This is a genomic window from Isoptericola sp. BMS4, assembly GCF_011634835.1.
In the GTDB taxonomy this organism is placed as follows: domain Bacteria; phylum Actinomycetota; class Actinomycetes; order Actinomycetales; family Cellulomonadaceae; genus Isoptericola.
This window is the reverse complement of sequence record NZ_SIRP01000001.1, coordinates 4,163,192-4,219,563: the sequence shown is the minus strand read 5'-3', so window position 1 is coordinate 4,219,563 and position 56,372 is coordinate 4,163,192. Positions and strand designations below refer to the sequence as shown.

Genomic DNA, 56,372 nt, shown 5'->3' with positions numbered 1-56,372 from the left:
TGGCCGGCATGATCGACGACCCGGCCTGCAGCTCGGGCAGGTTGATCTCGTCCAGGCCCGCCCGGGGCCCCGAGGACAGCAGCCGCAGGTCGTTGCAGATCTTCGACAGCTTGGCCGCGAGCCGCTTCACCGCCGAGTGCACCGCCAGGTAGGCGCCGTTGTCGTACGTGGCCTCCACGAGGTTCTCCGCCGGGACCGTGGCGAGCCCGCTGACCTCCGCCAGGCGGCGGGCCGCGACCTTGGGGTAGCCGGGCGGGGTGTTGAGCCCCGTGCCGATCGCCGTCGCGCCCAGGTTGACCTCCAGCAGCAGGTCGGCGGCGACACTGAGCCGCTTGACCTCCTCGGACACGTTGACGGCGAAACCCGCGAACTCCTGGCCAAGGCTCATCGGCACCGCGTCCTGCAGCTGGGTGCGCCCCATCTTCGGCAGGTCGGCGAACTCCGTCGCCTTCTCGTCCAGGGCCCGGGCGAGGCGCCGCACCGCCACCACCAGGTCGTCGACGAGGGCGTACACCGCGAGGCGGAACCCCGTCGGGTAGGCGTCGTTCGTGGACTGCGACTTGTTGACGTGGTCGTTGGGGTGGATGACGTCGTAGCGGCCCTTGGGGAAGCCCGCGTGCTCCAGCGCGAGGTTGGCGATCACCTCGTTGGTGTTCATGTTGACGCTCGTGCCCGCCCCGCCCTGGAAGACGTCCACCGGGAACTGGTCGAGGCAGCGCCCCGCGACGAGCACCTCGTCGCATGCGGCGACGATCGCGTCGGCGACGTCCCGCTGGATCGCGCGCAGCTCCCGGTTCGCGAGCGCGGCGGCCTTCTTGACCATCACCATCCCGCGGATCATCTCGGGCACGTCGCTGATCGTCGTGCCCGAGATGGGAAAGTTCTCGATCGCGCGGGCCGTGTGGACCCCGTAGTAGGCGTCGGCCGGCACCTCCTTGGGCCCGAGCAGGTCCTCTTCCACGCGCACGTCCGTCATGGCGCCGACAGTAGCAACGCGGACGCCCCCGCACGGCCACGCCCGGGGCGCATAGGGTGGTGGGGTGCGGGCGGACGTGTGGCTGTGGGCGGTGCGGCTCTTCAAGAGTCGGTCGGCGTCCGCGTCGTTGCTGCGCACGGGCCGGGTGCGGGTCAACGGCGCGGTGGCGAAGCCGTCGACGTCGGTCACGGTCGGCGACCGCATCACCTGGCGCGACCCGCTGCGCGACCGCGACGTCATCGTGCTGGAGCTGCTGCCCAAGCGCGTCGGGGCGCCCCTGGCCGTCAAGGCGTACCGCGACGACAGCCCGCCGGTGCCCACCCGTGAGGAGCGGGCCGCCGTCGGCCTGCGCGAGCGCGGCGCCGGGCGGCCCACCAAGCGCGAACGGCGCGAGATCGACCGCCTGCGCGGCGGCCGTCGCCGCTGAGGCGGGCCGCCTGGACCCTGCGGGTCAGAACGTGTCGCGGCGGACGAGCCGGGCCGTGAGACGCGTCGGCGTGACCGGCTCGCCCCGCACGGTGGCGTCGAGGAGCCGGATCATCTCCTCGCCGGTGGACTCCGGCGTGATGGCCGACGTCGTGAACGCCGGGCGCAGCTGCGCGGCGAGCGGCACGTCCTCGCACACGACGACCGGCAGCTCCCGGCCGGCGTCGGCGAGCCCCGCCGACGCCCCCAGCGCCATCGGCAGCGTCGCGACGAGCAGCGAGTCGACGTGGGCGGGCAGGTCGCGGGTGGCGCGTGCTGCGCCGTCGAAGTCGTACCCGGTCTCGAGGACGTCGGCGGCGGGTGCGCCCGCGGCGAGCTGGCGGGCGAAGGGTCCGGTGCGGTCGCCGAGCAGCAGGGCCGGTCGGTCGAAGCCCTCCGCCGCCAGTGCTTCCGCGGCGAGGCGCGCGCCCGTGTCGTGGCCGGAGCGCAGCGACACCACTCCGGGCACGTCGAGCTGCTCGACACCGGTCACGACGGCCGTCCCGTGGCGCAGGCAGTCCTCGACGGCGGCGACGACCGGTCCGTTCGCGAGGCTGTCGGCGGTGGCGATGACGACGCCGTCCACCTGCTGGCGCGGGAGCTTGCGCAGGATCGACTCGAGCCGGTCGGTGCGGTGGCCGAGATCGTGCAGCACGACCCCGAGGCCGCGGTTCTCGGCCGCCGCGACGACGGCCTTGGCGAGGGCTCCGTGGAACGGCTGGGCGATGTCGCCGACGAGCAGCGCGACCAGGCCGGTGCGGCCGCCCCGGAGGCCTCGCGCGGCACCGCTGGGTGAGTACTGCAGCGCGTCCGCAGCGTCTCGCACTCGCTTGAGGGTGTCCGGGGAGACGTGGTGGGGGTCGTTCAGCACGCGCGAGACGGTCGTGCGTGAGACCCCGGCGGCCCGGGCGACGTCGAGGATCGTCGCGGCGCCCCCTCCCGATCTGGTCACGGGCCGATCATAGGGAATGCCGGCCGACGGGGACGCTACTCACCGGCGAGCACCGACTCGGCGTACTCCTCGACGTCGTCCGCCGACGCGTGGACGACCACGTCGACACGCTCCAGCGCGTCGTCCGGCAGTGCGAACGGCGGCGTGAACCGCTCGCTGAAGGTGCTCCGGGGCGCGTGCCCGACGTCGAGCCCCCAGAACGACAGGTGGCTCGACACCCGGGGGACGCGAGCCGTGGCGACCTCGTCCCCGCCGGCGAGCAGCGTGACGAGACCCGACCCGTCGTCGCCGGTGCGGAGCCGGAAGCCGGCCGACACCACGGGCGCCGGGCCGAGCGGCGCCGTGACGAGGACATGGTCCTGAAGATGGCCGTGCTCGAAGCACAGCTCCCCGTCCTTCAGGTACAGCACGTAGCCACCCTGGGCGTTCCCGCTCGAGAGCACGACCCCCTGCGGCAGCGGGTCGCGAGGCACGAACCACCCGACGACGTCGACGTCCCGGTTCGACCCGGTGACCGCGCTCGGGTAGGGGACGTGCGACTGCCCGGGACGCAGCGTGATGTGCGACCGGGCGAAGAGCCCTACCGGCCCGCGGGTCGCGATGAGCTCCCGCAGCGGCCGGTCGTCGAGGGGGAAGACGTCGTTGCGCCCGGCCTCGCTCCACCAGAGCTGCTGCAGCCGCCGGAGCGCGTCGGGGCGCTGCTCCGCGAGGTCGTGCGACTCAGAGAAGTCCTGCCTGGTGTCGTAGAGCCGCCACCGGTCGTCGTCGTACGACGTGCCGGGCACGTGCGTCGTGACGGCCTTCCACCCGTCGTGCCAGACGGCGCGGTGGCCGAGCGTCTCCCAGTACTGCGTCTCGCGGCCCGTGGCGGCGTCTCCGTCGGTGAGAGCGGGCGCGACGCTCTCGCCCGCCATCGCCGGCTCGGTGGGGATGCCGAGCAGATCGAGGATCGTCGGGGCGACGTCGACGGCGTGGACGAACTGGTCCCGGACACCCGCGACCCGCTGCGGGGCCCCGGGCCAGGACACGACGAGGGGGGAGCGCACGCCGCCGAGGTCGACGAACTGCTTGTACTGGCGGAAGGGCGTGTTCCCGGCCATCGCCCAGCCCTCGGGGTAGTGGGCACCGCCCGTGAGGGTGCCCAGGGATTCCAGGAGGGGGAGCTGCTCCGTGGCCGGCCTGTGGACCCCGCTGTACGGCGCGTTCGTGTCGACGTCGCCGCCGGGCCCGCCCTCGCGGCTCGCGCCGTTGTCGGAGAGCGCCAGCACGATGGTGTCGTCGGCGAGCCCGAGCTCGTCGAGCGCCGCCAGGACGCGACCGACCTGGGCGTCCGCGTGCTCGAGGAACCCGGCGAAGGCCGCCTGCAGGTGCGTGGCGACGGTCTGCTCGTCGTCGTCGAGGTCGTCCCACGCGCGGACGCCGTCGTTCCGCTCGGGCAGCGTCGTGCCGGGCGGCACCAGCCCTGCCTCGACCTGTCTCGCGAGCCGGTCGTCGCGGGTCCGGTCCCAGCCCTTGGAGAAGACGTCGACGTACTTGTCGATGTACTCGCGCGGCGCCTGGAACGGTGCGTGGGTGGCGCCGAGCGCGAGCTGCAGGAAGAACGGGCTGTCGGGCCGGTAGGTCGTGTGGTCCGCGAGGAACCGTACGGCCTGGTCTGCGAGGTCCTCGCTCAGGTGGTACCCCTCGCGGGGAGGCGTCGTGACCTGGTGGTTGTCCTCGAAGAGCTCGGGCTCGTACTGGTCGGTGCAGCCGTCGAGGAAGCCGTAGTACCGGTCGAACCCGCGCGCCAGGGGCCAGTTGGCGAACGGTCCGGCGGGGGTGATCTCGTGCAGCGGGGTCAGGTGCCACTTGCCGACGAGGTACGTGCCGTAGTCGTGCTCTCGCAGGATCTGCGGCAGGAGTCTGACGTCGGGCCGGATGGAGCCGCGGGAGTTCGGGAACCCGGTGTCCGTGTCGGCGAGGAACCGCATGCCGACCGCGTGGTGGTTGCGTCCGCTCAGGAGGGACGCACGGGTCGGCGAGCACAGTGGTGTCACGTGGAACCCGCTGAACCGTGCGCCCGCGGCGGCGAGGCTGTCGAGGTGCGGGGTGGCGATCTCCGACCCGTAGCATCCGAGGTCGCTCCACCCGGTGTCGTCCAGGATGACCATGAGGACGTTGGGCCGTTTGCGTGTCGGCCTGTCGGGCCACCACGGCGTGGACTCCGCGACGGTGGTGCGGACCTTCCCGTGAAACTCCGAGCTGGTCAAGGCGGTGCTCCTTTCCGTTCCTGCTGTGGGGTGGGCGTCGCGTCATGACGGACGCGGTGCGGCCTGCCGTCCGGTGGTCTCGGTCGGCTCGGCCCTCGGCGTCGTGCGCGTCGCGACGAGCGCGGCGACCGCGACGACGAGGACGTACAGGGCCACGGGCCACGTCGCGCCGCCTGAGGCGCCGGTGAGCGCCTGGGCGACGACGGGTCCGAACCCGCCGCCGACGACGGTGCCGATCTGGAACCCGAGCGACATCCCGGAATAGCGGACCTCGGCGGGGAAGAACGTGGCGAACAGCGACGCCTGCCCGGCGAACAGCCAGCCGACGAGCACGCCGCTGACGCCCGTGCTGAGGAAGAGCCCGCCGACCGTGCCGGTACCGATGAGCCAGAACATGGGAAAGGCCCACAGGACGAGTGCCACGAGGCCGATCGACATGACGCGCCGTTGCCCGATCCGGTCGCCGAGGGCCCCGGCGAACGGCGTCGCGACGAGGTTCGTGGCGGAGGAGAAGATGTTCGCCAGGAGGACGATCGTCGGGTCCATGCCGAGCACCGTGGAGGCGTACCCGAGGACGAACACGCCTTGGATGAGGCCGACGGTCGTATCGCTCATGTGGATGAGGACGGCGGCCACGATCTGGCGCGGGTAGTTCCGCACCGCCTGCCACACGGGTAGGCGCGTCTCGGCCCGCTCGTCCTTGACCTTGGTGAACGCCGGCGTCTCGGCGACCTTGAACCGCAGGAACAGGCCGACAAGGAGCAGCAGCGCGCTGGCGAGGAACGGCAGGCGCCAACCCCAGGCGAGCATCTGCTCGTCGCTGAGCAGGGCGGTGAGCAGGGCGACGCTGCCGGACGACAGGATGACGCCGACGGGGGCGCCAGCCTGCACGAGGCTGCCGTAGAGCCCCTTCTTGGACTCCGGGGCGTGCTCGACGGCGAGCAGCGCCGCGCCGCCCCACTCGCCGCCGATGCCGATGCCCTGCAGGATCCGCAGCGCCACCAGGAGCAGTGGCGCAGCCAGCCCGATCTGGGCGTACGTCGGGAGGAACCCGATGAGGACGGTGACGGTGCCGGTGAGGAGGAAGGTGAAGAGCAGGAGCGGCTTGCGTCCGACACGGTCGCCGAAGTGGCCGAGCAGGATGCCGCCGAGCGGGCGGGCGACGAAGCCGACGGCGAAGCTGAGGAGGGACAGCAGCGCGGAGACAGCGGGGTCGTCGGTGGGGAAGAAGAGCTCGCCGAGAACGAGCGCGGACAGTGTGCCGAACACGAAGAAGTCGTAGTACTCGAGGATCGAGCCGACCGTGCTGGCGGCCACGGCGGTGCGGGCCGTCCGAGCGCGTGCAGCTGTGTCCTCGGGGGTCATGGTGGGCGGGGTGCCGTTGCTGTTCATGATCTCCTCGTCGAAAGCTGAACCAGCGATCACGGAATCGATCCCGGAATCGATTCCGTGACGTTACGCCACGTCGCGCCCGTCTGTCCACACCGCGTCCGGCGACGGGCCCGTGGCCGGTGCTCAGCCGGCGCCGACCGTGCCGACGGCTCGGCCGCCGGACCGAGGGCGACGACCGACCGCACGGCCGGCTCCGGGCGGGGCTCGATCGGCAGTAGCGTGCGGGGGATGAGCGACACCGTGGAACGCATCGCCGCCCTGCTCCGTGACCATCCCGTCTGGGACGGGCACAACGACCTGCCCTGGGAGGCGCGCGACCAGGTCGCCTACCACTGGGAGCGGCTCGACGTCGAGGCCGGCACCACGGGCCGCACGCACACCGACGTGCCGCGGCTGCGTGCCGGGGGAGTGGGCGCCCAGTTCTGGTCCGTGTACGTGCCGTCGAACCTGCCCGGGAGCGCCGCCGTCACGGCCACGCTGGAGCAGGTCGACGCCGTGCGCCGCATGGTCGCGCGCTGGCCGGAGCACTTCGGGCTCGCCCTGACGGCGGACGACGTCGTGGCCGCGTGGGCGCAGGGGCGGATCGCGTCGCTCATGGGCGCGGAGGGCGGCCAGTCGATCGACTCCTCGCTCGGCACGCTGCGCATGCTGTACGAGCTCGGCGTGCGCTACATGACGCTCACCCACAACCACCACACCCCGTGGGCGGACTCCGCCACCGAGGAGCCGTCGGCGCACGGCGGGCTGTCGGCGTTCGGGCGCGAGGTGGTCCGCGAGATGAACCGGCTCGGCATGCTGGTGGACCTCTCGCACGTGTCGGCGGGCACCATGCGGGCGGCGCTCGACGTCGCCGAGGCGCCCGTGATCTTCTCGCACAGCTCCGCCCGCGCGGTGTGCGACGTGCCCCGCAACGTGCCCGACGACGTCCTCGCGCGCCTCGCCGACAACGGCGGCGTGTGCATGGTGACGTTCGTGCCGAGCTTCGTGACCCCGGCCATCGGCGAGTGGCGGGCCGAGGCCGGCGAGGCGGCGAAGGCGGCGGGCATCGCGCCGAACGACCACACCGAGTTCTCCCGGTTCTCCGATGCGTGGGAGAAGAGTCACCCCAAGCCGCCCACGACGCTCGACGACGTCGTCGCGCACGTCGAGCACGTGCGGGAGGTCGCGGGACCGGAGCACGTGGGTCTCGGCGGTGACTACGACGGCGCGTCAGGGTTCGCGCCCGAGCTGGCGGACGTGTCCGGGTACCCGCGGCTGCTCGCGGCGCTCGCCGACCGCGGCTGGTCGGACGCCGACCTCGGCCGGCTCACGAGCGGCAACGCGCTACGGGTGCTGCGCGACGCCGAGGACGTCGCGGCCCGGCTCCGCACGGAGCGCGCCCCCGGCGTCGCCCGCATCGCGGACCTGGACACCTGACCGGTGCGTCGTGGGCGCGAGATCGGTGGAAAGACCGGCGGGAAAGACGCCGATCTCGCGCCCACAGCGATCAGGCGAGCGGGGGCTGAGCGCTGAGCGACCGCTGCGACCAGCTCACCCCGAGCGTGCGCAGCACGTCCTGGGGCTCGCGGTGCGTGGCGTCGGTGTACGCGCGCAGGGACATCACCGAGGCGGTGAGCATGGTGGTCAGGACCTGGCGGGCGAGGTGCTCGTCCTGGCTCGCCTCGTCCAGGAGGTCTTGCACGACACGCGACCGGATGCCCAGGTCGGGCTCGGAGCATGCCGTGAGCAGTGCGATGGTCATCGAGCCGGCGTCCGCGTCCATGGCTTCCCCCTCGGGTGGGTCATCTCATGGTTAACGTCTATCGCACGCGACGCCGCACGGCACGTGGAACAGCGGGCGAGATCGCGCGCTCAGCCGTGCAGGATGCGCTGGAACAGCGCGTGGTCCTGCCAGCGCCCCGCGATGCGCAGGTACTGCGGCGCCGTCCCGATCCGCGTGAACCCGGTGCGGGCGAGCACCGCCTGCGACGCGGCGTTGTGCAGCAGCGTCGCGGCCTGCACCCGGTGCAGCCCGAGGTCATTGGCGTGCCCGCACGCCGCCTCCACGGCGGCCGTCATCACGCCGCGGCCCGCGAGCCGGGCGTCGAGCCAGTACCCGAGGTGGGCGTTGTCGAACGCACCCCGGACGATGTCGGTGAGGTTGAGCCGGCCCACGATCTCGCCGTCCCGGTCCAGGACGAGCGGGACCTTGCGCCCCGCGCCGAGCTCCAACAGCTCCATCGGGACGAGGCGCGTGTGGTGCTCGGAGGTGAAGAACTCCTCGGTGCGCTCGGGGTCCCACGGCGCCAGGTGTGCGCGGTTGCGTGCGTACGCCGTGGCGAGCGCCGGCCCGTCGTCGTTCCGGAGCAGACGCAGCACGACGCCGTGGGTCAGCGGGACGGGCGCGAGGGCGGGGGTGTCGGGCACGCGACGAGACTACCCACGCAGGAGGGGGGCGCCACGGACTGACAGCGCATCGCGGACGGGCAGGTGCGCGGTCGCAGGCCGGAGCGGGCCGTCCGGACGTCCGCTACTCGAAGACCCGCTCGCTGCCGCCCTTCGACCCGTCGTCCAGGAACCACGTGAGCGTGGCGTCGTCCCACGGGTCGTCCGAGGCCGCGTCGTGGGTGGCCACCCAGTAGCCGTCACCCATGATGGCGTCGACGCGTGCGCCGTCGGCGGTGCGCGCCTCGACGCGCGAGACGTCGTCGCCCGCGCGGCCCACGAGCATCGATGCCGGGCCGGAGCCGCCGCCGGCCACAGCCCGCACGTCGTCGGGCGCGAGTGGGCCCCGCGGCAGGTCTCCGCCGACCGTCGAGAACGGCTCGTACGGGGGGCGGGCGTTCTGGACGCACGCCGCGAACCAGGCGCTGTACTCGTCGACGACCAGCATGACGCCCCGATCGCCCCGGCGCTCCTCCACGACCAGGTCGTGGTCCCTGCCGCGCCAGTTCGGCTCGCAGGCCGTACGACGAGCCTGGACGAGCACGTTGCTGGGGTGGTCGTCGGTCTGCCAGCCGGCATCCATCGGGAGCGAGTGCTCCTGCCCGTCCACCTGCCACAGGAGGGTGACCTCGACGTCGTCCGGCAGCGTGTCGTCTGCGAGCTCCGCGTCGGGCAGCACCTCACCCGCGTCGAGCGCCGCGGACCAGCGGCCGTCGCCGGCCCGGTCGACCTCGACGACGGTCCCCGCGGTGTGCCGCAGCGACCCGTCCGTGTCGTACTCGTGCCGCTCGATCTGGAGCCGGACGTCCCGGACGTCGCCCCCGGAGAGCCCCCAGACGACGTACCAGCCGGGCTCGGTGGCGTCGGGGACGATCTCGCCCGACACCCCGCTCGGACGGACCTCGTCGGGCTCCGGCGCCTCGTCGGGGACCGCGGGCCAGGTGGTCGTCCGGGTGAAGTCGTGGCCGTCGAGCCGACCGCCCTCGCACAGGCCGGTCAGCCCGCCTCCCTGGACGAGTGCCAGGTGGGCATCGGCGCGGGACTCGGACGCCAGGGTCCGCCAGGTGAGGTCGGTGGCGGGGCCACCCGGCATCCCGGCCTCCATCAGCGCCGCGCAGGCGCGTTCCGGAGTAGCGGGGGTGAGGTTCGGCCCGACCGGTGAGAGCACGAGCGCCGTGCCGACGACCCCGAGGACGCCGACGGACGCGGCGGCCAGGGTGACGCGGCGCCGTCGCCGGTCGCGCGCCCGGCTCGCGGCGTCGAGCGGGGTGACGACCTCGACGTGCCCGTCGTCGTGAGGGTCGAGGTCGATGACGTGCGCGCCGCCCTCGACGCTGCTGCGGCGGTCGTGCCCGGCGCCCGCGTCGTCGGGGTGGAGGGCGGTCGCGGCGTCGAGCGCGGCGCGGGCGGCGGCGAGCCGATCGGGGTCGGGCGACACCGACGGTGCGAGGCGGGCGAGGCGCTCGTCGAGGGTGGGGTCGTCGGGGGCGTTCATGCCGACCTCCTCTCCTGCGTGCGGGAGCGGGTGACGGCGACGCCGGCGCCACCGGCGTCGTCGGTGGCGTCCGCGAGCCGCCGCCGGGCGCGGTGCAGCCGCACGTGGAAGGCCGCCGTCGTGCACCCGGCGACGTCCGCGGCCGCGGCGGGAGCGAGGCCGTCCCACGCGACGAGGAGGACGGCCTCCCGCTCCCGCGCGGTGAGGCGGGCGAGGCCGCGCAGCAGGGTGTCGCGCTCGGTGGCGAGCGCCTCGGGCGCCCCGTCGGGCAGCGGGGCGGAGGCCTCCAGGCGGGTGAGCTCGTCGGTGAGCGAGCGTCGCCTTCCCGCCGCGCGGTGCATGTTGCGCACCAGGTGGCGTGCGGTGACCAGGAGCCACGGCAGCGCGGGCTCGGGGACGGCGTCGAGACGGCGCCACGCCGCGAGGAACGTCTCGGAGAGCACGTCCTGCGCGGAATCGGGGTCGGTGTGCCGCAGCGCGTACGCCTGCACGCGGACGGCGTGGGCGTCCCACAGCGCGGTCAGCCGGGAGCGCCGGTCGTCGTCGTCCTCGGGAGTGCTCACACCACGTAGTGTCCCGGGCCCGGCGGAACTTACGGCGCGCGCGCCGTCCGTCCCGGTCAGCCGGCGTCCTCCTCGCCGCGCAGCCGCGGCTCGGTGCGCAGCGCGGGCCGCAGGCCGGACTTGTCGGCGTAGAACGCGCGGATCTCGTCCATGTCCGTGGCCACGTCGCCGGTGAGGCGCAGCGTGGGGCCGAGCCCCGTGGTCATGGTGGTGCGGTCCACGTACCCGAGGGTCACGGGCAGCCCGGCGGCGCGGGCGATCCGGTAGAAGCCCGAGCGCCACCCGTCGCCGGATCGGGTGCCCTCGGGGGTGACGACGAGCTGGAACACCTCGCCGGCGCGCACGCGGGCGAGGACGTCGTCGACGACGCTGCTCGGGTCCCGGCGGTCCACGGGGATGCCGCCGAGCGCACGCATGAGCGGGCCGCGCCACCCGGCGAACAGGGTGTGCTTGCCGAGCCAGCGCACGTCGAGGTCGAGGTGCCACGCGATGGCGAGCATGAGCACGAAGTCCCAGTTGGACGTATGCGGGGCGCCGACGAGGACGCCGGGCTCCCGGGGGACGTTCTCGGTGCGCAGCGTCCACCGGCTGAGCCGCCAGTACAGGCGGGCGGCCGCGCGCCGGAGTCTCCTGAGCATCGTGCGACCTTACCCGTGTGGGCCCGTGCCGATGCGGACCGGCCGCCCGGACAGGCCGTGCTCGCGCAGCGCGTCGAGGGCCTGCCGCACGCAGTCGGCGAGCGGCGGGCGTGGTTCCGCCGCGGCGACCCAGGCCTCGAAACCGATGCGGAAGGCGCCGATCCCCGCCTCGGCCACCATGCTCGCGGCGGGCTCGGCGAGGCCGCGACCCCGGAGCGCCGCCGCGAGGGAGTCGCGCATCGAGGCGAGCTTGAGCAGCTCGCGTTCCTGGAGGCGGGGCGCGGCGGCGACGACGGCGGCGCGTCGCAGGCTGAATGCGCGTCGTTCCTCGAAGAAGGCGTCCAGGGCGGCGAACGCGTCGCCGACGGCGTCCAGGGGGGCGGTGCCGGGCGGGGCGCTCGCGACGGCCTCGGCGAGGGTGCCCTCCAGGTCTGCGGAGCCGTCGAAGAGCACCTCGCGCTTGTCGGCGAAGTGGCGGAAGAAGGTGCGCTCGGTGACGCCGGCGCGCTCGGCGATCTCCGCGGTCGTGGTGCCCTCGAAGCCGCGCTCCTCGTACAGCTCGAGCGCCGCCTCCAGGAGGCGCCCGCGCGCGCCCGGCTCCCATCTGCCCATGGCCGTCGAGTCTATCGGCCGGCCACCCAGCGATGACAGTTGCTGACATCGGGTGTACCGTCGATGACGACAGCGACTGACATCACCGGCCGTCCACCGGCCGGGAAGGAGAGACACACCATGCGCGTCTTCGTCACCGGGGCCTCCGGCTGGATCGGCTCCGCCACCGTGCCCGGACTGCTCGCCGCCGGTCACGAGGTCACAGGCCTCGCACGGTCCGACGCCTCCGCCCGCGCCGTGGAGGCGCTCGGGGCCCGGGCGCACGCCGGTAGCCTCGACGACCTGGAGAGCCTCCGTGCCGGCGCCGAGAAGGCCGACGCCGTCGTCCATCTCGCGTTCAAGCACGACTTCACCGACTACGCCGGCGCCGGGCGCACGGAGCGGGCCGTCGTCGAGACGTTCCTCGACGAGCTGGCCGGCAGCGGACGCAAGCTCCTGCTCGCGTCGGGCCTGGCAGGGCGGCCCGGCGCCGTCCTCACGGAGGACGACCCCACCGCGTTCACCGGGCCCGACGCACCCCGCGGCGGTACCGACGGCCTCGTCCTCGCCGCTGCCGGCCGCGGCGTCGCGGGCGTGGCCCTGCGCTTCTCCGCCACGGTGCACGGCGCCGGTGACCACGGCTTCACCGCGGTCCTCGCCCGCACGGCCCGCGAGCGAGGCGTGTCCGGCTACGTCGGCGACGGGCAGCACCACTGGCCCGCGGTGCACGTGTCCGACGCCGGCCGCGCCGTCGCCCTGGCCGTCGACCGGGCCGAGGGTGGGACGGCCGTGCACGCCGTCGCCGAGGAGGGCATCGCGACCCGCGAGATCGCCGAGGCGATCGGGCGCGCCGTCGGCGTCCCCACCGTCTCCGTGGACCCGGACGACGCCGCCGAGCACTTCGGCTGGCTGGGGACGTTCTGGGGCATGGACATCCGCGCGTCGTCCGCCCTGACGCGCGAACGCCTCGGCTGGGAGCCGACCGGCCCCACCCTCCTCGAGGACATCGCCGCCGGCGCCTACCCCGGCTGAGGCTCAGCCCGCCTCCGCACCGGGCCGCGCCACGGCGCCGGTCGCCGGATCTCGTGTCGCCGCAGGTCGACGCGCTGCGCCGATGAGTCGGCACGCCGACCGGACCCCTTCCGATCGGCGGCGCTCACGAGGAGGATGCGACGCGTGCCCGGGTCTCTCGTCGTCCTCACCCTCACCACCTTCGTCACCTGGATCGGCACCCGACTCACGGCCGTCGCCCTGCCGCTGGTCGCGCTCGCGGAGACCGGCGACGCCTGGACCACCGGTCTCGTCGGCGGCGCCGCCGGGCTGCCGCTGCTCACGGTCGGCCGGTGGGGGCGGCGCCTGCGCGAACGGATCGTCAGCGGCCGCGCCCTCGCGGTCGTGCTGCTCGTCCAGGCGGCCGGGCTCGTCGTCGTGCCCGTGGCCGCCGGCACGGTCGGGGTGGGGGCCGCCGTCCTGTGCGCCTCCGGTCTCGTCACCGGCGCGGCCGGGGCGCTGGGCGGCCCGGCCCAGCGGGCCCTGACCTCCGACCTCGCCGACGCCGCCGTCGAGGACGGCGCCACGACGTCGGCCGCGCGGTGGCTGTCCTGGCAGGACCTCGCCCGCCGGGTGTCGATGATCTTCGCGCCGCCCTTCGGCGCGTGGCTCGTCGCCACGTGGGGCGCGGGCCCGCTGCTGTGGTGCGAGGCCGTGGCGCTGCTCGCCGGCGCGGCCGCGGTGCTCACCGTGCCGTCGGTGGGCGAGGTCGGGCGTACGGCGAGCGGCCCGCCGGCGGCGCACGAACCACCGCCGACCGTGCGGCAGCTGTTCGCCGCCCGCCCCGACGTCGCCGTCGGCGTCGTCCTGACCGGGGTCGGCGGGCTGGCGTGGTTCGCGTTCAGCCTCGGCCTGGCACTCCTCGGCGCGGAGCTCGACCGCCCGGGCGCGCTCGTCGCGGCCGGGATGAGCGGGTACGGGGCGGCGTCCCTCGCCGTGTCGTTCGTCGTGCCGGCCGTCGTGGACCGGCTGCCCCGCGTCGCGACCGTCGCCACGTCCTGCGTCGTGGTCGGCCTGTCGTTCGTGGCCCTGCCCCTCGTGGCGCCCGACCTGCTCCTGATCGGCGCGGCGGCCGCCCTCGGCGGGGCCGCCATGCCGCTGGGCATCACCGCCCTCAACGCGCTCATCAGCGAGCGGACCGCGGGCGCGGAGCGCCGCCTGGCGTTCACCGTCGAGATGGTCCTGCACAGCGTCGGTGCCTCGCTCGGCCTGCTCCTCGGCGGCGGCCTCATCGGGCGCTTCGGCGCCGGCCCCGTCCTCGCCGCGGCCGGCGCCGCACAGGTGCTGGCCGCCGTCGTCGGCGTCGCCTGGGTGGCCGTCGGGCACGGGCACCGGCGGCCCTGGGGCGGCGCCCGCCACGTCCGGGACACCCGTGCCGGCCGGGGGGAGCGCGTCGTCGCCGGTCCGGCCGGCACCGAGTTTCACCCGCTCCGGCCGTAGCGAACGGGGGGCCGCCGGCAACGACAGGGTATGAGCACTCGTCGGCGCCGGCCCGGGGAGACCCCGGCCGGTCTGGTCTTCGCCCTCGTGGCGGCCGGCGGGCTCGCGCTGTGGGCGACGGCGATCGGCGTCCTGATCCTCGTGCGGGATGGCGACCGGCCCGTCCTCGGGCTCACGTGCGTGGTCGGGGGTGCGGTCGTGCTCCTCGCGGTGACGCTGATGGTCGTGTCGCTGCTGCGCGGCCCGGCGACCGTCGTCATCCACACCGGGCCCGGCACCCGCTGGTCGTTGCGGGCGTCACCGGTGCCGCTGCGCCTCGCGAGCTCCACCCGGCTCCCGGCCGGGTCCCGCGGGGAGATCCTCGCCGCCCAGGTGGTGCGGGCCGTGGCGCAGGAGGGCGCCCGGCCCGTCGACACCGCACGGGCCGTCCTGCTCCTGCGTCGCATCCTCGAGCTCGGCGGGTCCACCGACGAGGCCGAGTGGGCGCGCGTGCGCGTCGCGGTGGTGGACCTCATGCTGCGCGCGTCGGACCACCCGCAGCCACCGGCGCCGCTCGTGCCGTGGGAGGAACGCTGCCCGTCCCCGCGCTGACGGCGCTGGACCTCGTCGTTCCTCGGTGGTCAGACCAGCGACACGCGCCGCTTCCAGGAGCGCACGGTCCACACGACGCACGCCACGGACACGAGCAGCAGGGTGGGGACGAAGCCGATCGGCATGACGGCGGCGGAGTCGGCCGACAGGTCGGCGAACAGGTGGAACGGCACCAGCGCGAGCCGGCCGTCGGTGAGTCCGACGCCGAGTGGGACGACGACGAACGACACGAGCGTGAGCACCTGGACCGCCACGTACAGGCCGAGCCAGACCAGCACCGGGCCGCCGACGCCGAGCCGGTTCATCGGCGCCTGGCTGCCGACGGAGCCGGCGAAGTAGTACTGCGCGGGCGCCATGAGGACGTACGCCAGGGCCAGCACCGCGATCGCGGCCACGCCCCACGCGGAGGTCACGTCGGTCAGCGCGGTCCACGCCTCGCGGAGCACGGTCGCGGGCGACCCCATGACGGACCCGTCGCGCAGGGACAGGACGCCCGAGCCCGCCACGGCGATCCCGACACCGACCAGCGTCGCGGCGACCGAGACGAGCCACGCCCAGACGATCTTGCCCCAGTAGAGCGTCGGGCCGGGCAGGGGCAGCGTGTGGATGAGGTAGCCGGTGCGCCCGTAGCAGGAACGCCAGTAGTCGACGGCCAGGAGGAGCTGGCAGGCCGGGAGCAGGCCGACCGTCACCCCGAGGAGAAGGACGAGACCGAGCTCGGCCAGGACGGGCCACCCGGTCGCGGCGAGCGCGGTGCCGGCGATCGCGAGCAGCAGCGCGACCCCGACGGCGAGGCCGAGCATCGCCCGGGTGCGGATGATCTCGTGCTTGAGCACCGTTCTCATGACGCGTACACCTTTCGGAAGATCTGCTCGAGGCTGGCCCCGTGCTCGGCGCGCAGGTCGTCGACCTCGCCGGTGAGGAGCACGCGCCCGTGGCGCATCATCACCACGGAGTCGAGCGCGGTCTCGAGGTCGTGCACCAGGTGGGTGGCGACCAGGAGCAGCGAGTCGGGGTCGAGGGTGCGCAGGATGCCGTCGAGGATCCCCTCGCGGGCGGCCGGGTCGACGCCGGAGATCGGCTCGTCGAGCAGGAACACCCGTGCGCGGCGCGCCATGGCCAGCGAGATGTGCACCTTCTCGCGCATGCCCTTGGACATCTCCTTGAGCCGCAGCGACGTCTCCAGCCCGAAGGACGCGAGCAGCTCCGTGGCCTTGGCGCGGTCGAAGTCGGCGTAGAAGTCCTCGAACAGTTCCAGGCAGTAGCTCACGCGGGCCCGCTCGGGCAGGGCGCTGCGGTCCGGCAGGTAGGACACCACGGCCTTGGACGCCGGTCCGAGCGGGCGGCCCGCGACCCGCACGACGCCGGTGTGGTCGGCGTACAGACCGGCGAGGGTCTTGAGGAGGGTGGACTTGCCGCACCCGTTCTCGCCCAGCAGGCCGACGATCTGCCCGGACGGGAGGTCGAGGTCGAGGTGGTCGAGGGCGGTGCGGGACCCGTAGCGCACCGTCAGGTCGCGCACGCTGACCAGGGCCTGTCGGTCCGGCATCGTCGGTTCACGCTCCTGCAGGGGTGTCGGCGTGGTGGTCATGCCATCTCTCCTCGATGAGTCGCTGCGCGTGGTCCGGGCCCATGCCGAGGCCGCGTGCCCGGTCGATGAAGTCGTCGGCCGCCTCCTGGGCGAGCTCGGCCCGCAGGGTGTCGATCCGCGCCTCCTCGTCGGTGACGAAGCGGCCGGCGGTCCGTGCCGAACGGCACAGCTCCCGTCGTTCGAGCTCGGCCAGGGCGCGCTGCACGGTGTTGGGGTTGACGCCGAGCTCGGCGGCCAGGTCCCGGACCCCGGAGATCTTCGTGCCGGCGGGCCACTCGCCGGTGACGATCCGCCGGGAGAACTCCGCCACGAGCTGGCCCCAGATTGGGGAGCCGGTGTCGAACTCCATCCCACCCCTCCGTGTCGCTGTATTAAGCCGCTAATACAGTGACACGTCGTGAGCGTGAGGTCAAGGCAGGGTCCGGGCCGGTGCCGTGTCGCGCCCGCGGAGCGGTCGTGAGGCGTGCCCCACACGGTGGGACGCGCCTGCCGGCGGCGCTGTCGGGGACACTGGAAGGCAGCAACATCTGCCGAGACGAGGAGTCCTCAGTGCCCCAGGGAACTGTCCGATGGTTCGACGCCGACCGAGGGTTCGGCTTCATCGACCTCGGGAACGATGCCGACGACCTGTTCGTGCACGCGTCGGAGATCGTCGGCGACGACGGGCCGAAGCAGCTCCGCGAGGGGCAGGCCGTCGAGTTCGAGGTGGGCGAGGGTGACCGTGGCCCGCAGGCGCGCCGCGTCCGGGTCACGGGCGACCGGGCCGCCGACGAGCCCGTGGGCGTGCTCGGCACCGTCAACTGGTACGAGCCGGCCAAGGGGTACGGCTTCGTCACGCCCGACGACGGCCGCGCCGAGGTCTTCGTGCACAGCTCGGCCATCGTCACCGGCGGTGTGATCTCGGAGGGGCAGCGGGTCGCGTTCCTCGTCGTCGAGGGGGAGAAGGGCCCGCAGGCGGACCACCTGCTGCCGCTCGGGGACCAGGCCGCGCGGCCCGCGTCCGACGGGGCGGACGGCACGGTGTCGTGGTTCGACGACGTCAAGGGCTTCGGGTTCATCGCTCCCGACGGCGGCGGCGAGGACGTCTTCGTCCACGTCAAGGCTCTGGCTGGAGGGCTGACCGAGCTCGTCGAGGGTGCGCGCGTGACGTACGACGTCGTCGACGGCGACCGCGGGCCGAACGCTCGCCACGTGCGGCTCGTGCGCGGCTCCGGGAACGCCCGCGCGGGCGCGGACCGCGGGCGGCCGGGCCGTTCCCCGGGCTCCGGCGGGCCCGTGCGCGGGGGCGAGGGCACCGTCGCGCGCTACGACGAGGACCGCGGGTTCGGCTTCATCACGCCCGATGCCGGCGGTGCGGACCTGTTCGTGCACGTGTCGGTCGTGCGGGGCTCCGAGGTCCTGGAGGAGGGCGACCGGGTCCGGTTCAAGGTCCGCCAGAGCGACCGGGGGCCGCAGGCCGACGGCGTCGAGCTGATCTGAGCGGCGGGGTGGCGGCGGGCGCCGTCGGAGCCAGGGCGCGGTCTCCGCCGTCGCTCGCCCGCCAGTCGTCCGGGACCTCGACCGGGCTCGAGCGACCCTGTTCGCTGTGAGCGAACAGCTCGGGTGGCCAGCGGGAATACGGGCGCCCGAGGCAACGTTGAGTGGAGCAGACTCAACTTTCGCCTTGCCGGCTGGACATCCCGTACCCCGGCGGCCTAGGTTGAGTGCAGACGACTCAACCTGACGTCCCGACCCGGGACTTCCCTGACACGGAGGCAGCACACATGGCTCGAGCAGTCGGTATCGACCTCGGTACCACCAACTCGGTGGTCGCCGTCCTGGAGGGCGGCGAGCCCACCGTCATCGCGAATGCGGAGGGCTCGCGCACCACGCCCTCCGTCGTCGCCTTCTCCAAGACGGGCGAGGTGCTCGTCGGTGAGGTGGCCAAGCGCCAGGCCGTCACGAACGTCGACCGCACCATCAGCTCGGTCAAGCGCCACATGGGCACCGACTGGTCGCAGCAGATCGACGACAAGGACTACAGCGCGCAGGAGATCAGCGCCCGCATCCTGGGCAAGCTGAAGCGTGACGCCGAGGAGTACCTCGGCGAGCCCGTCACCGATGCGGTCATCACCGTCCCGGCGTACTTCAACGACGCCGAGCGCCAGGCCACGAAGGACGCCGGCCAGATCGCCGGCCTCAACGTGAGCCGCATCGTCAACGAGCCCACCGCGGCCGCCCTCGCCTACGGGCTGGAGAAGGGCAAGGAGGACGAGCTGATCCTCGTCTTCGACCTCGGCGGCGGTACGTTCGACGTCTCCCTGCTCGAGGTGGGCAAGGACGAGGACGACTTCTCGACCATCCAGGTCCGCGCGACGTCCGGCGACAACCGCCTCGGCGGCGACGACTGGGACAACCGCATCGTCGAGCACCTCATCAAGCAGGTGAAGAACAACGAGGGCGTCGACCTGTCCAAGGACAAGATCGCCCTGCAGCGCCTGCGCGAGGCGGCCGAGCAGGCCAAGAAGGAGCTCTCGTCCGCGACGAGCACCAACATCTCGATGCAGTACCTGTCGATGAGCGAGAACGGTCCGATCCACCTGGACGAGAAGCTCACGCGGGCGCAGTTCCAGCAGATGACGCAGGACCTCATCGACCGCACCAAGGAGCCGTTCCACGCCGTCATCCGTGACGCGGGCATCTCGGTGTCGGACATCGACCACGTCATCCTCGTCGGCGGCTCCACCCGCATGCCCGCCGTGTCCGAGGTCGTCAAGGAGCTCACCGGCGGCAAGGACGCGAACAAGGGCGTCAACCCGGACGAGGTCGTCGCCGTCGGCGCGGCCCTGCAGGCCGGCGTCATCGGCGGCGAGCGCAAGGACGTGCTGCTCATCGACGTCACCCCGCTCTCCCTCGGCATCGAGACCAAGGGTGGCGTGATGACCAAGCTCATCGAGCGCAACACCGCCATCCCGACCAAGCGCAGCGAGATCTTCTCCACGGCGGAGGACAACCAGCCGTCCGTGGCGATCCAGGTCTTCCAGGGCGAGCGCGAGTTCACCCGCGACAACAAGCCGCTGGGCACCTTCGAGCTCACCGGCATCGCCCCGGCCCCCCGCGGCATGCCGCAGATCGAGGTCACCTTCGACATCGACGCGAACGGCATCGTGCACGTGTCCGCCAAGGACCGCGGCACGGGCAAGGAGCAGTCGATGAAGATCACCGGCGGCTCGGCCCTCCCCAAGGAGGACATCGACCGCATGGTCAAGGAGGCCGAGGAGCACGCGGAGGAGGACAAGAAGCGCCGCGAGGAGGCCGAGACCCGCAACCAGGCGGAGGCCTTCGCCTACTCCATGGAGAAGCAGATCGCGGACAACCGCGACAAGCTCCCCGCCGACGTCGTGTCCGAGGTCGAGGCGGACGTCGCCGCGGTGAAGACCGCGCTCGAGGGTGACGACACCGACGCCGTGAAGAGCGCGTACGAGAAGCTCGGCGCCTCCTCGCAGAAGATCGGCCAGGCGCTGTACGCCTCCGAGCAGGCGGCCGGCGAGGCCGGCGAGGCCCCGGCGGGCGACGCGCCCGGTGCGGGCTCGGCCGACGCGAAGGCCGACGAGGACGTCGTGGACGCCGAGATCGTGGACGACGAGGACGACAAGAAGTGACGGACTCTCCGCAGCAGGGGACCCCCGAGCCCGAGGAGGGCTCGGGGGACGCCCCGTTCCAGTTCACGGACAAGCGCAAGGTCGACCCGGCCACGGGCGAGGCCCGTCCGGCCGAGGACGCCGCCGGCGAGCAGCCCGAGGGCGACCCGCTGGAGGCCCTCGACTTCGAGCCGACCGGTGAGGCCGCCGAGAGCGCCGACGTGCTCCAGGCGAAGGCCGAGGCCGCCGAGCACCTGGACGCGCTGCAGCGTGAGCGTGCGGCGTTCACGAACTACCGCAACCGCTCGCTGCGCGACCAGGAGGCCGCCCGCACGCAGGGCACCCAGGACGTGCTGGTCGCGCTGCTGCCCGTGCTCGACGACATCGAGCGGGCCAAGCAGCACGGCGAGCTCGCCGGCCCGATGGCGGCCATCGCGGAGAAGGTCGACGCGACCCTCGCGAAGTTCGGCATCGAGCGGTTCGGCGCCGTCGGCGAGGAGTTCGACCCCACCGTGCACGAGGCGCTCATGCACAACGCCGACGCCGAGGCCAGCACCACCACGGTGAACCTCGTCGTCGAGCCGGGGTACCGCATCGGCGAGAAGGTCGTGCGGGCGGCGCGCGTCGGCGTGGTCGGTCCGGAATGACGGTGGTGGGGCCGGGGTGCGTGCGCTCGAATGATTCGCTCGTTCCCCGCTCGGCTCTCGCGCACGCACCCCGGCCCCACCACCGAGCGTCCTCGCCCGTCGCCGTCGCGCGGCGCACAGAGGGCAAGATGGCAGAAGGAAGGGAGGCGTCGTGACCGGTCAGGACTGGATCGAGAAGGACTTCTACGCCGCGCTCGGCGTTTCCAAGGACGCCGACGACGCGACCATCAAGAAGGCGTACCGCAAGCTCGCGCGCCAGTACCACCCGGACCAGAACCCGGGTGACGCGGCCGCGGAGGCCAAGTTCAAGGAGATCGGCGAGGCCTACGCCGTGCTCTCCGACACGGAGCAGCGCCAGCAGTACGACGCGGTCCGCACGATGGCGGGCGGCGGCGCCCGGTTCTCGGCCGGTCCCGGCGGCCCGGGGGCGAACGGCTTCGACGACGTGTTCGGCGGCATGTTCGGCGGCGGTGGCGGCCCGAACGTCCGCTACGGCCAGCAGGGCTACGGCTCCGCGGGCTTCGAGGACATCCTCAGCCAGATGTTCGGGGCCCAGGGCGGCGCCGGCCGCCGGCCCGCGGGCTTCGGCACGCCGCCCGCGAGCAAGGGGCAGGACGTCGCGGCGAGCGCGTCCCTGCCGTTCCGCGCCGCGGTCGAGGGCTCCACGGTCGAGCTCACGGTCGACAAGCGGAAGCTCACCGTCCGGATCCCGGCGGGCGTGCACGACGGCCAGAAGATCCGGATCCGCGGGCGCGGGTACCCGGGCAGCGGCGGCGCCCCGGCGGGCGACCTCGTCGTCACCGTCCGCGTGGAGCCGCACCCCGTGTACGCGATGGACGGCTCCGACCTGCGCATGACCGTCCCGGTGACGTTCAGCGAGGCCGCCCTGGGCACCACGCTGGAGGTGCCGACCCTCGACGGGGGGACCGTCCGGGTCAAGGTCCCGGCGGGGACCCCGTCGGGCCGTGTGCTGCGCGTGCGCGGCCGCGGCGTGGCGGCCAAGAAGGGGACCGGGGACCTGCTCGTGACCATCCAGGTCGTGGTGCCGCAGAAGCTGAGCAAGAAGGCGAAGGAGGCGCTCGAGGCGTTCGCCGCCGAGGGCGACCACGAGGACGTGCGCGCGGACCTGTCCCGGCGCGCGGCGCAGTGACCGGACACTGACGGACACTGACCGGCCCGTCGGGCACACTGGCCGCACGAGCCGCCCGGGCGAGAGGAGGAAGCGTGACCACCGACGACGCACCGGTGCTGACGGTCTCCCAGGCCGCCCAGCTCGCCGGCATGCACCCGCAGACTCTGCGGCAGTACGACCGTCTCGGCCTGGTCACGCCGCGCCGGACGGTCGGCCGCGGCCGCCGGTACTCCCGGCGGGACGTCGCGCGGCTCCTGGAGGTCCAGCGCCTCGCACAGGGCGAGGGCATCAACCTGGCCGGGATCAAGCGGATCATGGACCTGGAGCAGCACGTCACGGTGCTGGAGCACCGCCTCGCCGAGCTGCTGACGATCCTCACCGAGCGGGAGCAGGCGGACGAGCGCGTGTTCGCCGCGGCGACCACCGGTGACGTCGTGGCGGTCCCGCGCGGCCGCCGCGTGCGCCGTTCCGAGCTGCGGGTCGAGGTCGACCAGCACCACCCAGCGCCGGGCGCCCTGGTGCTGTGGCGGCCGTCGCCGCGCCGCGACCGATGAATTTCAGGAACGCTATTCTTTCCTATTTCGGGAATGGCTTCGGTAAGGCTTTCCTTGCGGCATGGAATTCCCCTTCCCCTTTCTTCTTCGTGCGGTGAGGAATACGCTCGGAGAAGGCGGCCGGCGTCCGCCGGCCGGACGAGGGGAGTAGGCATGAGCACCCTGATGGAGCTGCCCGAGGTCGCCGAGTGCTCGGTCGACGGCTGCGGCTACAACCACGACCACGGCTGCCACGCGGGCGCCGTCACCATCGCCGGCCACTCCGGCGACGCCGCCTGCGCCACCTTCATCCCGCTCAGCGCCAAGGGCGGCCTGGAGAAGGTCGTGGCCCACGTGGGCGCGTGCCAGCGCGGCGAGTGCGTCCACAACCACGACCTGGAGTGCGGGGCGGCGGCGATCCGCGTCGGCGCCGGCCCGGACGACGAAGCGCACGCCGACTGCCTGACGTTCGCCCCGCGCTGACCTCTCGTGCCCCCGGCCGGTGACGCGGAGGTCAGCGGCCCAGGGTGCGCAGCAGCTCGACCGCGGCGGCGTGCGACGCGGGAAGGCGCTCGACCCACACCCGGGTCGGGCGCCGCAGCGTGTCGGCGAGCCCCAGGATGTCGCCCTGGCGCTCCACGATCCTGCGGGTCGCCCGCGTGATCTCGGGCGTCACCGTGCGACGTTCGCACAGCACCACGTACACCCCGGCGGACAGCGCCGCCGCGGGGTGCCCCTCGCCGAACGTGTGCTCGAGCGCCTGCCCGACCGCCGCCGCGCGGGCCGTGCGCTCCCACAGGCCCAGCCCGTCCACGCCGACGTCGATCACCACCAGGCAGTACGCCTCCGCGATCCCCGCACCGTACGTCTCCCGGAGCCGCTCCCCGACGTAGTCGGCGGTCGGCAGGCCCGTGGTCGCGTCCCGCACGGCGTCGCGCACCCCGGAGACGGCGCCGCCGGCCTCCTGACCCTTCGCCCAGCCGACGGCCGCGGCGCGGACGGCCTCGGGCGAGAGCTCCACCGCCGCGGCACGGAAGCCGCAGGCCACGTCGTCGAGGGTCTCCTCGAGCCCCACGCCCGCCTGGCCGCGCGCGAAACCGAGCCGCCCGATCGCCACCTCGCTGGGGCGGCCCTCCACGACGGCCTCCACGACGGCGTCGACGGCGGCGTGGTCCCAGTCCCCGGGGCGGAGCCACACCTCGGCCATCGTCGTGGCACGCCAGGCGGCGCGCACGTCGGCGGCCTCGTCGGGGACCTGCGTCGTGACCGGGCTCATTCTGGGCTCACCCCCATGACCGTCCATCATGACGCATGACGGCCGGACGTCCCGGGTGATCTCGGACCGTGGCACGGCCGGACGGCGGTGCGAGCGCGCCGCTCCGGCGTGATTCCGGCCGTCTCGCGCACAGGAATTCACCCATGACGGTCCTCGGCCCGCGGCGTACAGTAGCGGGGGTCTGCGCAGACGACGGCGCAGCGGGACGAGCGGGGTCGGTGGCCGTGACGGAGATCTTCGCGAGGCCGGAGGACTCGGCCCGGAGCGACGCGGAGCTGATCCTCGATGTGCGCGACGGGGACTCCGACGCCTACGGAGCGCTCTACGCCCGGCACGCCGCGGCGGCGCGGTCCGTGGCTCGCAGCTACGTCCGGTCGTCCGCCGACGTCGACGACGTCGTCGCCGAGGCGTTCCAGCGGGTGCTCCAGGTGCTGCAGCACGGCGGGGGCCCGGACACGACCTTCCGCGCCTACCTGTTCACCGTGGTGCGCCGCCTCGCCGTCGACGTCGTGCAGGGCCGGCGCCGCACCCGCCCGACGGACGACGAGTCCACCCTGGACGCGGGCCTCGGTGCCGCGCTGGCCAGCGAGCGGGCGGCGATGGCCGGTTTCGAGCGCTCGGTGGTGCGCCAGGCGTACGAGGCCCTGCCGGAGCGGTGGCAGGCCGTGCTCTGGTACACGGAGGTCGAGGGCTGCACCCCCGCGCAGATCGCCCCCGTGCTCGGCCTGACCCCCAACGGCGTCGCGGCGCTCGCCTACCGCGCCCGCGAGGGGCTGCGCGTCGGCTACCTGCAGGAGCACCTGCAGGCCGAGCCGTCACAGGGCTGCCGTGCGGTGAACCCCCTGCTCGGGTCGTACGTGCGCGGCGGTCTCTCGCGTCGGGAGACGGCCAAGGTCGACGCGCACCTGGAGACCTGCGGCGGCTGCCGCGAGATCGTCCTCGAGCTCGGCGACGTCGCCCGCGGCATGCGGGCGGTCATCGCGCCCCTGGTGCTCGGCACGGTCGGGATGACGGCGCTCGGCGCGCTGCCCCTGGGCGGCGTCCTCGCGGGCGGTCTCGTCGGAGCGGGCGGCGCGGCCGCGGGAGGCGCCGGGGTGACCGCCGGCGTCGGCTCGGCGGCGGGCGCCGTGAGCGCGGGGGCGGGCGCCACCGGCGCGGGTGCCGCCGGCTCGGCCGCCGCGGTCGGCACCTCCGCGGGCGCGTCGGCGGGAGCAGGCGCCGCGACCGTCGCCGCGGGCTCGGCGGCGGGCTCGGCGGCGGGGACGACGGCGGGCACGGCCGTCGCGGTGGCGACCGGCACCGCGGCGGTCACCGGCACGAGCGTGGCGGCCACGGCGGGCGCCGTCATGGTCGCGACCGCCGGGGTCATGACCGCGCTCACCGCCCTGGACGACCCGCCGCCCGAGCCGCCCGTCCAGCCCGCCGCCGTCAGCGTGCCCGGCGCGCCGTGGGAGGAGCCGTTGACCGGCACGGGCATCTCGGCCGCCCCGGAGGACGAGCCCCCGCCTGCCGACGGGCCGGCCGACAAGCCGGACGGCGCGGAGCCGGACGGCGTCGAGGCGGACCCGTTCGCCCCGACCAACCTGCTCGGCGGCGTGCCCCCGGTGGACCTGGTCCCGTCGGCGACGCTCGAGGCCGCGGTCGCGCCGGCCCCGCTCGAGCCCCGCGTCACCCAGGACGTGGCGGTGACCGTGACCAACACGGGCGAGGCACGAGCCGAGGACGCCATGCTCGAGGTGGCGCTTCCCGAAGGCATGGAGCTCGTGCCCGCCCCGCCGTCGGGCGGGGACGGCGGCACGCTCGCGCTCGCCCCGGCGGACGCCGGGGCCGCCACCTGCGTCCCCGCCACCGAGGAGGAGCGCCGCGTCCGCTGCCGCGTCGGCGACCTCGAGCCGGGCGAGACCCGCACCCGGTACGTCGCCGTGACGGCCCGCGACGGCGGGAGCTACGCCCTCGGCGCCGAGCTCTGGGCCTCGGGGGTCGCCCGCCGCGCCGTGGACCTGGCGCCCACCACCGTGCGCCACTACGGCGCCGAGCTCACCGTCGGCGGCGCCGGGACGTCGGGCGCGCCCGTGGCGCTCACCAACCCTGGCGACGCCTGGGTCCCGGTCGCCGTGCGCAACACCGGCGACCTGACGGCGTCCGCACCGTGGTCGGTCCGGGTGGAGGTGCCGGCGGGGCTCCGCGCCGTCGACGCCCAGGGGGACCTCACCTGCACCGGCGTCGAGGGCGGGACGGCGGGCGGCGGGCCGGGCTCCGTGTGGCGCTGCGCGCCCGTGGAGGGCGCGCCGGCGCTCGCCCCCGGCGAGACCCGCACCGCGCAGGTGCGTGTCGTCGCCGACGGGACGTCCGAGAGCGGGGTCTACCCCCTCGCCGTGAGCCCCGAGTCGTCCGCGACGTCGCACACGGTCGGTGGCGCCGTCCCGGTCGACGTCGCCGAGGCGTGGGCGGTCGCCGCGGCCGGGGCCGGGTCGCTGTCCGCCGTGTGCACCGAGCGTGGCGGTGTCGGCGTCGCGCGGGCCGCCGTCGTCGGCTCCTATCTCAACACCTCCACCCGCCCGGTCACGGTGCGGCTCGACGCGGCGGGCGCGAGCGGGACGGCCGAGCGGACCGTGTCGCCCGGCGGGTCCGTCGTCGTCGAGGTCCCCGACGGCCTGCGCGTGCCCGCCGGCAGCGCGACCTGGACCGTCAGCACGACCGTGGCCGGTGCTACGTACCGCACCACGGTGCCCGCCGGCTCGCACGGTTCCGCGGACTGCTACGCGCCGGCCTGGGACGTCTCGGCGTCGGCCGACGTCGTGAACGTCGACGGCCGGCTGCAGGTGCGCGCCACGGTCACCAACGACACCGGCGAGGCGATGCAGGTCGGGCTGTCGGCCGCCGGCGCGGACGTCGCCCCCGTCCGTGTCGGGGCGGGGCAGACGGTCACGCTCACCGCCGCGACGGGGGAGCGGAGCCTCCCGGCCGGTGACGCGGTGCTGGCACTCTCCCGGTGGGTCGTCGACGCCGACGGCGACGCCCCGGCGTCGGCGTCGACGCCCGCTGTGGCGCCCCGCGTCGGGTATGCCGCGACGACGCTCGCGCCCGCCCTGGCCGGCGACGCCCGCCCCGCGGGCGAGTGCCGCTTCGACGACGCCGCGGAGGTGTCGTCGCGCGCCATGAGCATCCCGGTGGACAACACGGCGTCGGACCTGCCCGTGCGGTTCGCGGTGGACGACGAGGGCGTGCGCGGCGACGTGCTCGTGCCGGCCGGCGAGACCGGCGCGCTCGAGGTTCGCGTCCCCTGGGGGACGACGGGCGTGGACGTGACGGCCGACGGGCGTCCGCTCGGGACGGTGACGGTGCCGTCGTTCGACAGCTGCGCGACGGTGTCCTGGCCGGAGGGGTCCGTGCACGTCCAGGCCGCTGCCGTGTGCTCCGGCACCGACGCGCTCACGAGCGTGACGGTCCGCAACGACGGCGACGTCAGGTGGACGGCCGCGATCCGTCGCGGGGCCGAGGAGGTGCCGTCGGCCCGCACCCGGGCCCGCGTCGCGCCGGGCGAGTCGGCCGAGCTACGGCGGGCGAAGAACGGCGCGCCCACCGACGGCGGCGCCGTGCTGCTGTGGCTCGGCCGCACCCTCGAAGGGGAGCGGTTCGTCGTCGTCCGCGCGTTCACCTACGACGGGGTCTCCTGCGTCGAGGAGCAGCAGGACGCCGTCGACGAGCAGCAGGACGCCGGCGGCGAGGCGGCGGGAGGCGCCGGCGACGACGGGCCGTCGCGCCAGAAGCCCGACGACGACGTCTCGCAGGGCGGCGAGGGGCAGAAGGACCAGAAGGAGCCGCCGACGCCGGGTCGTGGCGAGCCGTCGGCCCCGGCCGGTGACGGCGCGGCCGGCGAGCGTGACGCCCACGAGCAGGGCGAGGCCGCCTCGCGGTCCACCGGTCGGCAGGACGCCGACGCGAAGCACGCCGAGCGCGGCGTCGGCGGGCTGGTACGGACCGTGTGGGAGGCGATCGGCGGCCGACGATGAGCGGCCCGCCGCCGGGGCCGGGAGCCGGTCGTGCCCGTTCCCGGGCGGGCCTCTCAGACCACGCCGTACAGCCGGTCGCCGGCGTCGCCGAGCCCCGGGACGATGTACTTGTTCTCGTCCAGCCGCTCGTCCACCGAGGCCACCACGACCTGCACGTCGACCCGGTCGCCGACGGCCTCCTCGACCACCTTCAGGCCCTCCGGCGCGGCGAGCACGCAGACGGCGGTCACGTCCCGCGCGCCCCGCTCCAGCACGTAGTCGATCGCGGCGACGAGCGTGCCGCCCGTCGCCAGCATCGGGTCCAGCAGGAAGACCTGCCGACCGGTGAGGTCGTCGGGCAGCCGGTTGGCGTACGTCACGGCCTCGAACGTGGTCTCGTCGCGCTGCAGGCCCAGGAACCCGACCTCCGCCGTCGGCAGCAGCCGCGTCATGCCGTCGAGCATGCCGAGGCCGGCACGCAGGATCGGGATGACGATGGGGCTCGGGTCGGCCAGGTGCGCGCCGGTCGTCGTGGTGACGGGGGTGCGGATCTGCTTCGGCTCGGTGCGCACGTGCCGGGTGGCCTCGTACGCGAGCAGGGTGACGAGCTCGTCGACCAGGAGGCGGAACGTCGCCGACGGGGTGGTCTCGTCTCGCAGGACGGTGAGCTTGTGGGCCACCAGCGGGTGGTCGGCGACGTGCAGGTGCATGGCCCCACGGTACCGTCCGCGACCTGTCAGGCCGCGCGCGTCGTATCACCCGCGCACGGTCTGACAACTCTCGCCCGCCCGTGACTTGTCAGGCTCAGCGCGGGGCATATACCGCCCAAGGTCTGACAACTCTGAGATGGTGGGGGAATGGTGGACGACGCGCGCGGGCTCGCGCTCCCGTGGGCCGGCGGCGCGTTCCCGCCTGGCACGATCAGCGGCAGGCGCGCCGTCTGGGACGCGCTCATGGGCCTGGCGCTGCACGAGGCGACGCACGCCCTGGCCAGCGACGACGTCCCCGTCGGCGCGCTGGTCGTCGACGAGGACGGGCGGCTCCTCGGGCTCGGCCGCAACCGGCGCGAGGAGACGGGCGACCCGACGGCGCACGCGGAGATCCTCGCGCTGCGCCAGGCCGCGGCGACGCGGGGCGAGTGGCGCCTCGAGGGCTGCACCCTCGTCGTCACCCTGGAGCCGTGCGTGATGTGCGCGGGTGCCCTCGTGGCCGCGCGGGTGCGCCGCCTCGTCCTCGGCGCCTGGGACCCCAAGGCCGGGGCCACGGGGTCGGTGTGGGACATGGTGCGCGACCAGCGGGCGATCCACGCCGTCGAGGTCGTCGGCGGCGTCCGTGAGGACGAGTGCGGCACCGTGCTGCGCGAGTTCTTCGCCACGCACCGCACCGGCTGAGCGCGGACCCCCGCCCGGGAGGGTAGGGGAAACCCGACCATCCGCCGTGGGAGGACCTCCTGCCGCCCGCCGGGTGCCGCGCCTAGGGTCGGGGGCGTGACGACGACCGCCGCCCCGACGGAGGCGCCCGTGGCCCCGGCGCTCACGGGCTCAATGGGCTTCCTGCGTGCCCCCGTGGACGGCGCGACCTGGCGCGGCGTCGCGCAGCTCGCCGTCGGTGCGGTGTGGCTGCTGACGTTCGGGCTCGCGGTGTGGGTGTGCGTGGCGGTGTCGCTCGCGCTGGTCCCGGTGCTCGGTGCCGGCCTGCCGCTCCTGGCGCTGAGCCTGCTGCTCGCGCGCGGGTTCGCCGCCACGGAGCGGGCCCGCCTGGCGGTGACGACCGGCGTCGCGGTGCGCGCGCCGCAGCCGCCCGTTGCCGAGCGGCCCGGCTGGTGGCCGGCGATGTGGGCCGTCCTGCGCGACACCCGGGCCTGGGCGGCGACGGCCTACGCGTTCGTCGCGACGGTGCTCGTCTCCCTGGCCTGCTGGACGGTGGTCGTGCTCGCCGGAGTCGCCCTCGCCGCCGCCGGGTTCCCCCTGTACGGGCGGGGCACCGACCTGGCCGCGTCGCTCGGCGCGCCGTGGTCCCTGACCGTCGCCGGCGCCCTGGGTGCCGCGGTCGTCCTCGGGTGGGCCGCTGCCGTGGTCGCGCAGTACGGCTCGTACCTGACGGTCCGGCTCGCCGTGTCGCTCCTCGGCCCCTCCGCCGCCGCCGAGGCGGGCGTCCGGGCGAGGGCCGCCGAGCGCGCCGCCCGCGTGGCCGAGGCCACCGCGCACGGCGCCCAGGAGCGCGCCGCCGTGCTCGCCCAGACCCGCGCCGCCGCGCTCGAGGCCGCCGACGCCGAGCGGCGGCGTATCGAGCGCGACCTGCACGACGGCGCCCAGCAGCGCCTCGTCGCGCTCGGCGTCGATCTCGGAGTTGCCCGGCGGGCCGCGGACCGGGACCCGGCCGCGGCCGTCGCGGCGCTCGGGCACGCCCACGACGAGGTCAAGGCGACGCTGGCGGAGCTGCGTGACCTCGTGCGGGGCATCCACCCGGCCGTGCTCACGGACCGCGGTCTCGACGCCGCGCTCTCGGCGCTCGCGGCCCGCAGCCCCGTCCCGGTCCGGGTCGACACCGCCGGCGACCTCGCGACCGCGGGCCCGCCCGCGCAGGCCGCCGCCTACTTCGTCGTGGCCGAGGCGCTGACCAACGTCGCGAAGCACGCCGACGCCGCGCGTGTGCACGTCACGGCCGCCGTCGTGCCCGCCGCCGACGGCGCGCCGCCCCGCCTGCGGGTCGTGGTGGCCGACGACGGACGTGGCGGCGCCGCGGCGGCGCCCGGCAGCGGCCTCGCCGGGCTGCGCGGCCGGGTCGGCGCTCTCGACGGCACCTTCGACCTGGACAGCCCGACCGGCGGGGGGACCCGCCTCACCGTGGAGGTGCCGTGCGCATCGTGATCGCGGAGGACTCCGTCCTCCTCCTGGACGGCCTGACCCGGCTGCTCACCGCCGAGGGGCACGTCGTCGAGGGCCACCGGACCGCGGACGCCACGGTGCGCGCGCTGACGGCGCCCGACGCAGCGCTGCCCGACCTGCTGGTCACCGACGTGCGGATGCCGCCGTCGCACACCGACGAGGGGCTGCGGGCCGCCGTGCACCTGCGCAGCCTCCACCCGCGCCTGCCGGTCCTCGTGCTGTCGCAGTACGTGGAGCAGCGCTACGCCTCGGAGCTCTTCGCCGCCGGCGCCCGCGCGCTCGGCTACGTGCTCAAGGACCGGGTGGCCGACGTCGACATGTTCCTCACCGCCGCCGACCGGGTGGCGCGCGGTGGCACCGTGGTCGATCCGGAGGTGGTGACACAGATCATCGCGCGGACCCGCAGCACCGACCTCGACCGCCTGACCCGGCGCGAGCGCGAGGTGCTCGAGCTCATGGCCGAGGGGCGATCCAACTCCGGCATCGCGGAACGTCTCGTCGTCGGGCTGCCCGCCGTCGAGAAGCACGTCACCAGCATCCTGGACAAGCTCGGCCTGCCGCCGGCGCCCGACGACCATCGCCGTGTCCTCGCCGTGCTGCGGTGGATGGAGCAGAACGGAGACCGCTCATGACCGACTGGACGCCCCCGCCGCCCCCGTCTGCCCCGCACCGGTCGGTGACCGGACGCGTCCTGCTGTTCGTCGGTGTCGCCCTCGTGGTGGTGGTCGTGGCTTGGGCCGCGTTCGCGCTGGTGGACCGGGCGCTGGCCACGACCACCACCACGCACGAGACGTATGCGGCGGCGCGTGGTGTCGAGCTGCGCGCCGACTCGGACGTCACGGTGCGCGCCGACCCCGACGCGACGTCCGTGTCGGTGGCCGTCGTGCGGCGGGCCGGGATCACCGGCCCCACGTTCTCGGCCGACGAGTCCGGGGACACGCTCGTGCTGACTCACCGGTGCCCCGGCTGGCTCTGGTTCGACTGGACGTGCCGGGGCGAGCTGCACGCCGTGGTCCCGCCGGGCACGGAGGTCTTCGTCCGGTCCGCGAGCGGCGACGTCGAGGCGACCGGGCCGGCCGCCGACGTCGATGTGCGGTCGGCGAACGGCGACGTCCTGACCGCTCGCACCGACGGCGACGTGCTGGCCGGGTCGAGCAACGGCCGGGTCGAGGTCCGTGACGTCAGCGGCGACGCCGAGCTCACGTCCGCGAACGGTGACGTCGAGGCGGACTCGGTGGGCGGGGACGTGGTCGCCGACTCCAGCAACGGCGACGTGGAGGTGTCCGAGGCGGGGGGCACGGTGTCGGCACGGACCAGCAACGGCGACGTGGAGGTCGTGGACGCCGTCGACGACGTCGAGGCACGCTCCACCAACGGTGACGCGACGGTCATCGGCGACGGTGAGGCCGTGCGTCTGACGATCGAGACCACGAACGGCACCCGGACCGTCGAGGGGGCCACCGACCCGGCGGCGCCCCGCAGCGTCGTGGTCCGCAGCACGAACGGCGACGTGGCGTACCTGGCGCCCTGACGCACGGCCCGGCGTACGTCGGCGCCCCGTGGTGGGATGTTCCCCGGCGTCGCGACCCGGCCCGACGCCGCCCACGGACGACACGGAGATCCCCGATGCCCGACGCCGCCGCACCGACGCTCGACGACTACGCCCGGCAGTCCGTGTACAGCGACCCGGGGGAGCACGCCGGCCTCCTGGCGTCCCTCGACCCGACGCCGGCCGCCCTCGGCGCGACGGTGTGCGCCGCCGTCGTGCACTACCGCGCGGGCAACCCCGTGCTGACGGACGAGCAGCGCGCTGACATCGACCGCCGGTGGGTCGACCGGATCCTCGACGCCGCCGTGGCGCGGCAGCCCGGGCCGCTGCACGCCCCGCGGCCGCGTGAGCGCCAGGTGGCGGGCTGCTGCCGCGACCACACGCTGCTGTCGGTGGCCACGCTGCGCGCCCACGGGTTCCCGGCGCGCTCGCGGGTCGGGTTCGCCGGCTACCTGGAGCCCGGGTTCTTCCACGACCACGTGGTGGTGGAGCACTGGGACGGCGAGCGCTGGGTGCGGTGGGACCCCGAGATGTTGCCGGACGACGACCATGGCTTCGACGTGCACGACATGCCCACCGGTCCGGGCTCGCCCTTCCCGACGGCGGCCGAGGTGTGGCGGGCGATCCGCGCCGGCGACGTGGACCCGGCGTCCTACGGCGCCGACCGGCGGGTGCCGGAGCTGTGCGGCACCCCGTTCGTGCGCGCGTACGTCTTCCTGGAGCTGGCGCACCGGATGCGCGAGGAGGTGCTGCTCTGGGACGTGTGGGGTGCCGCTCCCGACCTTCCGGGTGTCGCGAGGCTGCTGGCGCAGTCGCCGCCGGGCCACATCCCGCTGGTGCGCCTCGACGACGACACCTGGGACTCCCTCACGGACGCGCTCGCGGCGCTGCTCGTCGCCGCGGACGCCGGGGACACGGAGGCCGAGTCGACGCTCGCGGCGCGCTACGCAGGCGGGCTCGGGCCGCGCGGGCGTGTGCTCACCCTCTCGCCGCTGGCCGGGCTCGGCGTCACCGACCTGCGCGCCCGCACGACCCTCTGGGACTGACCGCCCTCCCGAACGAGACCTCAGAGGGAGGCGACGCGGACGCCGAACACCTCGCGCAGGGCGCGGCGGGCGGCGTGCCACCCGCCCATCCCGTGCACGCCCGGCCCGGGCGGGGTGGACGCCGAGCACAGGTACACCCCGCCCGAGCCGACGCGGTACGGGTTCGCCCGCAGGGTGGGGCGGGCGATCATCTGCCACATCGTCGCGGCGCCGGCGGAGATGTCGCCGCCGACGTAGTTCTCGTTGTGCGCCGCCATGCCGGTCGCCGGCGTGCAGCGGACGGCGGCGACCACGTCGCGGAAGCCCGGGGCGAAGCGCTCGATCTGCGCGGTGACCGCCTCCGTGACGTCCACGTCCGAGCCCGCCGGCACGTGCGCGTACGCCCACAGGGGGCGCAGGCCGCCGCGCTCGCGGTCCGGGTCGACGACGGACGGGTCGCTGACCAGGCACATCGGGCGCTCGGCGTGGCGGCCGGTGGCGACGGCGGCCTCCGCGGCGGCCATGTCGGCGCGCGTGCCGCCCACGTGCACGGTGCCCGCACGGCCGACTTCCGGCCCGGCCCACGGCACGGGACCGGACAGCACGAAGTCGACCTTGGCGGCGGCGTTCCCGTGCCGGAACCGTGCCAGCTCGCGACGCAGCGTCGGCGGCACGGTCGCCCCGACGACGTCGAGCAGGGTGGTGGGCGTGGTGTCGAACAGGACGGCGCGCGCGGCGGGCAGGTCGCGGCGGGAGCCGACCCGGTGCCCGGTGACGACGGTGCCGCCGTGGGCCTCCAGGTCGGCGCGCAGGGCCGCGACGATGGCGCCGGAGCCGCCGCGCGGCAGGGGCCAGCCGCCGTCGAAGGCGCGAGGTCGAGGCGAGGGTGCGAGATCGAGGTCCGGGACTTCGACCTCGGGCTCTCGCCTCGACCTCGCGGGGACCGGGGTCGCGTGCGCGAGGGTGCCGAGCAGCAGCGCGGTGCCCGCGGCGGCGAGCGACGGCATGGGGGTGATGGTGTGTGCGGCGACGCCGGTGAGCAGCGCGGGCGCCTCCTCGCCGGAGAACCGCGCGTTCCACAGGGGCGTGCCCTGCTCCAGGACGGCGGCGCCGAAGCGCGCGGCGGCGGCGGCGCGGGGCAGCGGGTCGGGCCGGTCGAGGATCCCGGGCGGCAGCGACCGCTTGTCGCCCATCCCGACCGCGACGACGGCCTCCCAGCGGTCGGCCGCCGCGCCGAGCAGCGACCGCCAGGCGTCGCCGTCCTGCCCGAGACCGGCGGCGGTGCGCTCCAGGTCGCGGTAGGCGACGGCGGCCCGACCGCCGGGCAACGGCTGGGCGTAGGAGACCTCGGGCGTGCGCAGCTCGACCCCGTGCGCGGGCAGGTCGAACGCCCGGAAGAAGGGCGACGCCCAGGCCATGGGATGGACGGCGGAGCAGACGTCGTGCACGACGCCGTCCCCGAGCCCGAGGTCGAGGGTGCGCGCGCCGCCCCCGACCGTCTCCTGCGCCTCGAGCACCGTCACGCCCAGCCCCGCGCGGGCGAGCGTGACCGCGGCGGCGAGCCCGTTGGGCCCGGACCCGACGACGACCGCGTCCTCCACCGTGCCTCCCCCGTGAGCGCCCCGGCCGTGGTGGCCGGCGTCAGGTCGATCCAACCACGGACCGGGGCGCGTTCACAGCGTCACGGTGGGGGTCGGCGCAGGTCAGCGGTACGTCAGCGAGCCCGACCGGTCAACGGCGCAGCGCGATCGCCCGCCCGACGTGCGGGCCGGGCTCGACCGTCACGGCCGCGACGCGCTCGGCGACGTCGCCCGGGAACGGTGCCGACCGGCCGCCGGCGACGTGCAGCCCGAGGATCTCCTCGGTGGCGCGGAGCCGGCCGCCGGTCCACAGCTCGTGCCACAGGTGCAGCGCCTTGCCGGTGGCGCCCACCACGGACGAGCGGACCTCCAGCTCGGCGCCCGCGGACACCTCGTCGAGGTACCGCACGTGCGCCTCCACCGTGTACAGCGACGCGTCGTGGGCGGCGCGGTACTCGGGCCCCAGCCCGACGTGGTCCATGACCGCGTCGGTGGCGTGCCCGAAGACCAGCACGTAGTAGGCCTCGCTGAGGTGGCCGTTGTAGTCGATCCACTCGTCGCGGACCGGCTCGCGCCAGGGCGGGAGCGCGGCCTGCCCGCCGTCGGCGGTCACGGCCGCCCCTTGGCGCGCAGCAGCTCGACGACGCGGCGGTCGCGCTCGGCGACCAGGTCGTCCACCGACCGCTCGCCGGCCTCGTCGTCGGTACCGGCGACGACGGCGTCCCGCAGCTCCGGGGTGAGCTCCGGCGCCTCGAGCCGCGTCCACGGCGACAGCAGCGACGGACCGAAGTGGTCGAGCATGTGCGCCATCCCGCCCTGGCCGCCGGCCAGGTGGAAGGTGAGCATCGGCCCCTGGAACGGCCAGCGCAGCCCGGGCCCGTCGGTGATGGACAGGTCGATCTGCTCGACGGTGGCCTCGCCTGCCTCGACCATGTGCAGCGCCTCGCGCCACAGGGCCTCCTGCAGCCGGTTGGCGATGAAGCCCGGCACCTCCCGCTCCATGTGGATGACGGACTTGCCGGCGGCCCGGAAGAAGTCCGCCGTCCACTGCACGACCTCCGGGTCGGTCAGCTCGCCGCCGACCACCTCGACCAGCGGGATCAGGTAGGGCGGGTTGAACGGGTGCCCGACGACGAGCCGGACGGGGGTCGCGGACGCCGTGGCCATGTCCGTCATCGGGTATCCGGACGTGGACGACGAGATCACGACGTGGTCGGCGGCCGCGGCGTCGATGTCGGCGAGGAGCTTGCGCTTGAGCGCGAGGTCCTCCGGGGCGCTCTCCTGCACGAAGTCGGTGCCGTCGACGGCCTCGGCGAGCGTCGCGCACACGGTGAGGTTCTCCCGCGACGCGCCGTCGGCCAGGCCGAGCTCGGTCAGCGCGGGCCACGCGGCGTCGATCAGGTGGCGCAGCTTGGCCTCGGCGTCGGGCGCCGGGTCCCAGGCACGCACCCGGTACCCCTGGGCGAGGAAGTACGCGGCCCAGCCGCCGCCGATGACGCCGGCGCCGACGCAGGTGACGGTGCAGACCTGGTCCGGGGCGACGCGGGCGCTCACTTGCGGCCTCCCAGGGCGAGGATCTCGCGGGCGTCGTCGGGCGTGGCCACCTGCGACCCCATCGCCTCGATGATGGTGCGCGCCTGCGTGACGAGCTGCGCGTTGGTGGCCTTCACGCCCTTGCGCAGGTACAGGTTGTCCTCCAGGCCGACGCGCACGTGCCCGCCCAGGAGCACGGCCTGCGCCACCCAGGGCAGCTGCATGCGGCCGAGCGCGAACGACGACCAGACGGCGCCCTCGGGCAGCTGGTCGACCATCGTGGCCAGCAGCCGCGGGTCGGCGGGCATGCCGTAGGGGACGTCCATGCACAGCTGGAACATGGCGGGGGCGTCGATCAGCCCCTCGGCGACGAGCTTCTTGGCGAAGACGAGCTGGCCGGTGTCGAAGATCTCCATCTCGACGCGGGTGCCGAGCTCCTGGATGCGCCTCGCGCCGTCGCGCAGGATGTCGGGGGTGCTGACGTAGACCAGGCTGCCCTCGCCGAAGTTCAGGCTGCCGCAGTCGAGCGTGCAGATGTCCGGGTCGACCACGCCGACGTGCTTGAGCCGCTCCACGCCGTTCACGAGGTCGGTCTCCGGCAGGATCGTCGTCGGCTCCTTCGGGTCGAGGTAGAGGTCGCCGCCCATGCCGGCCGTCGTGTTGATGACGACGTCGACGTCGCTGGCGCGGATCAGCTCCACGGCCTCGCGGTACAGCTCGGTCTCGCGCGACGGGGCGCCGGTCCGCGGGTCGCGCACGTGGATGTGCACGATGGCGGCCCCGGCGCGCGCGGCGTCGATGCCTGCCTGGGCGATCTGCTCGGGAGTGACGGGCACGTGCTCGGAGCGGCCGACGGTGTCGCCGGCGCCGGTGAGCGCGCACGTGATGATGGTGTTGCGGTTCACGGAGGTTCCTCTCGGAAGTCTTCGGGGGGTGCAGTCGGCGCTGCAGTCGACACTGCTGTCGGACTGGCCGGGCCGGTCCGCCTCACGGGCGGGTGGCGGCGACCGCGTCGGCGATCGCCTGCAGCCCCAGGTAGCTGAGGTCGCGGTAGTGCCGGTCGGACCAGGCGTCGGCGTACGGCCACAGCGACGTCTTGACCACGACGACGTCGCGGTCGCGGTCGACCAGGGTGAACTGGCCGTGGCTGCCGTCGGCGACGAGGAGCCGGCCGGCGGTGTCCAGCGGCCACCAGTGCCAGGCGTACCCGGCGTGGGTGGTGTAGGCGCTGGGCAGCCGCCCGGGGGCGAGGAACGGGTACGGGGGCACGCCCGCGCCGTCGACCCACGCGGGCGACAGCAGGCGGGCGCCGTCGGGCGTGGCGCCCACGCGCCCGTCGAGTGCGAGCAGGCCCACGCGGGCCCAGTCGCGCGTGGTGGCGGCGACGCCGCCACCGGCCATCGGCACGCCGTCGCCGTCTATGCCGACGACGGCGTCCGTGGCGCAGCCGAGGTCCGCCCACAGGCGGGCCAGGGCGTCGGTGAAACCGGCCCCGGTGGCACGCTCGCGGACCCAGTCGAGCACCTGGGAGTCGGCGGTGCAGTACTCCCACTGGGTACCCGGACGGTGCTTGGCCCGGGTCTCGGCGAGCTGGGTGCGGGTGCTGCCGCCGGTGCGGAAGGCGCGCACCAAGCGGCTGGCGGCGCCGTCGGGGTCGCGGTGGTCCTCGACCCAGTCCAGCCCCGTCGTCATCGTGATGACGTCCGTGACCGTGCACGCGTCGTAGCCGGAGCCGGCGAGCTCGGGCACGTGGTCGGTCACCCGGTCGGTCAGGCGCAGGTCGCCGTCCGTGACGGCGATCCCCGTCAGGGTGGCCAGGAGCGACTTGGTCATCGACGCGCCCAGGAACCGGGTGTCCGGGCCGAGGCCGTCGGCGTACCACTCGTGCACGACCTCGCCGCGGTCGAGCACCAGCAGGCTGGTGGCGTAGGTCTCGGCGCGCCAGCGGTCGAGGTCGGCCAGGTGCCCGGCACCGGCCACCTCCACCGGCAGGTCCCGGGGCGCCGCGGGCAGGTCGCCCGGGCGCGTGGCGGGGACGCGCACGTGCGGCATCGCGGGGGCGCCGTCGTGCGGGACGTCCGGGTCGATGAACCGCATCGCGTCGACGGTCGTCGTGTCGACGGCGGGCCGCTGGTCCGTGAGTTCCGGCATGGGTACCTCTCGATCGGTCGGGTCAGGCGATCCGGGGCGTGTTGTCCAGCAGCGTGCGCGTGTACTCCTGCTGCGGCTGCTCCATGACCCGCACCACCGGGCCCGACTCCACGAGGCGGCCGGCGGACAGGATGTCGACGCGCGCCGCGATGGAGCGCACGAGCGCGAGGTTGTGGGTGACGAACAGCATCGCGATGCCGTGCCGGGTGCGCAGCCCTTCCAGCAGCTCGACGATGGCGCCCTGCACCGAGACGTCGAGCGCCGAGGTGATCTCGTCGCAGACCAGCACGTCCGGCTCGGCCGCCAGCGCGCGGGCGATGGCGACGCGCTGGCGCTCGCCGCCGGAGAGCCGGTCGGTGCGCAGCGCCATCGTCGCCGGGGCCAGCGCCACGGAGTCGAGCAGCTCGGCCACCCGGTCGGTGGCCTGGCGCCCGCGGGCGATGCCGAACAGCTCCATCGGCCGCCGCACGAGCTGCTCCACGGTCTGGCGCGGGTTCAGCGACAGGTACGGGTTCTGGAAGATGTACTGGATCCGCTTGCGGTCGCTCAGGGTGCGGCGGCGCGCGGAGCGGGCCAGCTCGTGCCCGTCGAGGACGACGGAGCCGGTCCACTGCCGGTGCAGGCCTCCGACGGCGCGGGAGATCGTCGTCTTGCCGCTGCCGGACTCCCCGACGAGCGCCACGCACTCGCCGCGGGCCAGGTCGAACGAGACGTCGTGCACCACCCGGGTGCGCCCGTAGCTCACGCTGAGGCCGTCGACGGCGAGGACGACGTCGCGCTCGGCGTCGGGGTCGGCGTCGGGCACGCGGCCCGTGTCGAGGTCCCAGGGGCCGAGGGCGTCGGTGCGCAGGCACCGGGCCCAGTGGCCGGTGCCGATCGTCACGGGCGCGGGGTCGGTCGTCGCGCAGGCGTCGGTGGCGAAGGCGCACCGGTCGTGGAACCGGCAGCCGCTCGGGCGGCGGCCCGGCTGCGGGGTCTGCCCGGGGATGCCGGAGAGCGAGCGCGCCTGGCCGACGTGCGGGATCGCGTCGAGCAGCGCCCGCGTGTACGGGTGCGTGGGGCGGGCGAAGACCTCGGCGCGGGGCCCGAGCTCGACGATGCGCCCCGCGTACATGACGGCGACCCGGTCGGCGATGGTGCCGATGACCGCCAGGTCGTGGGTGACGTACAGGGCGGCGACGCCGTGCGCCTCGCAGAGCCGCTCCATGGTCTCGAGCACGAGCGTCTGCGTGGTGACGTCGAGGCCGGTGGTGGGCTCGTCCAGCACGAGCACCTTCGGCCGGGGCAGGAACGCCATCGCGAGGGCGACGCGCTGCACCTGGCCCCCGGAGAGCTGGTGCGGGTAGCGGGCGAGGAACGCGTCGTCGTCGGGCAGCCCGACCTCGGCGAGGCCGGCGCGGGCCCGCTCCAGGCGGCCGGCGGGGGTGTCGATGCCGCGCAGCTCCAGCAGCTCGACGATCTGCCGCCCGATGCGGATGCTCGGGTTGAGCGCCGACGCGGGGTCCTGCGGCATGTAGGCGACGTGCTCGCCGCGCAGCATCCGCACCTCGTCCTCGGGCAGGCCGAGGACGTCGTGCCCGTCGACGACGACCTCGCCGGCGTCGATGGCGGCGCCTGTGCGGGCGTGCCCCAGCAGGGCGGTCCCGATGGTGGTCTTGCCGGAACCGGACTCGCCGACGAGGCCCACGACCTCGCCGGGGCGCAGCGTGAGGTCGATCCCGTCGACGACGTCGACGCCCTGCGCGCCGTCGCCGGTGAGCGCGACCCGCAGGCCGCGCACCGTGCACACGGCGCCGTCGTCGGCGGTCACCGTGGGGTCCAGGGGGACGGTGGCGCTCATCGGTCGCCTCCCTTCGAGGTGAGCTGGGAGATGCCGTCGGCCGCGAGGTTGGTGCCGACCGCGAAGATGCCGATCATCAGCACGGGCGCGAGCACCCCCCAGGGCTGGACGAGCAGGGCCAGCCGGTTCTCGTTGATCATCTGGCCCCAGTCGGCGGCGCCGGGGTCGGTCGCGAACCCGAGGAACGCGATGCCGGCGACCATGCCGATGGAGTAGGTGAGCCGCAGGCCGGCCTCGGCGAGGAGCGGACCGCTCATGTTGGGCAGCACCTCGCGCACCACGATCCGCAGCCGGGACTCGCCGAGGGCCTCGGCGGCGGTGACGAAGTCGCGCCGGGTGAGGCCGAGCGCCACGCCGCGCGCCACCCGGGCGACGCGGGGCGCGTGCGAGATGCCCACGAGCAGCACGATCATCCACGACGTCGGCTGCGCCACCGTGGACAGCACGAGCAGCGTGAGCAGGATCTGCGGGAACGCGAGGACGGCGTCGTTGAGCCGCATCACGACCTCGTCGAACCAGCCGCCGGCGTAGGCGGCGAGGATGCCGACGAGCACGCCGAGCACGAGCCCGACGACCGTCGCGGCCAGGGCGACGACGAGGACGGAGCGGCCGCCGTACAGCAGCCGGGACAGCACGTCCTGGCCGAGGTAGTCGGTGCCGAGCACGCCGGCGTCGCTGTACGGGTCGCCGGTGATCTGGTTCTCGCCGTAGGGGGCGAGCCAGGGGCCCACGACGGCGACCAGCACGACGAACGCGGTGATGGCGGCGCCGACGGCGAGGCGCGGCTGGCGCAGGAACCGGGCGGCGGACGGCGCCGGAGCGGTGGTGTCGAGGGCAGTCATGAGCTGATCGCCGTCCTCTCTCGGGGCGTGCACAGGATGGACAGCACGTCGGCGACGAGGTTCACCACCACGTAGACGGCGGCGACGATCATCGCGAGCGCCTGCACCATGGGGACGTCGCTGTTGCGGACGCTGTCGACGAGGCTCGCGCCGATGCCGGGGTAGGAGAACAGGTACTCCACGAGCACGATGCCGCTGGCGAGCCAGGCGAGCTGCAGGCCGATCACCTGGATGCCGGGCACGACGGCGTTGCGCAGCGCGTGGCGGCGCAGCACCACCCGCTCGGGCACGCCCTTGAGACGGGCCAGGTCGACGTAGTCGCTGTCGAGCACGTCGAGCAGCGTCGAGCGCATGATCCGCACCACGTACGGCGCGACGACGAGCACGAGGGTGGCGACGGGCAGGATCATCGACGCCGGCTGCGTCCACGGTGCCGTGCCGCCCGCGCTGATGGTGACGGCCGGCAGGGCGTGGAAGACGACGGTGGAGAAGACGGAGACGAGCACGATGCCGACGACGAACTCGGGCAGCCCGGCGAGGGTGAGCACGACGAGCTGGATGCCGTGGTCGAGGCGCTTGTCCCGGTGGCGGGCGCTGACCAGCGCGACGCCGAACGAGACGGGGACGATGACGACGGCGGCGATCAGCACGAGCACGCCGCTGTTGACGACGCGGTCGCCGATGAGCTCGCCCACGGGCAGGCCGTTGGCGACCGAGGTGCCGGGGTCGCCGGTGAGCAGGCCGCCGAGCCAGTGCCAGTAGCGGTCCCACAGGGACTCGTCGAGGTGCAGCTGCTCGCGGATCTGCTCGGCGCGGCCCAGGTTGGTGGCGGCCTCCTTGCCGAGGATCGCCTTGACGGGGTCGCCGAGCGCGGCGGTGGCCACGAAGACGAGCACGGAGACGAGCCACAGCGTGAGGGCGGCCAGCCCCAGGCGCCGGGCGGCCCACAGGGTCCAGGCGAGGGCGGGGCCGCGCCGTCGGGGGGCACCGGCCGTGGTGGCGGGGGCGTCCGGCGTGGTGCCGGGCGCCGCCGGGTCGGGGGTGGTGGTCCGGGTCGTGGTCATGTCAGGCGGCCCCCTCGACGAACGACACGCGGTGGAACTTGTAGCCCCCGCTGGGCAGGTAGCGGTCGGGCTCGAAGCCCTGGACGAGGTTCGAGTACCCGTCGACCTGCTTCTTGAAGCCCCAGACGACGAGGCCGCCGCGCTCGTGCTCGATCTCCTGGCAGCGGTGCAGCAGCTCGCCGCGCCGGGTCTCGTCGACCGTGCGGGTGGCCTCGCCGAAGAGCTGCTGGAACTCGGCGTCGTCGAAGTGGGTCTCGTTGTACGGCGACGAGGGCAGGGCGCACGCGGCCACCTGCGGCACGTAGTTGCGGGTGACCCAGAAGTCCTGGGCGAACGGCCACTGCAGGTACTGCTCGCCGTAGAACGTGTTGGGGTCGGCCTTGTTCAGACGGACGTCGATCCCCGCCTGGCGCGCCTGGTCGACGAACAGGTTCGCGGCCTCGACACCGCCGGCACCCACCGCGGTGGAGGTGACGAGCTCGACCTGCAGGTCCTCGTGGCCGGCCTGCTTGAGCAGGGACCTCGCCTTGTCGAGGTCCTGGTCGCGCTGGGGGATGTCGTCGGCGTAGGCCGGGTCGAACGGCGAGTAGAGGTCGTTGCCCACGAAGCCGTAGCCGCCGAGCGCCTGGTCGATCATCTGCTGACGGTCGACGACGAGGCGCATCGCCTCGCGGACCCGTGCGTCGGAGAACGGCTCGGCGTCGACGCGCATCGTGAACGGGATCCAGGCGCCCGTCTCGGAGACGAGGGCGGACGCGCCCTGCTCGGCGACGGCGTCGACGAGGTAGGTGGGCAGGTTGTCGATGCTCTGCACCTGGCCGGCGAGCAGCGCGTTGACCTTGGCGGCGTCGTCGGCGAAGTCGTAGACGACGAGCTCGTCCACCCAGGCGGCGTCGCCCCAGTAGTCGTCGAACCGCTGGAACCGGCTGAGCTGGCCGGGCGTGAACGTGTCGGCCCGGAACGCGCCGGTGCCCACGGGGTTGGCGACGTCGAAGTCGGTCGGGACGATGCCGGTGGTGTACTCGGCGAGCAGCTGGTCGAACACGGAGTAGGGCTGCTTCAGCGCGAGGCGTACCGTGTGGTCGTCGAGCGCCCGGGAGTTCTTGATGTCCAGGATCTCGGTGAGCGCGCCGGCCGCACCCGACTCGGGGTCGGTGATGCGGCCCATGGTGAACAGGACGTCCTCGGCCGTCATCGTCTTGCCGTGGTGGAAGACGACGTCACGGCGCAGCTCGATCGTCCAGGACGTGGCGTCCTTGTTCGGGACGACCGCCGTCGCCAGGGCCGGCGTGAGCTGGTACGCGGAGTCCCAGAACAGCAGCGGCTCGTAGAGGTTGTTCACCCGGGCGATGTCCGGTGTGGTGACGGGAAAGTGCGGGTCGAGGGTGTCCGACAGTCCGCCGCCGGTGGCGCCGTGGCTGAGGGTTCCGCCTCGTGTGCGCGGTGCTGCGGCGTCGGGCTTGCGGGGCACCGTTCCGCACCCGGCGAGCGCGCCGGCGCTGACGGCGCCGGCGGCCGCGATCGCCGCCAGTCGGAGCATGTCGCGCCGCGACACACCGCGGCCACCCGGACCGAGTCCGTTGTAGATTGTTCTCTCCTTGTTCGCATTGCGAGCATGATGTTGAGCGATGTGAACATAGGGTGGCCGGTTGTCAGAGTCAAACCGGCCTGCGATCCAGGCAAGCGAAAGCAAAGGACGGTGCGGATTGAGCACAGAGGAGCTCGGCGACGCCGAGCAGGGGGGACGTCGGAGCGGGCGGGTGCAGTCCGTCGACCGCGCGGTGGCGCTGCTGCGCGCCGTCGCGCGGGCCCGCCGGCCGGGGGACGCGACCGTGGCCGCCCTGGCCGCGACGTGCGGGCTGAACAGGGCCACCGCCTGGCGCATCCTCACGACGCTGGAGGCCGAGAGCGTCGTCGCGTGCGACCGGCGCACGGGCCAGTGGCAGATCGGCGTCGGCCTCGTCGAGCTCGCCGGCGTGGCCAGCGTCGACACCCTCGTCGGCTCCGCGCGCCCCGTGCTGGAACGCCTGTCGCTGCAGACGGGGGAGACGGCGGCGCTCGCCGTGTTCCGCGCCGACAAGCTCACCTACGTGGACGAGGTCGCCCCGACGTCCGTCGTCGCCGCGTCCTGGAAGGGCCGCACGGTGCCCGTGCACGCGACGTCCACCGGCAAGGCGCTCCTCGCGTTCCTGCCCGCCGAGTCCGCACGGCACCTCATCACCGGGCGGCTCAAGCGGTACACGGAGACGACGATCACCGACCGGCACGCCCTCGACGTCGAGCTCGACGAGACCCGGCGCCGAGGCTTCGGCGTCTGCCGGGGCGAGTACGAGGCCTCCGCCTACGGCGTATCCGCGCCCGTGCTGGACAACCACGGGCACCCGCTCGCGCTCGTCAGCGTCTGGGGCCCCGGCAGCCGGCTCACCGAGGAGCGCTTCGACGCCCTCGGCGAGATCGCGCGCGACGCCGCCGAGTCCGTCGCCCGGCCGCGCAGCGCTCTGCGGTAGCGGCCGGGTCGTCACGACCGCGGGACGGAGTCCCGGCGTCTTTTCGTTGACACGATAAAGGAATAGGTGCCAGGGTGGGGTGCGTGCAGCGCAGCGCGGACGCCCCCACCCTCGGATCGCTCGGGCCCTCGGCCCGGGCGGTGGTCCGGACGCTGCTGCTGGCCGGGCCGCTGTCGAGGGCGGAGCTCGCGCGGCGCCTGGAGCGATCCCCGGCGAGCATCACCAAGATCACGCAGCCTCTGGTCGCCGACGGTCTGATCAGCGAGGACACCGCACCTCCCGGCGAGAGCCGCGGACGCCCCGGCGCGCCGCTGGTGCTGGACGCCGCCCTCCACCTCTTCCTCGGGGTCAAGGTCACCGCGGACGAGGTCTACGCGGTCCGCGCGGACGCCTCCGGGCGGGTGGAGGCGTCCGCCCACCGCCCTCTCGTCGACGTCGGGCAGGCGACCGTCGTCCGCGAGATAATTGAACTAGTCAACGAATTGACGCCGGCCCCTGGGTCGATCCAGGCGCTCGGCGTCGGGCTGGCCGGGCAGATGTCCCGCTTCGACCGCACCGTCCGCGCGAACGCCTACCTCGGCTGGGACCGGGTGCCGCTGGCCGAGATCCTCGAACGGGCCACCGGCATCCCCACCGTCCTCAGCGAGGACGCCCGGGCGCTCACCGCCGGGGTCCAGTGGTCCGGTCCGGGCCGCGGCATGCGCGACTTCGCCGTCCTGACCGTCGGTGTCGGGGTGGGGCTGGGTGTCGTCATCGAGGACCGGGTCCTCGCGGGCCCGACCGGCAAGGTGGGCCGCATCGGGCACACCCGCGTCTCGGACTCCGGCCCCCTGTGCTCCCAGGGGCACCGCGGCTGCGCCTCGGCCTTCCTCACCACGCGGTCCGTCACCCAGGGCATCGGTGTCCCGCACGGCCGGTCCGACGTCGACCTGGACGCCGCGATCGAGCTCGCGGACGCCGGCGACGAGGTCGCGCTGCGCGTCTTCGACGACGCCGGCCACGCCCTCGGCGTGCTGATCGCCCAGCTCGTGAACATGCTCGGGCTGCCCGCGGTGATCCTGGCGGGCGACGGGCTCGGCATGCTCGCCCACGCCCGCACCGGCATGGAGGCCGCGATCGCCGAGCACCTGGACCCGAACGCCACCGCGCCCGAGGTGGTGGCCTTCACCTCCGGCTTCGACGAGTGGGCGCGCGGCGCGGCCGTGGTGGCCTGCCAGTGGATGCTCGTCGACCCGCCCCGCAGCGACCCCGACCCGGCATGACCCGCCACCTCAGGAGGAACCCGATGTCCGCACTGCCCCTCGACCCCACCGCTCCCCTCGCCGAGGACGCCGGCTCGGTGAGCATCGGCATCGTCGGCGCCGGTCAGTTCTCACGGAGCTTCGCGACGCTCTGGGACCTGCACCCGAACGTCGACCGGATCACCATCACCGACCTGGTGCCGGAGCGCGCCAAGGTGCTCGCGGACCGCTACGAGCGCGCCACCGTCGTCGACAGCTTCGAGGAGATGCTCGACTCCGACGTCGACGCCGTGGCGATCTTCACCCAGCGGTGGACCCACGCGCCGCTGGTGCTGGCCGCGCTGGACGCCGGCAAGCACGTCTACTCGGCGGTGCCGATGGCGACCGAGCTCACCGACATCGAGGCGATCATCGCCGCCGTCGAGCGCACCGGGCTCACCTACATGATGGGCGAGACGAGCTACTACAACCCGGCCACCGTCTACATCCGGCAGAAGGTGCGCGAGGGCGCGCTCGGCCAGGTCTTCTACGCCGAGGGCGACTACGTCCACGACATGGACCTCGGCTTCTACGCCGCGTACCAGTACAGCGGCGGCGAGAACTGGAAGGCCACCGCCAGCTACCCGCCCATGCTCTACCCGACCCACGCGATCGGCGGGGTCCTCGGCGCGCTGCCGACCCGTGCCGTCAGCGTGAGCTGCATCGGCGTGGAGGACCAGCGCGGGGATGGCGTCTTCGACCGGGAGATCAGCCAGTTCGGGAACAGCTTCTCCAACGCCACCGCGCTGTTCGAGCTCGCCGACGGCGGAGCCATGCGCACCAACGAGATGCGCCGGGTGGGGTACCCGTCGCACATCCGCGAGTCGCGGTTCCGGTTCTTCGGCACCGAGGCCAGCTTCGAGCAGCTCGCCCACCAGAGCGTGTGGAACGACAAGGAGACCTCCACGGACGTCTCCGCCGACTTCGTCCCGGTCCGCAGCACGACCGACGAGGCCGACCTCGCCGACGTCGACCCGGCGCTGCGGGAGGCGTTCACCTCCGGCTCGGCGCCGGTCCACGACCGGTCCCGGCTGCCCGCCGCGTACGCCGGGGCGCCGAACGGCCACGAGGGGTCGCACCACTTCCTCGCCGACGACTTCGTGCGCGGCGTGATCACCGGGGAGCACCCGCCGGTCGACGCCTGGCGGTCCGCGCTGTTCACGGCCCCCGGCATCGTCGCGCACGCGTCGGCCCTGGCCGGCGGCGAGCGCATGCCGATCCCCGACTTCGGGAGCCGCCCCGCGCACGACTGAGCGCTATCCGCCCTTGCGTCGTCTCCTGGCAGGGGACGTCAGGGGACGCACGTCGATCACGCCCGGCACGGAGGCGGTCGTGGCACGGCCGGTGCGGGCGAAGTCGGCCCAGATGCCGCGGACCCGGCGGCCGGCGGCGTCGACCTCGTCCCAGGTGGCGCCGTCCACCAGCGGGAACGGCCGCCACGCCTCACGGGTGCCGAGCAGCAGCGGCAGGTCCACGGTGTGCGCGCCGGCGAACGGGTTCGCCGTCGGACCCCACCGCACCACGTACCGGGCCGCGTGGCCGCCGGCGTCGCGGTGGCGGCGGGCGAACCGGGCCGCCGGCCCGCCGTAGACCCGTCGCGTGAGGGCCGCGACCGCGGCCCGGCGCACCAGGGCCCCGGCCACCGGCACGCGGGCGGCGCGCTCCAGCGCGGGGACGGCGGGCAGGAAGAGCGCGGCCTCCCGGTCCGTGTTCCCGACCAGCAGGTCCACGCGCGGGGCGGCCCGCCGCCAGGCGGCGTCGATCTCGCCCTCGCTCGGCAGCGGGGCGTGGCCGTACTGGGTGCCGAACGGCATCGCGCCGCGCAGCCCGAACCGCCGTGCCCGCGCCGCCACGCGCGCCTGGGCGTCCACCACCGTGGCGGTCGGGGCATCGACGGGGAGCCGGGCGGCCTCGGCCGCCATCGCCGCGCTCATCGCCGCCCGGTGCCGCGAGATGCCCAGGGGCGCGCTCTGCACGATCGCGCGCCGGAACAGGCCCTCAGCGCCGTCCGCGACCATGAGGTGCGCCACCGCGTCGCCGCCCGCCGACTGCCCGAACAGGGTGACGTTGCCCGGGTCGCCGCCGAACGCCGCGATGTTGCGCCGTACCCAACGCAGCGCCTCCAGCTGGTCCAGCAGCCCGAGGTTCGCCGGCACCCCCGCGCGGGACAGATAGCCGAACAGGCCCAGGCGGTACGTCACGGAGACCACGACCACCCGCTGCTCGGTCACGAGGGCCGCCGGGTCGTAGATCGCCGCGTCGCCGGCGCCCGTGGTGTACGACCCGCCGTGGATCCACACCATGACCGGCACCAGCCTGTCGCGGGTGCCGCCGTCCGCGTCGGCCGGAGCCGTCACGGACAGGCGCAGGCAGTCCTCGTCGTGCGGCAGGTCGCCCAGCACCGGCCCGAACACCGGGTCCCAGGGCTGCGGGCAGGCGGGGGAGGGGCGAGCGGCGTCCACGGTCGGGGCGGGCGGTTCGGCCACGGGCGCCCCGAACCGCGGGGCGCGGGCGTATCGGATCCCCGACGCCCGCAGCACCGCGCCGTCGCGCCGGCCCACGACCGTACCGGCGTCGCAGGTCCAGCGCGGCCGGCCGTCGTGCGCGCCGCTCACAGGCGGTCGGAGAGCGCCGTCAGCGTGGTGGTGGTGCCCGCATCGACCTTGACGGTCGCGAGCGGGTCGCCGCGGGTCTCGCCGCGGTTGACGATGACGACGGTCTTGCCGGCCTTGGCGGCGTGCCGCACGAACCGCAGCCCGCTCATCACCGTCAGCGACGACCCCGCGACCAGCAAGGCGTCCGCGTCGTCCACCATCGTGAAGGCGCGGCGCACCCGCTCGCGGGGCACGTTCTCGCCGAAGTAGACGATCTCCGGCTTGAGCACGCCGCCGCAGAACTCGCAGTCCGCCGGCACGAAGTGGCCGGTGGACTCGATGACGGCGTCCGCGTCCGGGGCGGTCTCGATGTCGGCGACGGTGGCGCCGTCGGTCAGCACGGACTCCACGAAGCCGGGGTTGAGGGCGTCGAGCCGCTCCGCCAGGTGAGCGCGCGAGACGACGCGCGAGCACTGCAGGCAGATCACCCGGTCGTACCGCCCGTGCAGGTCGATGACGTGCCGCGAGCCGGCGTCCTCGTGCAGCAGGTCGACGTTCTGCGTGATGACACCCCGCACGACGCCGCGGTCCTCCAGCGCCGCCAGCGCGCGGTGGCCCGCGTTCGGCTCCGTGCGGTGCACCACCTGCCAGCCCACGTGGTTGCGGGCCCAGTAGTGCCGGCGGAACGCCTCGTCCGCGACGAACTGCTGGTACGTCATCGGCGCGCGCGGCGGCGAGTCCGGGCTGCGGTAGTCGGGGATGCCGGAGTCCGTCGACACGCCCGCGCCCGTCAGCGCGGTGATCGTCGCCCCGGTGAGCTCGCGGACGGCGTCGTCGACCGTCCCGTGATGCACGACGGCGTCCGGCGGCAGCTCCCAGCGGCGGTCCTGGTAGGTGGGGGCCAGCGGGCGGGCGACGGGTTGCACGCTTCCGAGCGTACGACGACGTCGCCCCGCCCTCGCGGTCAGGCCGCGCCGTCGTCGCCGGCGCCCTGCGGCACCTGGCCCCCGCCGCCGGGCATCCCCATGCCGCCCTCGGCGGCCTCGCCGGCGGTCGCGGTGCCGACCTGCTCCCCGTCGGCCGTCAGCGTGTAGGTGTCGCCGGAGGTGATCTCCGACCCGCTGAGGACGACGGACTGCGCCGACTTGCTGAGCGTGATGGACGCGACGGCGGTGCCGTCGGCGTCGACCACCGCGACCTCCGTCCCCGCCTCCAGGGTCGTGTCGGCCGTGAGCGCGACCCAGCCCTGCGCGGAGTCCGCGTCGGGGGACTCCGCCATCCCGGACGCCCCGACCGCGAGCAGCGACCCGCCCGAGACGTCGAGGCCGCCCGCGGAGTCGAGCGCCCCGTTGCCCCCGTTCGTCGGTCCCTCGATCACGATGTCGCCGCCGCTGACCACCGTGACGCCGTTGGAGTCCAGGCCGTCGCCGTCCGCGTCCACGTGCAGCGTGCCGCCCGTGATCGTCAGGGACGCGCCCTCCTCGACGCCCATGCCGCCTCCGGCACCGCCGCCCTGAGGCGCGCCCTCGGGCATCTCGCCGTCCGCGGGCGGGCCGCCCTGGGGCATCTCGTCGTCCGCGGGCGCCTGCCCGTCGACCGGTGCCTGCCCGTCAGCCGTGCCGGTCCCGTCGCTGTCGGCCGAGGCTCCAGGGTCGGTGTTCGTGCCGGCCTCCGTGCTCGAGTCCGTGGTCGACGAGTCCTCCGCCTCCTTGACGGTGGCGTTGAGGCCGTCGTCGGTGGACGTGACGTCCACGTCGCCGCCGGACTGGACGATGGTCGCGGCCTCGATGCCCTCCTCGGAACCGGTCACCTCCAGCGTCCCGTCCGCGACCACGACGTCGGTGAAGCCCTGCACGCCGTCGGACCCGGCCTGCACCGTGACGTCGCCGTCGGTGAGCGCGACGTACCCGGCCGTCGCGTCGTCGTCGGCGTCGGACTTCAGCCCGTCGCCTCCGGCGTCCACGTCCACGGTCCCGCCGGTGACCACCAGGTAGTCCTTGCCCCGGACCGCGTCGTCCGCCGCGGTGACGGTGATGGTCCCGCCCGCGATCACGAGGCCGTCCTTGCCGGTGATGCCGTCGTTCGCGTTCCCGACGACCTCCAGCGCGCCGTCGCCGGAGATCGCCATGTCCGCCGTCGAGTACAGGGCGGCGTTCGCGGCGTTGTCCTCGTCGCTCTCGGCGTACTCGGTCGCGTCCTCCAGCCGGTTGCTCGAGCCGTCCGCGAGCACGACGGACACCTGGTCGGCGTCCCGCACGTCGACGGCGGCGCCGGTCGAGCTGGTGATGTCCGCGCCGTCGAGCACGAGGCGCACCACGCCGTCGTCCGCGGAGTCCACGACGACCTGGCCGTCGTCGAGCGTGCCGGAGATCCGGTACGTGCCGGGCTGCGTGACGGTCACCGTGGACCCGTCGACGGTGACGCCGTCGCCGTCGGCGCTCGCGGTGTCGCCGTCCAGGGAGACCGCGACCTCGTCGTCGGCGTCCCACGTCTCGTCGGCGAGCGCCGCGGTCTCGTCGGGGGAGACGTTGTCGGCGAGCACCTCGTCGGCGGTCAGGCCGGAGTTGTCGGCGGTGACGACGGCGGTCCCCGCGCCGTCGTCGGACGCCGCGGTGGCCGACGAGCCGGCGTCGCAGGCGGCGACGGCGCCGAGGGTCAGCGTGCCGGCGGCCGCCAGTGCGACGGCACGGCTCCGGACGGTGCGGGGTCGGGGGATGCGCATGGGGTGTCCTCTCGATGCTGCTGCGGTGGGGAGGACCAGTGCACACGTCCCCGATGGGGTCCGAGTGGGTACCGCCTCGACGTCGTCTGGGAAACCTGTGCACCGGCCACCAGGACGCTCACCGCTCGCCGCTCGCCGCGCGCCGCGCGCCGCTCGCCGCGCGCCGCTCGCCGCTCGCCGCGCGCCGCTCGCCGCGCGCCGCTCGCCGCTCGCCGCGCGCCGCTCGCCGCGCGCCGCGCGTCCTCGCCCGCGAGCTGCGAGCGGTCGCTGTCGGAGAGACGGTGGTGGCATCGGTGAAGCAGTCCGCCGTCACTCTCTCGTCAGAGAGGAGGCCGGGATGGTGAGCCAGACCGTCGCCGACTGCATGACCCCGGCGCCGACGTCCGTCGACGCCTCCGACACCGTCCGCAGCGCCGCCGCGGCGATGGTCGCGGGAGACTTCGGCGCGATCATCGTCACGGGTGACGGCCGCACGCGCGGCATCGTGACCGACCGCGACCTCGTCGTCCGCGGGCTCGCGGACGGCCGGGGCCCCGACGAGCCGGTCGGGTCCCTGGTCAGCGAGCAGGTGATCGCCGTCGGCCCGGGCGACCCGGTCGAGACCGCCGCCCAGGTGATGCGGGACGCCGCCGTGCGCCGCGTCCCGGTGCTCGACGGGGAGGTCGTGGTCGGCATCGTGTCGATCGGTGACCTCGCGGTCGAGCGAGACCCCTCGTCCGCGCTCGCGGACATCTCGCAGGCCCCGCCGGACGGCTGAGCACTCCGGACGCACGGCGGCCCCCGGGCGTCGCCCGGGGGCCGCCGTCTCTCAGCAGGTCTCAGCCGGTCGCGGCCGGGTCGGTCTCCGGCTCGGGCGCGACCTCGGGATGCGCCAGGAACTCCTCCACGCTCGCCCGGCGGTGACCGTCGTCGCTGGTGCGCCGGGCCAGCTCGATCAGCCGCTGCGCGAGCACCCGTACCGGTACGTTCGTGTCGTTCGAGCGCTGCCGGAGCACGGCGAACGCCTCGTCGTCGTCCACGCCCCGCAGCAGCGAGACCACCGCCTTCGCCTGCTCGATGTCACGCCGGCTCTGCGCCGCGGCGCGGATGGACGCGTCCGCCCGCTCGTCCGCGAAGCGGCGCACGCTGCCGGTCAGGTCGAGCACGTAGCCGGCCAGCTCCGCGACCTCGCCCGCGTCGTCGCGCCGACCCTCCCCGACGATGGAGACCACGTGGTGGCCGCCGTGCGCGTCGAGGATGCGGTGCACGCTGGCGAAGGGCTCTCCTGTGCGGCGGGCGTCCTCGAGCACGTGGCGCACCCTCTCGCGGTCCTCGGGATGCTTGTGCGCGAGGACCATCGCCGTCGTGGGGACCACCTCGCCGGGGGCGAAGCCGTGGATGCGGTACGTCTCGTCCGACCACCACCACTCCTCGGTCGCGAGGTCGACGCGGTACCGCCCGACGGGCGTGGCGTCGCCGAGCGCGAGCACGTGCTCGAGCCGGGTCTCGTGCAGGGGACCGACCATGGGAATCAACCTCCGGTAGGTGCCTGGTCTCGCACCATCGCACGTCGGACGCCGTCGCGCCACCGTCGCGGTGGCCGGCGTGGAGGTGCCGGGCTACGGTGGGGGATTCCGGGAGTCCAGCACGTGGCCCCGGCCCCCGCGGACGGGAGGAACCCCGATGACCGCGACAGTTTCCCAGCATCGTCCTCAGGTGACGGCGGACGACCTCGCCGCCGCCTTCGCCGGCGGGCCCCGCCTGCTCACCGGTCAGTACCGGGTGGACCTCGAGACCGAGCGGTGGTGGTGGTCCGACGAGGTGTACCTGCTGCACGGGTACGAGCCCGGGGCGGTCGAGCCGGGCCTGGACGTCATCCGTGAGCGCCAGCACCCCGACGAGCGCGACCGCACGCTGCGGGACGCGAAGCGCACCGTGGCGACCGGCGGACCGTTCGCCGGCGCCCACCGCATCGTCGACGCCGCCGGACGGTGCCGCACTCTCCTCGTCACGGGGCAGCCGCGCCTGCCCCGCGACGACCAGGCCGGCGACCGGCACACCGAGATCGTCGGCTACGTCGTCGACGTCACCCCCGTGCAGCGCGAGGCGCTCGACCGCGAGGCCCGGCACGCCGTCGACAGCGCGTTCGTGTCCGCCGCGGACATCGAGCGTGCCAAGGGTGTGCTGATGGCCACCCACGGCGTCGACGTCGACACCGCCGAGCACCTGCTCGCGGAGGCCGCCGGCGCCACCGGGGCAGGGCTGCGCGACACCGCCGCCCAGGTGATGGAACGGCTCGTCGGCGACGGCGGGCTCGGGCGCACCGCCGAGGACCACCTGCGCCGCGCGCTCGACGCCGTCGAACCGCGCAGGCGCCCCCACGGGAACGACGCGCAGCTCGCCCGCCGTCGCCCCGCCGCGTGAACCCCGACCGGAGGGAGACCACGATGAGCAGCACGCAGGACCGGCCCCGCGAGTTCCCGCCGCAGCAGCAGGAACCGCCCGGCGTCACCGGCGCGATGACGCCCCCACCGGACCACGGCGAGCAGTCCTACCGCGGCTCCGGCCGCATGGAGGGGCTGCGCGCGCTGATCACCGGCGGCGACTCCGGCATCGGGCGGGCGACGGCGATCGCCTTCGCCCGCGAGGGCGCCGACGTCGCCATCGGCTACCTGCCCGACGAGGAGGACGACGCGCAGGAGACCGCGCGCTGGGTCCGCGAGGCCGGACGCACCGCCGTCCTCCTGCCGGGCGACGTCACGGACGAGGAGACGGCGCGCGCCCTGCCCGGCCGGGCCGCCGACGAGCTCGGCGGGCTCGACGTCCTCGTCAACAACGCCGGGTTCCAGATGGCGCGGCGCGAGGCGTTCGAAGACGTCACGACCGACGAGATCGACCGCGTGCTCAAGACGAACCTGTACGCCCTGCTGTGGATCACGCAGGCGGCTCTGCCGCACCTGAGCGAGGGCGCGAGCATCGTCAACAACTCGTCGATCCAGGCGTACCAGCCGTCCACGTCGCTCCTCGACTACGCGTCCACCAAGGCGGCGATCAACAACTTCACCGTGAACCTCGCCGCCGAGCTGGGCCCGCGCGGCATCCGCGTGAACGCCGTCGCCCCCGGCCCCATCTGGACGCCGCTGCAGCCCGCCACCCAGCCCGAGAGCAAGGTGCAGTCCTTCGGGCAGGACACCCCGCTCGGACGCGCCGGGCAGCCCGCCGAGGTGGCCCCCGCGTTCGTCTACCTCTCCTCGCCGGGCGACGCGAGCTACGTCTCCGGCACCGTGCTGGGCGTCACCGGCGGCAAGCCGGTGTTCTGACCGCGGGGCGCCGGCGGCTCAGCGCGCGGCGCGGTCGAGCTGCAGGTAGTCGAGGTTCCAGTTCTGGTACGCGTCGTCGGGCAGGCTCACGCGGACCGTGTGCCGACCCTCCGTGAGGTGCTCGACGACCCCGCTGGCCTGCAGCTCCTGCTTGTCGTGGCTCGTGGTGCTGCGCACGGCCACCCGCTCGCTCGCGGGGCCGCCGTCGAACGACACCGTGTACGTGCCGGCAGGCGTGTACGGGGAGGAGACGCGGGCGGACAGCTCGTACCGGCCCGTGCGCGGCACGTCGACCTCGTACGTGAGCCACTCGCCGCCGCGCATCCAGGACACGCGCACGTTGCCGTCGGCGTCAGAGATGTCGACGTCCTCACCGGGGCGCATGTCCAGGTTGCCGCGGTTGCCCGCGTCGACGTCGCGGTAGGCGACGCCGGCCCCGCCCGGCGCGAAATCCTCCGCCTGCACCCGGACACTGCCGCGGGGGAGCGGGTCGCCCTCGCCGGTGCGCAGCCAGTGCTCGAGCTTCTCGACGTCGTCGGTCTGGATCATCGACGCGCGGAAGGTCGTGACGAGGGACTCCCAGCCGCGGCTCGGGTCGATCAGCGAGGCCTCGTCGGTCAGGTGGTCCGCGAGCCCGTCCCACATCGAGTTGATCCACACCCTGGACTCGCCGGCCAGGCGCTCCAGGAACGGCGCGCGGGCGACGGCGTCCTGCTCCGAGCCGAACACGACCTCGTAGCCCACGGGCTGGTCGTCGCCGAACTCGTCGAACGCCGTGAGGTTGTCGTCGCTGATCATGTGCAGGTAGACGGCGTCGGGGTGCGCCTCGCGGAACGCCCGCACCTCCGCCACCGGGGCGTCCGACTTGAACAGCCCGTTGCGCACCGTGCCCGTGCCGACCAGCACGTCCCAGATCTTCTCGCGCGCCGGCCAGCCCTTGTCGAGGTTCACCAGGCCGCGGTCCGCCGCGACCTCCATGGCTTCAGCCAGCGTCGGCACGCGCTCGTCGGTCAACGCCGTCTGCGCCCCGCCCAGCCCCTCCTTGAGACGCAGCTCCTTGATCTCGGCGAGGGTGAACGACGAGACCGGCCCGCTGCCGTCGGTCGTCCGGTCCACCGTCGTGTCGTGCATGAGCACCGGGACACCGTCCGCCGTGAGGCGCACGTCGAGCTCGACGATCTCCGCCCCGTCGTCGAACGCCGCCGTGATCGCCGGCAGCGAGTTCTCCGGCGCGTCCCGCCACTGGCCGCGGTGCGCCGCCGTGAGGATCTTCGCCCTGTCCGAGTGGTCCAGCAGGTCCCGGTACGCGCGCTCCGCGTCCGTGCGTCCGCCGTGCCCCGGGCCGCCGTACCGTGCGGCGGGCGACGCGTCGGCGTGCGCCGTCGTGGACGGCGTCGTCGCGGGTGCCGACGACATCGCCGCGGTCGTGCCGATCGTCGCGGCCGCCGTCAGCGCGACGACGAGAGCGGACAGGGACGTGCGCCGGAGCCGGGGGAAGATCATGGCCGGGACGCTAGAGGCCGCGGGGTACCCGCCGTGCGTCCGCCGGGCGACGGGCGGATGAAGCCTCGGCGAACACGTCCGCCCGGGCCGCCGTCACCCGCCCCGTCGGCGCGATTTCGACTCTGCGGCGATGATCCGATATCCTCGACCGGCCGGTTCGTCCGGCGTAGGTAGCGTGTCCGAGCGGCCTAAGGAGCACGCCTCGAAAGCGTGTGAGGTTCATAGCCTCCGTGGGTTCAAATCCCACCGCTACCGCACTTGTGATGTCTCAGGACATCGGGATGGCCCGGACCCACGTTCGTGGGTTCGGGCCATTGTGGGTTAGCGGCCAAAATGTGTGTCCGTCTCGGGCGTGTCGATGTCATCGGTGGGAGTGTC

At 74.4% G+C, this 56,372-nt stretch carries 52 protein-coding genes and 1 tRNA gene (1 of these 53 cut by a window edge); 24 read left to right on the top strand and 29 right to left on the bottom strand.

All coding sequences use genetic code 11. The annotated features are described in order from the left end of the window. Nucleotides 1–976: the 5' portion of an aspartate ammonia-lyase gene (gene aspA / locus EYB28_RS19020; RefSeq protein ID WP_166851224.1), read on the bottom strand. The gene continues 545 nt to the left of window position 1, outside the view; the window shows 976 of its 1,521 coding nt (coding positions 1–976); it begins with the start codon at nt 974–976; the stop codon falls past the left edge of the window. Between the two features lie 64 nt (nt 977–1,040). On the opposite strand from aspA, the gene EYB28_RS19015 reads away from it, so the two are divergent. After that, nucleotides 1,041–1,403 (top strand): RNA-binding S4 domain-containing protein, encoded by a 363-nt coding sequence (locus tag EYB28_RS19015; protein ID WP_166851221.1) that lies wholly within the window; start codon nt 1,041–1,043, stop codon nt 1,401–1,403. Between the two features lie 24 nt (nt 1,404–1,427). Here EYB28_RS19015 and EYB28_RS19010 read toward each other — a convergent pair whose 3' ends face one another. From EYB28_RS19010 to EYB28_RS19000, 3 genes are read right to left on the bottom strand one after another with little or no spacing between them, the layout of a single operon-like run. Further along, entirely contained in the window at nt 1,428–2,393 is a 966-nt protein-coding gene (locus tag EYB28_RS19010; protein WP_166851218.1) for a LacI family DNA-binding transcriptional regulator, read from the bottom strand. A gap of 35 nt (nt 2,394–2,428) precedes the next feature. Next, nucleotides 2,429–4,642: an arylsulfatase gene (locus tag EYB28_RS19005; protein ID WP_166851215.1), complete on the bottom strand. Its 2,214-nt coding sequence runs from the start codon at nt 4,640–4,642 to the stop codon at nt 2,429–2,431. A 42-nt stretch (nt 4,643–4,684) separates the two neighbouring features. Continuing rightward, nucleotides 4,685–6,067: an MFS transporter gene (locus EYB28_RS19000; RefSeq protein ID WP_166851212.1), complete on the bottom strand. Its 1,383-nt coding sequence runs from the start codon at nt 6,065–6,067 to the stop codon at nt 4,685–4,687. A 195-nt stretch (nt 6,068–6,262) separates the two neighbouring features. On the opposite strand from EYB28_RS19000, the gene EYB28_RS18995 reads away from it, so the two are divergent. Beyond that, nucleotides 6,263–7,450: a dipeptidase gene (locus EYB28_RS18995; RefSeq protein ID WP_166851209.1), complete on the top strand. Its 1,188-nt coding sequence runs from the start codon at nt 6,263–6,265 to the stop codon at nt 7,448–7,450. A 70-nt stretch (nt 7,451–7,520) separates the two neighbouring features. On the opposite strand, the gene EYB28_RS18990 is transcribed toward EYB28_RS18995, so the two are convergent. The 6 genes from EYB28_RS18990 to EYB28_RS18965 form a co-directional block, all read right to left on the bottom strand. Beyond that, the gene (locus EYB28_RS18990; protein ID WP_240930659.1) at nt 7,521–7,775 is read right to left on the bottom strand and encodes a hypothetical protein; all 255 of its coding nucleotides are present in this window, start codon (nt 7,773–7,775) and stop codon (nt 7,521–7,523) included. A gap of 110 nt (nt 7,776–7,885) precedes the next feature. Beyond that, entirely contained in the window at nt 7,886–8,440 is a 555-nt protein-coding gene (locus EYB28_RS18985; protein WP_166851202.1) for a GNAT family N-acetyltransferase, read from the bottom strand. A gap of 103 nt (nt 8,441–8,543) precedes the next feature. Then, nucleotides 8,544–9,953 carry a hypothetical protein gene (locus EYB28_RS18980; RefSeq protein WP_166851199.1) on the bottom strand — a complete coding sequence of 470 codons (1,410 nt, stop codon included), beginning with the start codon at nt 9,951–9,953 and terminating at the stop codon, nt 8,544–8,546. Next, nucleotides 9,950–10,516 (bottom strand): RNA polymerase sigma factor, encoded by a 567-nt coding sequence (locus EYB28_RS18975; RefSeq protein ID WP_166851196.1) that lies wholly within the window; start codon nt 10,514–10,516, stop codon nt 9,950–9,952. The genes EYB28_RS18980 and EYB28_RS18975 overlap by 4 nt, the downstream gene beginning before the upstream one ends. A gap of 56 nt (nt 10,517–10,572) precedes the next feature. Next, entirely contained in the window at nt 10,573–11,154 is a 582-nt protein-coding gene (locus EYB28_RS18970) for a 1-acyl-sn-glycerol-3-phosphate acyltransferase (RefSeq protein ID WP_166851193.1), read from the bottom strand. A 9-nt stretch (nt 11,155–11,163) separates the two neighbouring features. Beyond that, nucleotides 11,164–11,766 (bottom strand): TetR/AcrR family transcriptional regulator, encoded by a 603-nt coding sequence (locus EYB28_RS18965; protein ID WP_166851190.1) that lies wholly within the window; start codon nt 11,764–11,766, stop codon nt 11,164–11,166. A 120-nt stretch (nt 11,767–11,886) separates the two neighbouring features. On the opposite strand from EYB28_RS18965, the gene EYB28_RS18960 reads away from it, so the two are divergent. The 3 genes from EYB28_RS18960 (at nt 11,887) to EYB28_RS18950 (ending at nt 14,826) form a co-directional block, all read left to right on the top strand. Continuing rightward, entirely contained in the window at nt 11,887–12,777 is an 891-nt protein-coding gene (locus EYB28_RS18960) for an SDR family oxidoreductase (RefSeq protein WP_166851187.1), read from the top strand. Nucleotides 12,778–12,921: 144 nt separating this feature from the next. After that, nucleotides 12,922–14,235 (top strand): MFS transporter, encoded by a 1,314-nt coding sequence (locus EYB28_RS18955; RefSeq protein ID WP_205710964.1) that lies wholly within the window; start codon nt 12,922–12,924, stop codon nt 14,233–14,235. Nucleotides 14,236–14,265: 30 nt separating this feature from the next. Next, nucleotides 14,266–14,826: a hypothetical protein gene (locus tag EYB28_RS18950; protein WP_166851185.1), complete on the top strand. Its 561-nt coding sequence runs from the start codon at nt 14,266–14,268 to the stop codon at nt 14,824–14,826. A gap of 29 nt (nt 14,827–14,855) precedes the next feature. On the opposite strand, the gene EYB28_RS18945 is transcribed toward EYB28_RS18950, so the two are convergent. From EYB28_RS18945 to EYB28_RS18935, 3 genes are read right to left on the bottom strand one after another with little or no spacing between them, the layout of a single operon-like run. Then, a complete protein-coding gene (locus EYB28_RS18945; RefSeq protein ID WP_166851183.1) occupies nt 14,856–15,671 on the bottom strand; it encodes a hypothetical protein in 816 nt (271 codons plus the stop codon). Further along, nucleotides 15,668–16,417: an ABC transporter ATP-binding protein gene (locus EYB28_RS18940; protein ID WP_240930658.1), complete on the bottom strand. Its 750-nt coding sequence runs from the start codon at nt 16,415–16,417 to the stop codon at nt 15,668–15,670. The genes EYB28_RS18945 and EYB28_RS18940 overlap by 4 nt, the downstream gene beginning before the upstream one ends. Then, complete coding sequence (locus EYB28_RS18935; protein ID WP_166851180.1) at nt 16,383–16,766, bottom strand: GntR family transcriptional regulator; 384 nt, start codon at nt 16,764–16,766, stop codon at nt 16,383–16,385. The genes EYB28_RS18940 and EYB28_RS18935 overlap by 35 nt, the downstream gene beginning before the upstream one ends. Nucleotides 16,767–16,966: 200 nt before the next feature. Here EYB28_RS18935 and EYB28_RS20560 point away from each other — a divergent pair, with 200 nt between their 5' ends. The 6 genes from EYB28_RS20560 to EYB28_RS18905 all read left to right on the top strand — a co-directional run bounded on the left by EYB28_RS20560 (nt 16,967) and on the right by EYB28_RS18905 (nt 22,832). Continuing rightward, a complete protein-coding gene (locus tag EYB28_RS20560; protein WP_166851178.1) occupies nt 16,967–17,896 on the top strand; it encodes a cold-shock protein in 930 nt (309 codons plus the stop codon). A 284-nt stretch (nt 17,897–18,180) separates the two neighbouring features. After that, a complete protein-coding gene (gene dnaK / locus EYB28_RS18925) occupies nt 18,181–20,058 on the top strand; it encodes a molecular chaperone DnaK (protein ID WP_166851176.1) in 1,878 nt (625 codons plus the stop codon). Next, a complete protein-coding gene (gene grpE / locus EYB28_RS18920; RefSeq protein WP_166851175.1) occupies nt 20,055–20,684 on the top strand; it encodes a nucleotide exchange factor GrpE in 630 nt (209 codons plus the stop codon). Before dnaK ends, grpE begins: the two co-directional genes overlap by 4 nt. Before the next feature lie 151 nt (nt 20,685–20,835). Then, nucleotides 20,836–21,834 (top strand): DnaJ C-terminal domain-containing protein, encoded by a 999-nt coding sequence (locus EYB28_RS18915; RefSeq protein WP_166851173.1) that lies wholly within the window; start codon nt 20,836–20,838, stop codon nt 21,832–21,834. Between the two features lie 74 nt (nt 21,835–21,908). Then, nucleotides 21,909–22,370 (top strand): heat shock protein transcriptional repressor HspR, encoded by a 462-nt coding sequence (locus EYB28_RS18910; protein WP_166851171.1) that lies wholly within the window; start codon nt 21,909–21,911, stop codon nt 22,368–22,370. A 153-nt stretch (nt 22,371–22,523) separates the two neighbouring features. Next, nucleotides 22,524–22,832 (top strand): DUF1540 domain-containing protein, encoded by a 309-nt coding sequence (locus EYB28_RS18905; RefSeq protein WP_166851169.1) that lies wholly within the window; start codon nt 22,524–22,526, stop codon nt 22,830–22,832. A gap of 31 nt (nt 22,833–22,863) precedes the next feature. On the opposite strand, the gene EYB28_RS18900 is transcribed toward EYB28_RS18905, so the two are convergent. Next, nucleotides 22,864–23,625 (bottom strand): hypothetical protein, encoded by a 762-nt coding sequence (locus tag EYB28_RS18900; protein ID WP_166851167.1) that lies wholly within the window; start codon nt 23,623–23,625, stop codon nt 22,864–22,866. Between the two features lie 224 nt (nt 23,626–23,849). Here EYB28_RS18900 and EYB28_RS18895 point away from each other — a divergent pair, with 224 nt between their 5' ends. After that, nucleotides 23,850–27,638 (top strand): sigma-70 family RNA polymerase sigma factor, encoded by a 3,789-nt coding sequence (locus tag EYB28_RS18895; protein ID WP_166851165.1) that lies wholly within the window; start codon nt 23,850–23,852, stop codon nt 27,636–27,638. Between the two features lie 53 nt (nt 27,639–27,691). On the opposite strand, the gene upp is transcribed toward EYB28_RS18895, so the two are convergent. Further along, on the bottom strand, nt 27,692–28,327 hold the full coding sequence (gene upp, locus EYB28_RS18890; RefSeq protein ID WP_166851163.1) for a uracil phosphoribosyltransferase: 636 nt from the start codon (nt 28,325–28,327) through the stop codon (nt 27,692–27,694). A 243-nt stretch (nt 28,328–28,570) separates the two neighbouring features. On the opposite strand from upp, the gene EYB28_RS18885 reads away from it, so the two are divergent. From EYB28_RS18885 to EYB28_RS18865, 5 genes are all read left to right on the top strand, one after another. Continuing rightward, entirely contained in the window at nt 28,571–29,008 is a 438-nt protein-coding gene (locus tag EYB28_RS18885) for a nucleoside deaminase (protein ID WP_240930770.1), read from the top strand. Nucleotides 29,009–29,104: 96 nt separating this feature from the next. After that, complete coding sequence (locus tag EYB28_RS18880; protein ID WP_240930657.1) at nt 29,105–30,487, top strand: sensor histidine kinase; 1,383 nt, start codon at nt 29,105–29,107, stop codon at nt 30,485–30,487. Further along, entirely contained in the window at nt 30,475–31,137 is a 663-nt protein-coding gene (locus EYB28_RS18875; RefSeq protein WP_166851158.1) for a response regulator transcription factor, read from the top strand. Before EYB28_RS18880 ends, EYB28_RS18875 begins: the two co-directional genes overlap by 13 nt. Further along, entirely contained in the window at nt 31,134–32,036 is a 903-nt protein-coding gene (locus EYB28_RS18870) for a DUF4097 family beta strand repeat-containing protein (protein WP_166851156.1), read from the top strand. Before EYB28_RS18875 ends, EYB28_RS18870 begins: the two co-directional genes overlap by 4 nt. 95 nt (nt 32,037–32,131) lie before the next feature. After that, nucleotides 32,132–33,100, top strand: coding sequence for a transglutaminase-like domain-containing protein (locus EYB28_RS18865; protein ID WP_166851154.1), 969 nt, complete (start codon nt 32,132–32,134; stop codon nt 33,098–33,100). A 20-nt stretch (nt 33,101–33,120) separates the two neighbouring features. On the opposite strand, the gene EYB28_RS18860 is transcribed toward EYB28_RS18865, so the two are convergent. The 9 genes from EYB28_RS18860 to EYB28_RS18820 form a co-directional block, all read right to left on the bottom strand. After that, nucleotides 33,121–34,680, bottom strand: a complete 1,560-nt coding sequence (locus EYB28_RS18860; protein WP_166851151.1) for an NAD(P)/FAD-dependent oxidoreductase — start codon at nt 34,678–34,680, stop codon at nt 33,121–33,123. Between the two features lie 130 nt (nt 34,681–34,810). Then, the gene (locus EYB28_RS18855) at nt 34,811–35,272 is read right to left on the bottom strand and encodes a thioesterase family protein (RefSeq protein WP_166851149.1); all 462 of its coding nucleotides are present in this window, start codon (nt 35,270–35,272) and stop codon (nt 34,811–34,813) included. Further along, entirely contained in the window at nt 35,269–36,213 is a 945-nt protein-coding gene (locus EYB28_RS18850; protein ID WP_166851146.1) for a 3-hydroxyacyl-CoA dehydrogenase NAD-binding domain-containing protein, read from the bottom strand. Before EYB28_RS18850 ends, EYB28_RS18855 begins: the two co-directional genes overlap by 4 nt. Then, complete coding sequence (locus EYB28_RS18845) at nt 36,210–37,097, bottom strand: 3-keto-5-aminohexanoate cleavage protein (RefSeq protein WP_166851144.1); 888 nt, start codon at nt 37,095–37,097, stop codon at nt 36,210–36,212. Before EYB28_RS18845 ends, EYB28_RS18850 begins: the two co-directional genes overlap by 4 nt. Before the next feature lie 82 nt (nt 37,098–37,179). After that, nucleotides 37,180–38,343 carry a serine hydrolase gene (locus EYB28_RS18840; protein WP_166851142.1) on the bottom strand — a complete coding sequence of 388 codons (1,164 nt, stop codon included), beginning with the start codon at nt 38,341–38,343 and terminating at the stop codon, nt 37,180–37,182. Nucleotides 38,344–38,365: 22 nt separating this feature from the next. Further along, the gene (locus EYB28_RS18835) at nt 38,366–40,183 is read right to left on the bottom strand and encodes an ABC transporter ATP-binding protein (RefSeq protein ID WP_166851139.1); all 1,818 of its coding nucleotides are present in this window, start codon (nt 40,181–40,183) and stop codon (nt 38,366–38,368) included. Further along, nucleotides 40,180–41,025, bottom strand: coding sequence for an ABC transporter permease (locus tag EYB28_RS18830; RefSeq protein WP_166851136.1), 846 nt, complete (start codon nt 41,023–41,025; stop codon nt 40,180–40,182). Before EYB28_RS18830 ends, EYB28_RS18835 begins: the two co-directional genes overlap by 4 nt. After that, on the bottom strand, nt 41,022–42,089 hold the full coding sequence (locus tag EYB28_RS18825; RefSeq protein ID WP_166851134.1) for an ABC transporter permease: 1,068 nt from the start codon (nt 42,087–42,089) through the stop codon (nt 41,022–41,024). Before EYB28_RS18825 ends, EYB28_RS18830 begins: the two co-directional genes overlap by 4 nt. A 1-nt stretch (nt 42,090) precedes the next feature. Further along, nucleotides 42,091–43,629 carry an ABC transporter substrate-binding protein gene (locus EYB28_RS18820; protein WP_166851132.1) on the bottom strand — a complete coding sequence of 513 codons (1,539 nt, stop codon included), beginning with the start codon at nt 43,627–43,629 and terminating at the stop codon, nt 42,091–42,093. A gap of 166 nt (nt 43,630–43,795) precedes the next feature. Here EYB28_RS18820 and EYB28_RS18815 point away from each other — a divergent pair, with 166 nt between their 5' ends. From EYB28_RS18815 to EYB28_RS18805, 3 genes are all read left to right on the top strand, one after another. After that, nucleotides 43,796–44,596, top strand: coding sequence for an IclR family transcriptional regulator (locus EYB28_RS18815; RefSeq protein ID WP_166851130.1), 801 nt, complete (start codon nt 43,796–43,798; stop codon nt 44,594–44,596). Between the two features lie 83 nt (nt 44,597–44,679). Beyond that, a complete protein-coding gene (locus tag EYB28_RS18810) occupies nt 44,680–45,858 on the top strand; it encodes an ROK family transcriptional regulator (RefSeq protein WP_166851128.1) in 1,179 nt (392 codons plus the stop codon). 23 nt (nt 45,859–45,881) lie between these two features. Beyond that, nucleotides 45,882–47,129, top strand: a complete 1,248-nt coding sequence (locus EYB28_RS18805) for a Gfo/Idh/MocA family protein (RefSeq protein ID WP_166851126.1) — start codon at nt 45,882–45,884, stop codon at nt 47,127–47,129. 3 nt (nt 47,130–47,132) lie between these two features. Here the strand turns inward: EYB28_RS18805 and EYB28_RS18800 are convergent, their stop codons facing one another. The 3 genes from EYB28_RS18800 to EYB28_RS18790 form a co-directional block, all read right to left on the bottom strand. After that, nucleotides 47,133–48,491, bottom strand: coding sequence for a carboxylesterase family protein (locus tag EYB28_RS18800; protein WP_166851124.1), 1,359 nt, complete (start codon nt 48,489–48,491; stop codon nt 47,133–47,135). Beyond that, nucleotides 48,488–49,324: a Sir2 family NAD-dependent protein deacetylase gene (locus EYB28_RS18795; protein ID WP_240930769.1), complete on the bottom strand. Its 837-nt coding sequence runs from the start codon at nt 49,322–49,324 to the stop codon at nt 48,488–48,490. Before EYB28_RS18795 ends, EYB28_RS18800 begins: the two co-directional genes overlap by 4 nt. A 110-nt stretch (nt 49,325–49,434) precedes the next feature. Then, nucleotides 49,435–51,192: a carbohydrate-binding domain-containing protein gene (locus tag EYB28_RS18790; RefSeq protein WP_166851120.1), complete on the bottom strand. Its 1,758-nt coding sequence runs from the start codon at nt 51,190–51,192 to the stop codon at nt 49,435–49,437. Between the two features lie 337 nt (nt 51,193–51,529). Between EYB28_RS18790 and EYB28_RS18785 the strand changes: the two genes are divergently transcribed. Continuing rightward, the gene (locus EYB28_RS18785) at nt 51,530–51,949 is read left to right on the top strand and encodes a CBS domain-containing protein (protein WP_166851118.1); all 420 of its coding nucleotides are present in this window, start codon (nt 51,530–51,532) and stop codon (nt 51,947–51,949) included. Between the two features lie 61 nt (nt 51,950–52,010). Here the strand turns inward: EYB28_RS18785 and EYB28_RS18780 are convergent, their stop codons facing one another. After that, nucleotides 52,011–52,697 (bottom strand): PAS and ANTAR domain-containing protein, encoded by a 687-nt coding sequence (locus EYB28_RS18780; RefSeq protein WP_166851116.1) that lies wholly within the window; start codon nt 52,695–52,697, stop codon nt 52,011–52,013. A 190-nt stretch (nt 52,698–52,887) separates the two neighbouring features. Between EYB28_RS18780 and EYB28_RS18775 the strand changes: the two genes are divergently transcribed. Together EYB28_RS18775 and EYB28_RS18770 are read left to right on the top strand one after the other, a co-directional pair. Next, nucleotides 52,888–53,595, top strand: a complete 708-nt coding sequence (locus EYB28_RS18775; protein WP_166851114.1) for a PAS domain-containing protein — start codon at nt 52,888–52,890, stop codon at nt 53,593–53,595. Between the two features lie 23 nt (nt 53,596–53,618). After that, nucleotides 53,619–54,491: an SDR family oxidoreductase gene (locus EYB28_RS18770; protein WP_166851112.1), complete on the top strand. Its 873-nt coding sequence runs from the start codon at nt 53,619–53,621 to the stop codon at nt 54,489–54,491. Nucleotides 54,492–54,509: 18 nt separating this feature from the next. Here the strand turns inward: EYB28_RS18770 and EYB28_RS18765 are convergent, their stop codons facing one another. After that, the gene (locus tag EYB28_RS18765) at nt 54,510–55,994 is read right to left on the bottom strand and encodes a glycerophosphodiester phosphodiesterase family protein (protein ID WP_240930656.1); all 1,485 of its coding nucleotides are present in this window, start codon (nt 55,992–55,994) and stop codon (nt 54,510–54,512) included. A gap of 169 nt (nt 55,995–56,163) precedes the next feature. Between EYB28_RS18765 and EYB28_RS18760 the strand changes: the two genes are divergently transcribed. Next, a tRNA-Ser gene (locus EYB28_RS18760) sits at nt 56,164–56,249 on the top strand. Nucleotides 56,250–56,372: the final 123 nt, after the last annotated feature.

What these genes read in the sequence shown, in the direction of transcription:
- EYB28_RS18995 (WP_166851209.1), top strand. Translation starts at nt 6,263, where the DNA reads ATGAGCGACACCGTGGAACGCATCGCCGCCCTGCTCCGTGACCATCCC.
- EYB28_RS18870 (WP_166851156.1), top strand. Translation starts at nt 31,134, where the DNA reads ATGACCGACTGGACGCCCCCGCCGCCCCCGTCTGCCCCGCACCGGTCG.
- dnaK (WP_166851176.1), top strand. Translation starts at nt 18,181, where the DNA reads ATGGCTCGAGCAGTCGGTATCGACCTCGGTACCACCAACTCGGTGGTC.
- upp (WP_166851163.1), bottom strand. Translation starts at nt 28,327, where the DNA reads ATGCACCTGCACGTCGCCGACCACCCGCTGGTGGCCCACAAGCTCACC.
- EYB28_RS18820 (WP_166851132.1), bottom strand. Translation starts at nt 43,629, where the DNA reads ATGCTCCGACTGGCGGCGATCGCGGCCGCCGGCGCCGTCAGCGCCGGC.
- EYB28_RS18790 (WP_166851120.1), bottom strand. Translation starts at nt 51,192, where the DNA reads ATGCGCATCCCCCGACCCCGCACCGTCCGGAGCCGTGCCGTCGCACTG.
- EYB28_RS18885 (WP_240930770.1), top strand. Translation starts at nt 28,571, where the DNA reads ATGGGCCTGGCGCTGCACGAGGCGACGCACGCCCTGGCCAGCGACGAC.
- EYB28_RS18770 (WP_166851112.1), top strand. Translation starts at nt 53,619, where the DNA reads ATGAGCAGCACGCAGGACCGGCCCCGCGAGTTCCCGCCGCAGCAGCAG.
- EYB28_RS18935 (WP_166851180.1), bottom strand. Translation starts at nt 16,766, where the DNA reads ATGGAGTTCGACACCGGCTCCCCAATCTGGGGCCAGCTCGTGGCGGAG.
- EYB28_RS18805 (WP_166851126.1), top strand. Translation starts at nt 45,882, where the DNA reads ATGTCCGCACTGCCCCTCGACCCCACCGCTCCCCTCGCCGAGGACGCC.
- EYB28_RS18940 (WP_240930658.1), bottom strand. Translation starts at nt 16,417, where the DNA reads ATGACCACCACGCCGACACCCCTGCAGGAGCGTGAACCGACGATGCCG.
- EYB28_RS18960 (WP_166851187.1), top strand. Translation starts at nt 11,887, where the DNA reads ATGCGCGTCTTCGTCACCGGGGCCTCCGGCTGGATCGGCTCCGCCACC.
- EYB28_RS18905 (WP_166851169.1), top strand. Translation starts at nt 22,524, where the DNA reads ATGAGCACCCTGATGGAGCTGCCCGAGGTCGCCGAGTGCTCGGTCGAC.
- EYB28_RS18765 (WP_240930656.1), bottom strand. Translation starts at nt 55,994, where the DNA reads ATGATCTTCCCCCGGCTCCGGCGCACGTCCCTGTCCGCTCTCGTCGTC.
- EYB28_RS18780 (WP_166851116.1), bottom strand. Translation starts at nt 52,697, where the DNA reads ATGGTCGGTCCCCTGCACGAGACCCGGCTCGAGCACGTGCTCGCGCTC.
- EYB28_RS18965 (WP_166851190.1), bottom strand. Translation starts at nt 11,766, where the DNA reads ATGGGCAGATGGGAGCCGGGCGCGCGCGGGCGCCTCCTGGAGGCGGCG.
- EYB28_RS18840 (WP_166851142.1), bottom strand. Translation starts at nt 38,343, where the DNA reads ATGCCGGAACTCACGGACCAGCGGCCCGCCGTCGACACGACGACCGTC.
- EYB28_RS18835 (WP_166851139.1), bottom strand. Translation starts at nt 40,183, where the DNA reads ATGAGCGCCACCGTCCCCCTGGACCCCACGGTGACCGCCGACGACGGC.
- EYB28_RS18825 (WP_166851134.1), bottom strand. Translation starts at nt 42,089, where the DNA reads ATGACCACGACCCGGACCACCACCCCCGACCCGGCGGCGCCCGGCACC.
- EYB28_RS18830 (WP_166851136.1), bottom strand. Translation starts at nt 41,025, where the DNA reads ATGACTGCCCTCGACACCACCGCTCCGGCGCCGTCCGCCGCCCGGTTC.
- EYB28_RS18865 (WP_166851154.1), top strand. Translation starts at nt 32,132, where the DNA reads ATGCCCGACGCCGCCGCACCGACGCTCGACGACTACGCCCGGCAGTCC.
- EYB28_RS18785 (WP_166851118.1), top strand. Translation starts at nt 51,530, where the DNA reads ATGGTGAGCCAGACCGTCGCCGACTGCATGACCCCGGCGCCGACGTCC.
- EYB28_RS18900 (WP_166851167.1), bottom strand. Translation starts at nt 23,625, where the DNA reads ATGAGCCCGGTCACGACGCAGGTCCCCGACGAGGCCGCCGACGTGCGC.
- EYB28_RS18990 (WP_240930659.1), bottom strand. Translation starts at nt 7,775, where the DNA reads ATGACCATCGCACTGCTCACGGCATGCTCCGAGCCCGACCTGGGCATC.
- EYB28_RS18980 (WP_166851199.1), bottom strand. Translation starts at nt 9,953, where the DNA reads ATGAACGCCCCCGACGACCCCACCCTCGACGAGCGCCTCGCCCGCCTC.
- EYB28_RS18945 (WP_166851183.1), bottom strand. Translation starts at nt 15,671, where the DNA reads ATGAGAACGGTGCTCAAGCACGAGATCATCCGCACCCGGGCGATGCTC.
- EYB28_RS18950 (WP_166851185.1), top strand. Translation starts at nt 14,266, where the DNA reads ATGAGCACTCGTCGGCGCCGGCCCGGGGAGACCCCGGCCGGTCTGGTC.
- EYB28_RS18970 (WP_166851193.1), bottom strand. Translation starts at nt 11,154, where the DNA reads ATGCTCAGGAGACTCCGGCGCGCGGCCGCCCGCCTGTACTGGCGGCTC.